At 36.7% G+C, this 49,004-nt stretch carries 54 protein-coding genes, 5 pseudogenes and 1 riboswitch (1 of these 60 only partly in view); of the genes and pseudogenes, 46 read left to right on the forward strand and 13 right to left on the reverse strand.

Features of this window, described 5'->3' with window-relative positions; translation table 11 throughout:
• The 3 genes from BK126_RS26430 to BK126_RS26440 all read left to right on the forward strand — a co-directional run.
• On the forward strand, positions 1–340 hold the 3' portion of the coding sequence (locus BK126_RS26430) for an SMI1/KNR4 family protein (protein ID WP_076315482.1). 191 nt of this gene lie to the left of the window's left edge; the window shows 340 of its 531 coding nt (coding positions 192–531); the start codon falls outside the window, past its left edge; it ends in the stop codon at positions 338–340.
• A gap of 380 nt (positions 341–720) precedes the next feature.
• Positions 721–1,725, forward strand: a complete 1,005-nt coding sequence (locus BK126_RS26435; RefSeq protein ID WP_076315483.1) for a nucleotidyltransferase family protein — start codon at positions 721–723, stop codon at positions 1,723–1,725.
• Between the two features lie 2 nt (positions 1,726–1,727).
• A complete protein-coding gene (locus BK126_RS26440; RefSeq protein ID WP_256703058.1) occupies positions 1,728–2,663 on the forward strand; it encodes an S-4TM family putative pore-forming effector in 936 nt (311 codons plus the stop codon).
• Positions 2,664–2,998: 335 nt separating this feature from the next.
• Here BK126_RS26440 and BK126_RS26445 read toward each other — a convergent pair whose 3' ends face one another.
• Positions 2,999–3,547, reverse strand: coding sequence for an SMI1/KNR4 family protein (locus BK126_RS26445; RefSeq protein WP_076315484.1), 549 nt, complete (start codon positions 3,545–3,547; stop codon positions 2,999–3,001).
• A gap of 124 nt (positions 3,548–3,671) precedes the next feature.
• Positions 3,672–4,598 (reverse strand): HNH endonuclease signature motif containing protein, encoded by a 927-nt coding sequence (locus tag BK126_RS26450; RefSeq protein ID WP_218639268.1) that lies wholly within the window; start codon positions 4,596–4,598, stop codon positions 3,672–3,674.
• Positions 4,599–4,990: 392 nt separating this feature from the next.
• Between BK126_RS26450 and BK126_RS26455 the strand changes: the two genes are divergently transcribed.
• Complete coding sequence (locus BK126_RS26455; protein WP_076315486.1) at positions 4,991–5,197, forward strand: hypothetical protein; 207 nt, start codon at positions 4,991–4,993, stop codon at positions 5,195–5,197.
• Between the two features lie 181 nt (positions 5,198–5,378).
• On the forward strand, positions 5,379–5,672 hold the full coding sequence (locus BK126_RS26460; RefSeq protein WP_076315487.1) for a hypothetical protein: 294 nt from the start codon (positions 5,379–5,381) through the stop codon (positions 5,670–5,672).
• A 734-nt stretch (positions 5,673–6,406) separates the two neighbouring features.
• On the opposite strand, the gene BK126_RS26465 is transcribed toward BK126_RS26460, so the two are convergent.
• Positions 6,407–6,706, reverse strand: a complete 300-nt coding sequence (locus BK126_RS26465) for a hypothetical protein (RefSeq protein ID WP_143757806.1) — start codon at positions 6,704–6,706, stop codon at positions 6,407–6,409.
• 797 nt (positions 6,707–7,503) lie between these two features.
• Between BK126_RS26465 and BK126_RS26475 the strand changes: the two genes are divergently transcribed.
• From BK126_RS26475 to BK126_RS26590, 24 genes are all read left to right on the forward strand, one after another.
• The gene (locus BK126_RS26475; protein WP_076315490.1) at positions 7,504–7,995 is read left to right on the forward strand and encodes a hypothetical protein; all 492 of its coding nucleotides are present in this window, start codon (positions 7,504–7,506) and stop codon (positions 7,993–7,995) included.
• A gap of 48 nt (positions 7,996–8,043) precedes the next feature.
• Entirely contained in the window at positions 8,044–8,946 is a 903-nt protein-coding gene (locus tag BK126_RS26480) for a tyrosine-type recombinase/integrase (protein WP_076315491.1), read from the forward strand.
• A 102-nt stretch (positions 8,947–9,048) separates the two neighbouring features.
• Positions 9,049–9,426, forward strand: coding sequence for a hypothetical protein (locus BK126_RS26485; protein WP_076315492.1), 378 nt, complete (start codon positions 9,049–9,051; stop codon positions 9,424–9,426).
• 47 nt (positions 9,427–9,473) lie between these two features.
• Positions 9,474–10,109, forward strand: coding sequence for a hypothetical protein (locus BK126_RS26490; protein ID WP_076315493.1), 636 nt, complete (start codon positions 9,474–9,476; stop codon positions 10,107–10,109).
• Positions 10,110–10,504: 395 nt separating this feature from the next.
• Positions 10,505–10,693: a hypothetical protein gene (locus BK126_RS26495; protein ID WP_076315494.1), complete on the forward strand. Its 189-nt coding sequence runs from the start codon at positions 10,505–10,507 to the stop codon at positions 10,691–10,693.
• Positions 10,694–10,752: 59 nt separating this feature from the next.
• Positions 10,753–10,920, forward strand: a complete 168-nt coding sequence (locus BK126_RS29585; RefSeq protein WP_179085607.1) for a hypothetical protein — start codon at positions 10,753–10,755, stop codon at positions 10,918–10,920.
• A gap of 263 nt (positions 10,921–11,183) precedes the next feature.
• Positions 11,184–11,669, forward strand: coding sequence for a helix-turn-helix domain-containing protein (locus BK126_RS26500; protein ID WP_076315495.1), 486 nt, complete (start codon positions 11,184–11,186; stop codon positions 11,667–11,669).
• 25 nt (positions 11,670–11,694) lie between these two features.
• Positions 11,695–12,291 (forward strand): restriction endonuclease, encoded by a 597-nt coding sequence (locus BK126_RS26505; protein WP_076315496.1) that lies wholly within the window; start codon positions 11,695–11,697, stop codon positions 12,289–12,291.
• Positions 12,292–13,236: 945 nt separating this feature from the next.
• Positions 13,237–13,653, forward strand: a complete 417-nt coding sequence (locus tag BK126_RS26520) for a hypothetical protein (RefSeq protein WP_076315499.1) — start codon at positions 13,237–13,239, stop codon at positions 13,651–13,653.
• A gap of 210 nt (positions 13,654–13,863) precedes the next feature.
• Positions 13,864–14,016, forward strand: coding sequence for a hypothetical protein (locus BK126_RS29590; RefSeq protein WP_179085608.1), 153 nt, complete (start codon positions 13,864–13,866; stop codon positions 14,014–14,016).
• Positions 14,017–14,486: 470 nt separating this feature from the next.
• Complete coding sequence (locus BK126_RS26525; protein ID WP_076315500.1) at positions 14,487–15,428, forward strand: hypothetical protein; 942 nt, start codon at positions 14,487–14,489, stop codon at positions 15,426–15,428.
• 489 nt (positions 15,429–15,917) lie between these two features.
• The gene (locus tag BK126_RS26530) at positions 15,918–17,375 is read left to right on the forward strand and encodes a bifunctional DNA primase/polymerase (RefSeq protein ID WP_076315501.1); all 1,458 of its coding nucleotides are present in this window, start codon (positions 15,918–15,920) and stop codon (positions 17,373–17,375) included.
• Positions 17,376–17,967: 592 nt separating this feature from the next.
• The gene (locus BK126_RS26540; RefSeq protein WP_076315503.1) at positions 17,968–18,369 is read left to right on the forward strand and encodes a hypothetical protein; all 402 of its coding nucleotides are present in this window, start codon (positions 17,968–17,970) and stop codon (positions 18,367–18,369) included.
• Between the two features lie 52 nt (positions 18,370–18,421).
• On the forward strand, positions 18,422–19,333 hold the full coding sequence (locus tag BK126_RS26545; protein WP_076315504.1) for a conjugal transfer protein TrbL family protein: 912 nt from the start codon (positions 18,422–18,424) through the stop codon (positions 19,331–19,333).
• A gap of 12 nt (positions 19,334–19,345) precedes the next feature.
• Positions 19,346–19,873, forward strand: coding sequence for a hypothetical protein (locus BK126_RS26550; RefSeq protein WP_076315505.1), 528 nt, complete (start codon positions 19,346–19,348; stop codon positions 19,871–19,873).
• Positions 19,874–19,908: 35 nt separating this feature from the next.
• Entirely contained in the window at positions 19,909–22,326 is a 2,418-nt protein-coding gene (locus BK126_RS26555; RefSeq protein WP_076315506.1) for a VirB4 family type IV secretion system protein, read from the forward strand.
• Between the two features lie 23 nt (positions 22,327–22,349).
• Positions 22,350–23,774: a peptidoglycan DD-metalloendopeptidase family protein gene (locus BK126_RS26560; protein WP_076315507.1), complete on the forward strand. Its 1,425-nt coding sequence runs from the start codon at positions 22,350–22,352 to the stop codon at positions 23,772–23,774.
• A 31-nt stretch (positions 23,775–23,805) separates the two neighbouring features.
• On the forward strand, positions 23,806–24,330 hold the full coding sequence (locus tag BK126_RS26565; RefSeq protein WP_076315508.1) for a hypothetical protein: 525 nt from the start codon (positions 23,806–23,808) through the stop codon (positions 24,328–24,330).
• Positions 24,331–24,460: 130 nt separating this feature from the next.
• Positions 24,461–24,850: a hypothetical protein gene (locus tag BK126_RS26570; RefSeq protein ID WP_076315509.1), complete on the forward strand. Its 390-nt coding sequence runs from the start codon at positions 24,461–24,463 to the stop codon at positions 24,848–24,850.
• On the forward strand, positions 24,837–25,010 hold the full coding sequence (locus tag BK126_RS29595) for a hypothetical protein (protein ID WP_179085609.1): 174 nt from the start codon (positions 24,837–24,839) through the stop codon (positions 25,008–25,010). The genes BK126_RS26570 and BK126_RS29595 overlap by 14 nt, the downstream gene beginning before the upstream one ends.
• A 1-nt stretch (position 25,011) precedes the next feature.
• Positions 25,012–25,416, forward strand: a complete 405-nt coding sequence (locus BK126_RS26575; protein ID WP_076315510.1) for a hypothetical protein — start codon at positions 25,012–25,014, stop codon at positions 25,414–25,416.
• A gap of 20 nt (positions 25,417–25,436) precedes the next feature.
• On the forward strand, positions 25,437–26,378 hold the full coding sequence (locus BK126_RS26580) for a type II toxin-antitoxin system PemK/MazF family toxin (RefSeq protein ID WP_076315511.1): 942 nt from the start codon (positions 25,437–25,439) through the stop codon (positions 26,376–26,378).
• Between the two features lie 110 nt (positions 26,379–26,488).
• Positions 26,489–27,646, forward strand: a complete 1,158-nt coding sequence (locus tag BK126_RS26585) for a ParM/StbA family protein (protein WP_076315512.1) — start codon at positions 26,489–26,491, stop codon at positions 27,644–27,646.
• A 5-nt stretch (positions 27,647–27,651) separates the two neighbouring features.
• Positions 27,652–28,098, forward strand: a complete 447-nt coding sequence (locus BK126_RS26590; protein ID WP_076315513.1) for a hypothetical protein — start codon at positions 27,652–27,654, stop codon at positions 28,096–28,098.
• A gap of 33 nt (positions 28,099–28,131) precedes the next feature.
• Here BK126_RS26590 and BK126_RS26595 read toward each other — a convergent pair whose 3' ends face one another.
• Complete coding sequence (locus BK126_RS26595; RefSeq protein ID WP_143757807.1) at positions 28,132–28,398, reverse strand: hypothetical protein; 267 nt, start codon at positions 28,396–28,398, stop codon at positions 28,132–28,134.
• Between the two features lie 72 nt (positions 28,399–28,470).
• Between BK126_RS26595 and BK126_RS26600 the strand changes: the two genes are divergently transcribed.
• From BK126_RS26600 to tnpC, 4 genes and pseudogenes are all read left to right on the forward strand, one after another.
• Positions 28,471–28,665: a hypothetical protein gene (locus BK126_RS26600; RefSeq protein ID WP_039238838.1), complete on the forward strand. Its 195-nt coding sequence runs from the start codon at positions 28,471–28,473 to the stop codon at positions 28,663–28,665.
• Positions 28,662–29,015 (forward strand): IS66 family insertion sequence element accessory protein TnpB, encoded by a 354-nt coding sequence (gene tnpB / locus BK126_RS26605; RefSeq protein WP_140384346.1) that lies wholly within the window; start codon positions 28,662–28,664, stop codon positions 29,013–29,015. Before BK126_RS26600 ends, tnpB begins: the two co-directional genes overlap by 4 nt.
• 100 nt (positions 29,016–29,115) lie before the next feature.
• Positions 29,116–29,787, forward strand: a pseudogene (locus BK126_RS26610) (IS66 family transposase zinc-finger binding domain-containing protein); the annotation flags it as partial.
• Positions 29,788–30,008: 221 nt separating this feature from the next.
• Positions 30,009–30,929 (forward strand): annotated as a pseudogene (gene tnpC / locus BK126_RS26615) (IS66 family transposase); the annotation flags it as partial.
• 128 nt (positions 30,930–31,057) lie between these two features.
• On the opposite strand, the pseudogene BK126_RS30065 reads toward tnpC, so the two are convergent.
• The 3 genes and pseudogenes from BK126_RS30065 to BK126_RS26630 all read right to left on the reverse strand — a co-directional run.
• Positions 31,058–31,174: pseudogene (locus tag BK126_RS30065) on the reverse strand (cell wall hydrolase); the annotation flags it as partial.
• 18 nt (positions 31,175–31,192) lie between these two features.
• Positions 31,193–32,083, reverse strand: a complete 891-nt coding sequence (locus tag BK126_RS26625) for a manganese catalase family protein (RefSeq protein ID WP_031538344.1) — start codon at positions 32,081–32,083, stop codon at positions 31,193–31,195.
• A gap of 24 nt (positions 32,084–32,107) precedes the next feature.
• Positions 32,108–32,317: a YuzF family protein gene (locus tag BK126_RS26630; RefSeq protein ID WP_031538343.1), complete on the reverse strand. Its 210-nt coding sequence runs from the start codon at positions 32,315–32,317 to the stop codon at positions 32,108–32,110.
• A 738-nt stretch (positions 32,318–33,055) separates the two neighbouring features.
• Between BK126_RS26630 and BK126_RS26640 the strand changes: the two genes are divergently transcribed.
• Positions 33,056–33,379 (forward strand): DnaB-like helicase N-terminal domain-containing protein, encoded by a 324-nt coding sequence (locus BK126_RS26640; protein ID WP_076315514.1) that lies wholly within the window; start codon positions 33,056–33,058, stop codon positions 33,377–33,379.
• Here BK126_RS26640 and BK126_RS26645 read toward each other — a convergent pair.
• Positions 33,295–33,480 (reverse strand): annotated as a pseudogene (locus BK126_RS26645) (transposase domain-containing protein); the annotation flags it as partial. The gene BK126_RS26640 and the pseudogene BK126_RS26645 overlap by 85 nt on opposite strands.
• A gap of 21 nt (positions 33,481–33,501) precedes the next feature.
• Here BK126_RS26645 and BK126_RS29220 point away from each other — a divergent pair.
• Positions 33,502–33,720: pseudogene (locus BK126_RS29220) on the forward strand (IS66 family transposase); the annotation flags it as partial.
• A gap of 212 nt (positions 33,721–33,932) precedes the next feature.
• On the opposite strand, the gene BK126_RS26655 reads toward BK126_RS29220, so the two are convergent.
• The 4 genes from BK126_RS26655 to BK126_RS26670 all read right to left on the reverse strand — a co-directional run bounded on the left by BK126_RS26655 (position 33,933) and on the right by BK126_RS26670 (position 37,532).
• Positions 33,933–35,174 carry an HAD-IIA family hydrolase gene (locus BK126_RS26655; RefSeq protein WP_076315515.1) on the reverse strand — a complete coding sequence of 414 codons (1,242 nt, stop codon included), beginning with the start codon at positions 35,172–35,174 and terminating at the stop codon, positions 33,933–33,935.
• A gap of 84 nt (positions 35,175–35,258) precedes the next feature.
• Entirely contained in the window at positions 35,259–36,029 is a 771-nt protein-coding gene (locus BK126_RS26660; protein WP_076315516.1) for a class I SAM-dependent methyltransferase, read from the reverse strand.
• A 30-nt stretch (positions 36,030–36,059) separates the two neighbouring features.
• Positions 36,060–37,064 carry a thymidylate synthase gene (locus tag BK126_RS26665; protein WP_076315517.1) on the reverse strand — a complete coding sequence of 335 codons (1,005 nt, stop codon included), beginning with the start codon at positions 37,062–37,064 and terminating at the stop codon, positions 36,060–36,062.
• A 12-nt stretch (positions 37,065–37,076) separates the two neighbouring features.
• Complete coding sequence (locus tag BK126_RS26670) at positions 37,077–37,532, reverse strand: nucleoside 2-deoxyribosyltransferase (RefSeq protein ID WP_076315518.1); 456 nt, start codon at positions 37,530–37,532, stop codon at positions 37,077–37,079.
• Between the two features lie 90 nt (positions 37,533–37,622).
• Positions 37,623–37,733, reverse strand: a riboswitch (TPP riboswitch).
• 214 nt (positions 37,734–37,947) lie between these two features.
• On the opposite strand from BK126_RS26670, the gene BK126_RS26675 reads away from it, so the two are divergent.
• On the forward strand, positions 37,948–40,911 hold the full coding sequence (locus BK126_RS26675) for a Tn3 family transposase (protein ID WP_076315519.1): 2,964 nt from the start codon (positions 37,948–37,950) through the stop codon (positions 40,909–40,911).
• Positions 40,908–41,615 carry a tyrosine-type recombinase/integrase gene (locus tag BK126_RS26680; RefSeq protein WP_076315520.1) on the forward strand — a complete coding sequence of 236 codons (708 nt, stop codon included), beginning with the start codon at positions 40,908–40,910 and terminating at the stop codon, positions 41,613–41,615. Before BK126_RS26675 ends, BK126_RS26680 begins: the two co-directional genes overlap by 4 nt.
• Here the strand turns inward: BK126_RS26680 and BK126_RS26685 are convergent.
• Positions 41,612–42,325: a TIR domain-containing protein gene (locus tag BK126_RS26685; protein ID WP_076315521.1), complete on the reverse strand. Its 714-nt coding sequence runs from the start codon at positions 42,323–42,325 to the stop codon at positions 41,612–41,614. The genes BK126_RS26680 and BK126_RS26685 overlap by 4 nt on opposite strands.
• Positions 42,326–42,789: 464 nt before the next feature.
• On the opposite strand from BK126_RS26685, the gene BK126_RS26690 reads away from it, so the two are divergent.
• The 9 genes from BK126_RS26690 (at position 42,790) to BK126_RS26730 (ending at position 48,864) form a co-directional block, all read left to right on the forward strand.
• A complete protein-coding gene (locus BK126_RS26690; RefSeq protein WP_076315522.1) occupies positions 42,790–44,259 on the forward strand; it encodes a hypothetical protein in 1,470 nt (489 codons plus the stop codon).
• Between the two features lie 109 nt (positions 44,260–44,368).
• Positions 44,369–44,977, forward strand: a complete 609-nt coding sequence (locus BK126_RS26695; RefSeq protein ID WP_076315523.1) for a hypothetical protein — start codon at positions 44,369–44,371, stop codon at positions 44,975–44,977.
• Positions 44,974–45,507, forward strand: a complete 534-nt coding sequence (locus BK126_RS26700) for a hypothetical protein (protein ID WP_076315524.1) — start codon at positions 44,974–44,976, stop codon at positions 45,505–45,507. Before BK126_RS26695 ends, BK126_RS26700 begins: the two co-directional genes overlap by 4 nt.
• 90 nt (positions 45,508–45,597) lie before the next feature.
• Complete coding sequence (locus BK126_RS26705) at positions 45,598–46,125, forward strand: hypothetical protein (RefSeq protein WP_076315525.1); 528 nt, start codon at positions 45,598–45,600, stop codon at positions 46,123–46,125.
• A gap of 611 nt (positions 46,126–46,736) precedes the next feature.
• Positions 46,737–47,192 carry a JAB domain-containing protein gene (locus tag BK126_RS26710; protein ID WP_076315526.1) on the forward strand — a complete coding sequence of 152 codons (456 nt, stop codon included), beginning with the start codon at positions 46,737–46,739 and terminating at the stop codon, positions 47,190–47,192.
• 139 nt (positions 47,193–47,331) lie between these two features.
• Positions 47,332–47,535, forward strand: coding sequence for an AbrB/MazE/SpoVT family DNA-binding domain-containing protein (locus BK126_RS26715; RefSeq protein WP_076315527.1), 204 nt, complete (start codon positions 47,332–47,334; stop codon positions 47,533–47,535).
• A 130-nt stretch (positions 47,536–47,665) separates the two neighbouring features.
• Complete coding sequence (locus BK126_RS26720) at positions 47,666–47,884, forward strand: hypothetical protein (protein WP_076315528.1); 219 nt, start codon at positions 47,666–47,668, stop codon at positions 47,882–47,884.
• Positions 47,885–47,940: 56 nt separating this feature from the next.
• Positions 47,941–48,441, forward strand: coding sequence for a type II toxin-antitoxin system PemK/MazF family toxin (locus tag BK126_RS26725; RefSeq protein ID WP_179085610.1), 501 nt, complete (start codon positions 47,941–47,943; stop codon positions 48,439–48,441).
• Between the two features lie 189 nt (positions 48,442–48,630).
• Entirely contained in the window at positions 48,631–48,864 is a 234-nt protein-coding gene (locus BK126_RS26730; protein WP_076315530.1) for a hypothetical protein, read from the forward strand.
• The last annotated feature ends 140 nt before the right edge of the window (positions 48,865–49,004 follow it).

Below are 49,004 nucleotides of genomic sequence, written 5' to 3' on the forward strand. Positions count from 1 at the left end.
TGACTATGAGGATTTTCTAAGTACTACTGATGGTTGTCGTCTTTTTGAGCATCCTCAAGATGGCTCTGAAAATGATATATATGGCTTAAATGAAGTGTTAACACAGAAAGAAATTATTGACTCAACCTATGAGAAACCTGAACTTCTAAATGTTGCTTATATTCTACAGGAGTATATCTTCATTAATCTTAAAGAAGTGTCTGAGGGCAAATCAACCTACATGTATGTTAATGATTGTTATTCGCCTATAGAATATATGAGAAGTTTGAATTGCGACTTTCAAACATGGTTAAATCGCTTTATCGTTTGCCAAGGAAATAAATATTGGGATTGGTTATAAGAAATGAACTAGAGCAACCATCATTGGCTGCTCTTTTGTTGTGAAGAAGGGATGTACAGCCCTTCATATTGCACCAGGACGATCTTCCGTCGTCATCGCTCGATCGGGCCGGTGTGTCTCAATGGCCCGGATCCTAGTGCATGCTGCTGTTGGACAAATAAGCAGATGGCCACTACGAGCTGCAACTCGACTGCATCCAGGGAAGCGGGGAAAGTATGCTTCCGAATGAGATAACTTAAATCAGGACCACTCGTTGGATGGGTGGGTCCTGATTTTTACAACTAGGAATAAGCTGTTTACAAACACAATATATTGATGTATTCTTTTATAGCTGACACAAAATATAGATAATTGTCTTGTGAGTAGAGGGGGTTTATATAATGGCAACGACTGTTAACACTGCATTTAATGAATTCATGAAAAATACCGTCAACTTGGATTCAGAGATAACTTCGACTGCAAGAAAAAGCAGAGATTGGTTGCTTGATCAAATTGATAACTTTGGATCAAAGGAGGGGTTCCCCAGTTTATATAGTGATGTGGATATCCATTTCGGGTCTTTTGCGAGAAAAACTAAAATTCGGGAACTTGATGATATCGACTTAATGATTGGACTAAGCGCTCAGGGAAGTACATATTTAGAAGATTATTTTGGGAAAATTGAAATAACAGTAGCAGATGCTGCTACTAATTTATTATCTCTCACTCATGAGAATAGCACTAAATTAAATTCTCGGAAAGTGATTAATAAGTTCGTTAGTGAGCTTAAAACAATATCTCAATATAAAAGTGCTGAGATAAAAAGGAACCAAGAAGCTGCGACCTTGGAACTTAAAACGTATGATTGGACGTTTGACATTGTACCTTGCTTCATGACTAGTGCAGAAAATGACGGCAGAAGTTTTTATTTAATCCCTGATGGTAATGGTCATTGGAAGAAAACAGATCCAAGGATAGACCGCGATAATATCACCAATGTCAATCAGAAACATAATGGTAAGGTGCTTAATGCTATCCGCTTAATGAAATACTGGAACCGGAGAGCTACAATGCCTACGATTGGTTCGTATCTACTTGAGAGTATTATTCTGGCCTATTATGATTCAAAATTAATCGTCACAGAGTACATTGATTTAGAGCTGCGTGACTTATTACACCATATATCTTCGGCAATTTATAATGACATCAATGATCCCAAAAATATACAAGGGAATTTGAATCTTCTAACATTTGAAGATAAGCAAAAAATCGCTTCAAAAGCACTTGTTGACTATGACAAAGCAGTAGAAGCGATTAACTTTGAGACAACATCCGGAGATCACAAATCGTCAATTAATAAATGGAGAGAGATACTCGGGAGTCAGTTCCCGACGTATACAGGATGATCATGAATATACAGCAAGAATCTAATCCTATTTCTGTACGACAAAATGAGGAGGGAAGTATTGACCTTCTTGCGGCCATGCGCCAGATGTATTATGAGGCTAAAAACGCATCAAGCTATCAGTTTCTTATCTGTGTAGCCTTACCGATCACTTTTCCTTTATTGAAAACTTTTTCCCCATCCAATCCTATGTATTTAGGAACCATTACTCTCTTATCGATTCTAGTTATCATCATAAATGATATCTTTGAAAAGGTCGTAAGAGAAAAAAAAGAGAAAGCTGCCAGGTATCAAGAACTTTTTGATACAAAAGTGCTTGAACTGGATTGGAATGAAGATTTATGTGGACCTAAGGAGAAGGCTATGAAGCACTTGAGATCCACAGCTCTTAAGTATAAGAAAAAAAATGCATCTCTCGAGAATTTGAAAAATTGGTATCCCACAGTATACTCCAACGTTGATATAGCAGCTGGGCGAGTCATGTGTCAAAAAGTAAATACTTCGTGGGATTCTGAGGTTAGAAACGCATATCAGAAGTATTTGTTTATACTGTTCTTTGGTTCCGTTGTTTTACTGATCACTGTAGCACTTGTTTTTAATAAAACGGTTTTTGAAACATTGACGTCTATTCTCGTTCCACTATTCCCAATCGGGTACTTTATTTATAAAAGATACGCGGGTAACCAAAACACCATTTATCAGTTAGAAAAAGTATCGGATAAAGCGGAATCTCTATGGGAACGATTAATAGAAAATTCTAGTCGTAATCTTGGTATTCATTCAAGAAAACTGCAGAATGAGATCTATAAACATCGAAGTAGTGCACTAATGGTGTCGGATTGGTTTTACTTTCGAAATAGGAATCAGCAAGAAGAAGATATGAATGAGATTGCAAAAGTGGTTGTCGATACATATAAAAAATCGAAACCATCGCATTGACATTATAATCTTTAGTAAATGATGCGCATGTTCGTTTTTGTTCTAGCAAAGTAAGTATATGGTTATAAGAACGACTTTAGGAGCAGCCATCACCAGGCTGCTCTTTGATGTGGAGGAAGGAGCCCACAACCCCTCCAGCGGGATCGATCTACCGTCGTCATCGCTCGAGCTTCGGTGTGTCCGCATGGCCTGGATCCTCTCTCTGGTGATACTGCCTTTGAACAAATCATGGACAGATGGCCGAATATGGGCTGCAGCTCGATTGCATCCCAGGCTGTTTTTATTCCTTATTTCACACAAAAAAAAGAACATGGTGCGCCTGGAAGCTCCATGTTTTAATCTACATTAAATTTCATTATCGCGGTACTTTCATCTTTATACATCTTCCAAAAAGGAAAGCCATACGTACTAATAAACTTATCAAAAAAGGTTAATAGATTATCATCACTTAGTAACCACATATAGCCCTCTCCTATAGCGGATGTTACGAATAACTTGTACCCATCTTCATTAACCTGAAGCAAAATATGTTTAGAAGCTCCTTCAGCAGTAGCAATGACTAGCATGTTAGGCGGGTAGAAATCCTCAAATACAAAATAAAAATCCATTACACGTTTAATAGAACAAATCTCACATTCCCAATTGCCAAATTGTAGTCCATCAACAAGCATTAAGAAGCGTTTATAATCATCTGGTAAAATTAATCCACTTTCTCTTTCAATCCAAGCTATTTCAGAGCTTGGAGCAGGCGGATTCAGTTTAAAGAAATAATCGACTACAACACCCAAATGATAGATTTTTTTCGATTCATCTTTGCTGAACTTTCTGAGCATATCAATCAAAGACTCAATGGTTAAGGCTGGGAAAAAATCTTCTTCATTCATAGTTTTATCACTACCTCCCCTTGGTATGTATTTTAGTCGATTCTTTGTTAAATCGCACATCTATTTTAAGTAAAACCTGGCGGATTAGCTTCGTAGCTATACCGCCAGGTTTTTTCAAAGAGGATTAGTAGCCGTTGAACCAGCCTGAGACACTTCCGTGCAAAGCTTTTGGTAAGTGTATCAAATTAGACATCGCATTACTTCCACCATACTCCAGAGGCTTAATGTGATGGATATCATAAAGTGATAAATTTAAATCTGCGTTAGGGTAGGTGCTATCATACCAATTTTTATATACCGTATTTAAATTGCTAATCCGATCATGTAAATATCCTTTAACATAATTTGCAGGTGGTCTTTCTAAGCTCTTACCAGATGTACTGTCACTAAATATAAAGATCCATAGGTTACCTGTTTTATTAATTAGTTTCGACGAACCTTCGACAGGTGAAGCAATAAAATCAGTAGTTCTACGCGGATAAAGTTCGATAACAGCTTTATAGTGCCCTGTTCTACGAGGGATACTAACCACATGATCTGTAATATAACTTGCATTACTTACTGCTAATCTTTTCACTTCTGTATAAGTACCATACTGTGTGTCCGAACGCATGATTTTAAAAACTGCGTCTACTGGTGGATTTATTAGAGTACCTGGTGCATCAATATTAAAAGTGTGTCTATGTTCAAGTTTGGAAGCATCATAGGAGTAATCATGATTAATATTGATTAAGACAAGGTTTGATAACGGCTCAATTTCGCTCTCAGTTTTATTCTCGGTTGGGGCAATAGAAATTGGAGTTGAAAGAGTTTCACTGAAAGAGGTAGGTAAATCTACAGTTGTAGAATTATCAATTGAGGACGTGCTTTCAGTTGATTCAGACGGGTCAATGGAAACATGAGTTGAAAGAGTTTCACTGAAAGAAGTAGGCAAGTCTACAGTTGTGGAAACGTTTTGTGAAGCAATCTCTTGAGGTGTTGTTGCAAATGCTGAGGAGTTCATGGTGAAAAACATGGTTAATGCTAAAGCTGTTCCCAATAATTTCTTCATTCTACACTTTCCTTTGTGGTGTATTTTACCATGATAAATTGGTAATTTATACATTATTCCACAAATTTCACCCTGTTCCTTTTTTTCTAAAAAGATTTCTTGCCCTATCATCACTTTAATTCCAGCAAGATAAGCTGTTCACTTTCCTTCTTCTTTGTTTGCAATCTCGGGCCCGGTAACATAGATCAATATATTTTTTTAAAAAATTTATCTTCCCGGTATATAACCTAATTATTATATGTAAGAAAAAAATTTTAACGATATGTAATTGATTACTCTGGACAGAATTACGGAGCTACTTTGGACTTCTTCTTCAAATAAAGTATACGAAATTCATTTTTGGCGAAAATGTAAAAGGGGCAAGCCATCATGAAATGAGGAGTGAAGTCGATATGAAAGTTGTAAGGACAGGAATCATCAAAGGTAGCGAATTTATAGGGGCAATTGGGGAACTGGATAATGGAAAGTGGATGGCATCTCTCGCGGCAGTAGCTACAGCTGCAGGTGGTTTCAACCATCACTACACCAAAGTGTGTGACGATGAGGACAAAGCGGTTAAAGCCATAAACGATACCTGGTCCGAACTGGAGAAAATTTAATTATTGAAGTGACACAAGCATATGTAAATCTAAATAGATTCAAAGAGTATAAGAGATAAATCATATGCAAAGAGTCTGCCCGGGCTGCGGTAATGAGCTTGTAGATTTATACTGCTGATATGGTAATTTAATACCATATGGAATAGTTCGAGAACAGAGAAGAAGAATCTGGAGGTGTATAATGTCAGGTTATCCTATTGAATACCGATTTGAAAAAGGATATTTTCTTATTCATTACTCAGCGACTAAATATAGAGAAGGGGATATCGCTGTAGTTAAACTGTTGGATCGGCCTTTTAAAGATAAAGTAGAAATGATGTTAAACACAAAGAATTATGCTTGCCCAACAAAAGCAGAGTTTCAAAATTTTGATCCATTAACGAATGAAAAACCAGAGTTACTCTCGGTTGGTCGTTCTATGGAGCAAAATGAGTTTAATAAAATGTGGGATACTATGAATGGATATTTTGAATAAGGAAAGAAGTATTATCTATCTTAAAAGGCAGACTTGACTCTGGTTTGTGAGGAGGGATCAACAAAAGAGTTTAAGTAGCTTGTTGCCTCAAATAAATCGCCTTCTAATTGTTTTTATTAGAATGAATCATTTCTTGGAATTCCGTCCATTGGTTTCAATGACTTTCAACTTTATTCTAGTGAATAGCTGGCTTTTGCGTCAACGAAATAACACCTTAAAGGTTATCCCGTATCTTACGAGATAGTTTTCCTTAAAGTGTTTTAATTTGTCCCATTTTATTGTGGTTCAGTCCTCCAGCGGCATCTCTTATTTAATAAACAACGAACTTAAGAGAGCAGTTAGGAACGACAAATGCAATATCTCCGTTGGTATCAATATCAGAATGTGACTATTTGGATGAAGACGACAATGAACTTATTCTTAAACCTGAAGAAACCTGGCATGATTAATGCCAGGTTTTTTAATTCCGATTGGCCACAATGGGATTTATATATACGAAACTGTTCCGTTCCTGATAACAAATACTGTATATCCTTGTGAAATTTGTTTTAAGAGGTGAGAGAGTTTTGTCAGAAGGCTTGGCTTATCCTCTTCTTCATCTCTCATGTTGAAATTTCCAGTTCATGTCACGCATAAAGTTTTGGCGCCATACAGACTAATATTGCTGTGTCAGCTGAAACATCAATCCATTGTCTACACTCTTCTAAGGTTATTTTTTGAAGAGGGCTTCTAGTTTAGTAGTCGGAGCTTTCATACTCATTCCGAGCTTCACCAACTGAAATCACATCAAATTCTCCGTTGATCGCCTGAACCAGCAGCTCGATCTGTTCCGGTGAATAGCCAAGCCGTTTGGCTCCAAGAATCGCATAACCCAAGCAGGCTCCATTATCCCACTGTCCATCGCTTATCATTTCCTGAAAATCACGATCCACTAAAGAGCGAAGGTATTCAGAACGGTTATTGTAGGATTTTGCTTCCAAGTGTTCCCACAACTTTTTGGTCATCGTAAGTGAAACTTTTTTGGTGATTCCCAAGGAGGGCCGTCCCATCGTTTTGAGTGGGAGCTTCAGTTTCCCGGTAGCCAGATCAAATCTACAATTAACACATAAAATCACTTTCTCGCCATTGGACAAAAAATCAGTAGTGTCATTTGTGCTTCCGCAGTTCATACAAATCATATGTAAAATCATTCCTTCACTTTAGGTTACCTAAAGTATATACTTTAAGTAACCTAAAGTAAAGGAGGAGATGATTCCGGACAGAGAGAAGGAGTTTCATCACTCGTCATCTTCTCTATACAGAAGATGACGAAAAATGATATAATAGTAGAAACGGAACCGCATTGGACCGTTCGCTAAGAGTAAAAAAACTCGTCATCTTCTATAGTAGTAAAATGAAGGAGTCTCAATACATAATTGGAAGTTATGTAAGGCTTGGATATTGGATTGCAATTTTATGAGTGGTTTATGTCTATGAATACTTTTCAACAGATCGTATTTGTTGTTGGATTTTATGTAACACTGAAGATAGGCTGCTTAATTAGAAAAGGTATTGATTGGATTTTTTATCCTCATAAAAAAAGTATTGTAGGCAAAAAACACTTTTGGTTATAGAAGGGTCTTTTTATAAATACATAAGCAACACGAACAGCTGGAAACCCGTCAGTTTCCAGCTAAGTATCTACTTTCCTTGGTTTGGCCAAAGAGATACCGTGGCGCGCGCCATCATTCATGTGCATATGTAGTTGAGGGTCGGCCGACTCTCCTATGCTTAATTTTTAGTATTGCCTATCATATATTTTTTAAACATTTACTTCAAAGAGAAAGGAAAGATGAATACTATGGGTCATGGAATGGGTGGCGGTGGTTCCGATCGTTCATTAAACTCTAGTAAAGAGTTATTGATAGACTTGTTTATGAAAGTTTATGGAACAAATTATACTGAAACAGGTAAAGCAAACCGGCTGGGGGATTGGGTTTTAAAAGTAACCGCTCCTAGGAACATTATTGAAAAAGCTTATTTAGGAGAGTTAGTGCCTATCGAATTTTTGTATGAAAAAGAAAATTCCCTTGAAAACATTCAATTAGTAGAAAAAGATCTACCTTTATGTGATAAGTTAAGAAAGATGTTCGATGAGAAAGGAATCAAGCTTTCCTTGTATCAAGTAATTGATATTTGGAGCCAACATTCTGAGGATCTCTTGGCTACTTGGTTGGGATGGGACGGAACATCTTATGAAGATTTGAATGTTATACGTAAAGAGTTGATTGCCGGAACTAGATCCTCTACTTATCTGTACAATCCATGGGAAGAAAATGAATAACAATTTAAAGGAACGTATCTTGGCTGGGAAAGGAGGAGACTAAAAGAGATGTCTATGATGTTCGGATTGTTTTTACATCATCTGCGTCAGTCAGGAATCTCCGAACGGACGATTATAAATTACATATCTACCTGGAACAAATTCGAGAAATGGATGAGAAAATCCGATCCTAATTTAAAAGAACCAGGTGAGGCAACTCAGAAAGATATTTCTGATTATAAAAAATACATGCTTATTTCTGGAGGAAAGCAAGGGCAGCCCGCTAAACCAAGTTCAATGCAGCTCACCTTTGTACACTTAAATAGGATTTTTCGTTTCTTTGCTCAGCAAGGATTAATCCCCGACAATCCGGTAGGACCTATTCAAAAACCACCTGCAGCAAGACGAACTCCAAAATGGCTGAGTCGTAATGAGCAAAATGCGTTTCTTCGGGAAGTTAGGGGCCAGAACAGTAAACGGGATTATGCGATCGTGCTTCTGATGCTTCGGGCGGGTCTTCGGGTACATGAGCTTTGTAATCTGCTCAAAAGTGAAATTACGATGAGCGCACGTGCCGGCAGCGTTTATGTCAGAGGTAAGGGAGACAAAGATCGGATTATACCGCTAGCTAGTGAAGTTAGATCTGCACTTCAAAGTTATTTTGAAGAAAGAATGGATGAGAGTCCGTATGTCTTTGTTTCTCAGCGATCGAAGAAAATGTCAGTGCGAGGCGTGCAGCACATGATTGAGAATTATAGAAAACGAACAGGCTTTGATCATTTGACTTGCCATGCATTAAGGCATACATTTGGCCATGATTTAATTAGTGCTGGTAATGATCTGCAGCAAGTAGCTATGTTGATGGGACATTATAAAGAGGATGGAACTCCAAATATCCAAATGACCATGATCTACACGACTCCAGGAATGGAAGATCTAACGGCAGCAGTAGAATCTATATCTTGGACTTAAATAAACGGAGGGACATAAGGCGACAGAAGAGATGCTTAATGAGAGACTCAGCCTCTTTTTTATTAGGTGTATACAGCTGAAGAATATTATTTAGAGGTGTAAATGACGAATTTAGATATTATTTTAATCATTGTACTAGTAGGGCTTCTGATATTCATGCGTATTGCAAATAGAAAACTAAAAGACAAATCTATCCTTCTTGAAAATTCAGTTAATTCCGGAAAGCAGAGAATTACAGATCATATGTATAAAGAATTCAAAGAGATCAGAAAGTATGGAGTTAATTATTTTGAGAATATGTCAGATGAAGAGATAAAACTCTTTATCGAAAAAAATGCGAATCACTTGGAATTGAAATTTGAAACTAGAGAACAGGCAATTGTTGACTTGGTACTATACGCTGAAACATATAATCAGGAAGAGTTTGATAAATGGTTTGCAGAGGAAATAAGAAAGCGAGAGAATAAAGAAGAATCGTAGTAGTTGTATTGCCTATGGAATAACAATCAATTTAGGAGGGATCACTTATGTTGAATCAAGATTTATATGATAAGGTAGTTTACTATAAAGGAAGAGTCTGGACTATATATGCTTTGTCAGACGATCAAGGTGTCTTTGCTTATCAAGGATTGAAACCTTATTCAACGTTTGTATATAACGAAAATCGAATTAATCGAAATGTATCATACATAAGTCTTCAAGAAGCATTAGAATGCATTGTAGATGGCGATAAAATTGAAGATTGTATAAAAAACGAAAAAAAAGCGGAATCAAAGAAGCTCAATAAGAAGATGGCTGTAGATTTTTTGGCTTATCTTACAGGACATACTAAATCAAAAATAAATAGTGAAATTCAAGAAAATTATAATGGTGGTTTTCAAATTGTATTGGGGGAGGTAAGTTATGATCTTTGGAAAAAGGAAGGTCGGTTACATTTACACCACAATCTACACCAGCACGCAATGGGAGCAACTTTTGACTTTGTTACATGGCGACACGATAGTATATATGAAGAAAGAGAGCGTGAGGCGCTAAAAAAAGAAATCATTCAGGGCCATTATGATTGGTTACACTCGCTGGCTAATGGTGATGAAGGTCATAAGAAATTGTTTGATGAAAAGATAACCAGCATCAAAGAAGGCACGTTTTATGATGAACAGTAACATTCAATTAACAGAAAGGAAAGGCGCCTAACAAGGTTTAGCGGCCCCTTTCAAATGCTTATTAGCACGGTCGGCGGATTCAAGCATGTAAACTTGGATGGGTGGCGGAATCGGTAGACGCAGTATGCAAAGACGTTAACGCAGAGGGTGAAGCAAAAGTCGGCTTCATATCGGGTGACCTCTTCCATGTAAGGTTCAAATCCTTGCCCCATCAATCAATAGATCACTAATCAAAAGAGTCTACAGTAAAATAATTAAGGTCAGTCCATTTTTGATTTTTTACCAGAGAAACTAAGTGATTGGGAAGATTCAGATAAAATTTTAATGGCAGTATCTACATTTCTATACAGGAGTATATTGGGTTTTAAAAATTGGGTTGAGATGAGGAATAATATATGGGTAGACCTAGAAAGCCAAGGGAAGAAATTGTGAAAACAATTAGTATAAACTTGAAGCAGAAGGTGCTTGATGAAATCACTGCTGACATACTTGAGCAAGAAAATAAGAATGTGATAGCTAAGAGAAGAATAGAGCAATTTGTATTGAATAATTATAGAAACCTCAACAACTCTGACTTTCAATAGCATGTCTGCTTAGGCTATAAAAAATCTATGAACTTGAATTCTTAGGAGGGTGCAATTAGATGAAGGTATCGAAACTTATTGAAATGTTGAGTCAACTCAATTCTGATTTGGAAATTGAAATTGTGGATTTCTCGGATAACGAATCATCAACGGGATCGGTAGAGATAAATGAGATTATCCAGGTGGGTAATCAACTAACCAGCTACAGCTATTATGTAATTCAATAAATATAGGGTGATAAGTTGCATAGCCGAGATTTCTTATATGTAAATTACTAAATGTCACTAACTGCAACAGTATATTTACTTTTAGCATGCAAAAGAAGATGACTAAAATTGGTTCAGTAACAGTATGGAATGAAGGTGGCGGATAAGTTGGAATTAATGGATTGGCTTTTGATTTTTTTTGTTTTTTGGGTGATCTGTAGTCTTATAGCTATTAGTACAGGAATTACTGTCATAGCAAAATATACCCGGACGGATGAGAATAAATGAAGAGCAATGAAGCAATAGCAATGAAGAAACTCAGACAATATCGTAGAAAGAATTCCGAGTGTGCCCAATGTGCAAAACCTTCTGACACATATTTATGTAAGGAATGTAATGAGAGAAGAGGTGAACTAGAACTTAAACGAGAATCAACCAGATTAAATAAGCGCCTATGTATTCGTTGTGGAAAACATCCTTCTATGCAGGATAATGAACGACACTTATGTTATGCATGTAATAATATCTATCCAAATTTACCAATTCGTAAATTAAGGAAATGGGAAGTTAAAAATCACGAGCTATATCACGCTATGATGGAAAACGGTTGTTCAACCAATAAACTAGCGAAGTACATAGGAATTAGTGAGCGAACTGTAGAGCGATGGGTTTTTGAAAATGTAATGCCCAAGGAAGATAATGCTAGGGAGGCAGCCCGATTTTTTAATATGGATGTTAGTGAATTGTTTACTGGTAGAGGGAAACTCTAAAAAATCAATTAAAGGAGACTTACTAATGGCAAGAAGGAAAAGTAAGAAAAAACAGAAAGAAGAAGCATTAAAAGCTCTAACCGGATTAGTTGTTCTTGGATCGTTCTTTGGTGGGATGCAGCTCACAGGATCTTTTGAAACATCCTTATTTATTTCAGCTTTAGCTTTAGGGGGCTTAATCGCCATTCTTATCTTTCGTGGAATGGCCAAAAGAGAAAAATTGAGGAAATCCGGTATATCTGATATCGACAAAATGGATGGGTTTAAGTTTGAGAGCTATCTTGGAGAACTTTTTCGAAACCTTGGATATGAAGCGAAGGTAACTCAAGGATCGGGTGATTTCGGCGCGGATCTCATTTTAAAGAAAGCCGATCAAAAAATTGTTGTGCAAGCTAAACGATATAGTAAAAACGTAGGTATTAAAGCAGTCCAGGAAGCACAAGCGTCTATTGCACACTATAAAGCAAATGCAGCATGGGTCGTAACTAATAGTGATTTTACAGAAGCTGCTTATACACTGGCTAAATCTAATCAAGTTCTCTTAATTAATCGGGAAAAGCTGATTGAACTCATACTTGAAATGAAAGAATCAAAAAAAGTAAAAGTAAAAAATGCGAGTTAAATACATATAAAGAGGCTTATTATTATCAACGTGGAGGTAACAAATGGATCTAACATTTTTCTACAATAAAGATCTTTTGAAAAAGTATAAAACCAAATATTTCTTATTGTTAACTATAGTTTTAGTAATAGCTTTTATACCGTTGTCTATTTTCAATTTTGGAATACTCTTATTGGATTATTTCATCCTTCCACTCGGTGCCACATCGTTTTCATTTCTTATTATGGCTATTGTAAATAATCATCTAATACTATTACAACGTTTGAGCGATTCTTAATGTTAACGGCTGGTAAGGGGGACTGGAGATGACTGTAAAATATATCTTGCGAGTAATAATGTTCATATGTCTAACTACATTGTACTTTTTTACACCTGATTTTTTTGCGAGTCTGCATGTTAATGGTTATATCCAAGAGGGATCTGTAAGTGTAGGTATCCGACTACCTGTTGTAGGTGTAACAATAATTCTAATTGTCATGATATTAAGTGAGCTATTTAAGATCTCAGTCAAAGTAAGTTCAGCACTATCTATAATTACATCATTAACAATATTATGGTTTGTGATTTTCGGACAATTTTCAATTGGTTCCGATATAAACTTATTTCAGTATCTTTGGTACGGAATATCGACTATCATATTGATTTTTATTGGTGTAATTTGTTTTCTACTGTTAACTGGCCTAGTAAATGAAAAGAATTTTTCATCTAATGAATGAAAAAATGAGCTATTATGAGTTAAAAATTAGCATAAACGAGCGGGATTATGGGTAGGTAAATAAGATCATTTTTATACTCTAAAATATTAATAAAATGAACATACACGAAATTGTATCGCATTGCATTTTTTCCTTGTGAGGTATGCTCAATAACAGATCTTATAGATTTTCATTTTATTACCGAGCTTATAAATATGACTTTTATTTGTTCATTAAAGGAGCTGAAATAATGGTAAAGATTATGAAAAAGATCGATGAAATATGGCATATTAAAGATCGATCGCGATATGGAGCTGTAGATAAGTTTTTAAAAATCCAAGCTAGCCTGGAGTGCTCCCGTCATGATGAAGAGGGGATTTTGATTAATTCAGTAAGCCAAAGTTCAAAGTTTATTTTTGGAAATGTTTTTGATTTTAGCAACCAGGTAACTCTAATAAAAAAGGAAATTATGGTTCCTAATAGTGGCATCATTGAAGAGACAGATCAGTATCTAGATGTACAGTCATGGTTTTATGAGAAACATAAAAAAAATCTTTATTCCTTTCTTTCTGTAAACGAGAGAAAAGGTATTACATATGCAGTCTATACAAATTCAACATTTAATGAAATGATCCAGAAGAAACGACCTCAAAAGGAGAATGTGTAATTATGGCATCGATTAATGGTCTTACCATGGATCCAGCTGCAGCTCATTTTAGAAAAGATGAAAAGTGTTAAAGACCATCCACGTCTTTGCAACTGAAGATGAAGTAAGGTAATCAGAGGATCGTAAATGGATTATATCCTTTGGAGGTTCACCCAGGCTTACATATGCATTGCAGACGAACAAAAATTATAAGGAGGTAAGAGTTATAGGATGGACGATTCGCATGAATTCTCTGATTTTTATGAGGGAGTACATTCCACTATTGAAATTGCTATGACAGGTCTAATTGCTGTAAGTTTGATAATTGTTGTTTGTGCTATAGTATATTTCCTTGGTGATAAGAAAAGAGATGAAAGACCATGACAGCATCCAAAGAAGACCATGAAGGAGATATTAGAATTACACTCTATCATGAAAATCCAGAAACTTGGGTCTTAATTTCAAAATAAAGTAGCTAAAATAATAAATAGAATTTAAGTGAAAAATAAGAAAAGCAGAATATCCATACCAAAGTTTTATAACAATAATAATGGATATTTTATACATTGAAATCAAACAGATAAATGTGTAAGACTAAATGTAAGACATTTATCTTACAATTTTCTCTCCAGTACCGCGAATTTGATCTACTGCTGTGGTAAGTAGAAAAAAAGGCTTGTTAACCGTAGTCTTACATTTGTAAGACAATCATGTAAGACGTCGAATTTTGGCAATAAAAAAAGCCTTTCGATTAAAAATAATCGAAAGACTTTTTTACCCCGTAAGAAACCACCACAGTATTCTAAAGGGGAATTAGTACCTTTAATATAGCATAAATTGAAGGATGAGGGAATATGGAAACTAAAAAAAATTTTAAAAAGAATCCACAAAATAATAGATTTAAAAAAACCAAAAAAAAGAAGAAAAAACCTCAAAAGAAGCTGCATTGGATTGTAGAACAATCAAAAATAGCGATGCGAAGGAAGCCACGAAATTTTGATTTTACTGTCGATTGGCCAAGAGTTGAAGTAACTGATAAAACATTATCTAGAATTGCTAATGTGATGAATTTAGATGAGGATGACGCATTTGATAGAGCTTTTGATATTTTAGAAGAACACGAACAGTTTAGAATCGACGCTAGATGGATTTATAGAGAGTATTTGAAACGAAGATTTAGGGGAGAATGGATTCACATACAGTGGCACACCTACGAGAATATTCAAATCGGGATTGAAAACAACCGTTGGACACGTCTTAATTTTAATACGGATTCATTGTATCTTTCTGAAGAAGTCAAACAAGAAGTTTATAATGCTGAGGATGGACGTTGTGAAGCGTGCGGGCAAGCTATGCACTTCAGGGTTGCTCAATTTGTGAAGAGGGATTGGACTATTTTTAATGATACGGAGAATATAAAGCTTTTATGTTATCCATGTAAAGCTGGTAGAAGAAACGTCCTTTTCAGTCCTCATTTAGTTATCTTGGATCGTAATATAGATTATCTTCGAGTTAAAATGAAAATGGAGGATAACGATGAGGTTAAACAATTTATAAAAGAGAATCTAAAGTATGCCGTGCACACGAATACTTTTAATCCGAACAAGCAGCAAAATCGGAAACAAGTAAAAGATTTAAAGCTCAGAGGTCAATATTGGTTGCCGGGGATTGGACGCTTTAGGTTACAGGTTCATTACATTGATAAGAGGAAGGGATATGCAATACAATTCGTAGAATGTGCTAAAAATCCCTCTCTTAATATTCAGCCTCAAAAACATACCAGAGGACTAAAATAGATCAAATAAGAGAGATGTTCGCTAGCCCGACATCTCTCTTTTTGATTAAATAATTTAGCAAATTATGTATAACCGTTATCAAAAATTGAAAAATAAATTTCAATTTACAATAGGACCATAGAACCATATTAAGAAAATTCAGGTTGAAATATAGTATTTTATGCGCTATTATTTAGATATTATACATATTCGTGATCGAGAAAGTTCGAAAAAACGCAAAAAAAAAGACACCCGCAAATTTAATATCTTAAACCACGCTGGAGTCGTTTCTTCAAAAAACGACTTCAAAGCGATAACCCGACCTATCCGGGAAACCAGCAGGCAATTTTGCAAGTGCTTTTGTTTATAGTCAATATTAAAATATTATTGACTATATTATAGCACATCTTACCTATGTAAGACAAGATTAGAACCTCTGTTTCCCATACGCAAAATTAGGGAAATAGAGGTTTTTTTTATTGTTTTTGCGCGGCAGAAAGGTGAGAGCAGATGTCGTTTCCTGTACCCGATAAGTTAGTTCTCCTCAATCAAGTAGAGCAATTCTTTGATCTATTATACGGGACCAATATGAAGCTTTACCCGAGTCGTGTTAAATCCAGACGTACAAATCAGTACAATCAGGATCGACAATGGGTATTTGTAGGCCCGAGAGAAAAGATGCAAAGTATTGCGACTTACTCCTCACTCTTTGGCATGATTGCAGATCCGGATAAGGATACAACCTACTATACTCCAAATGGCTATTACCGTAATGATCAAAGGCTTACGGAAACTCTGCGCTATCTGAATGCATTTGTTTTGGATATAGATACGCCTGGTGAAAGCCTTCAGGATATCTTTGATCGCGTTCAAGAATCCGGATTGCCTTTGCCTACCGCTATTATCAAAACCCCTAGCGGTGGATATCATGTTACATACATATTCAAAGAATCTCTTCGTGCAACAGCTAAACGTGTTCGTCTATATACAGGGATCATGACGCATATGTCAGAAGATCTGAGAGCAGATGCAGCCGCTGTAGGTGCGAATCGTATTTTCCGTACACCAACTGAAGAAACGTTGGTATATTTCAAGCCGAATCAAACCGTATCATTTGATGAACTGAAAGATTGGAGAGATTTAAACCATCCGTATGATCTCGTCAACGCCTCTAATTATCGGATCCGTCAAGGGGATCTCATGAATACACCGGCTTTGAAATACTTATTACATAAAAACTGTGAGGAAGGATCAAGAGAAAGGACATGCCTTACCCTCAGTCTGGCCATGAAAGCTTCTAAATGGTCTATTGAAAAAGCTACTGCAGCTATGACTCAGTGGCACCAATACTACTGCAGTAAGACAACTAAAAGAACAGGGAAACGTCCATTTTCACTACGAGAAGCTCTCTATAAGGTTAAGTATGCCTATAGAAGCGCTAATTTAAACGCACCTTCAGCCCAAATTATTCGTGAATTAACAGGCATGGATTTTCATTATTCTGCCTTTCGTTTCTTTGAAACGGCTAAGCCCAGGCATGAACGGGATCGGTCCCATTTTTCAGAATGGAAGACGGATACCCTTACTTTGTTGTACAAAGAAAAAGAAATATCCGGAACTCAACAGGAAATTGCTAACCAAATTGGTTGCCCATTGTCCTCTTTTAAATGCGTCTTGGAGCTGCTTGTTTCTGAAGGGATCATCGAAATGGAAACGAGAAGAGGTAGGGGAGGGAAGACAATTATTCGATACATTGGTGGCCATTCTATCGAAACAGAAGCAGTCATACATGATGAAGTAGATACGTCTGTAGAAAACAAAGATTCTGAGGATCTGAAACCAGCAACGAAAATCGATAAGCATACACTATACATTTATGATTTTGTCAAAAAAGAATTGATCAAGAAATTCGAGTATTTGAAGAATCCATCAGAGTTCGGAAATGATAGAGACGGGCCTGGTTCTTAATCTATTAAATAGCCAATCTCCTAATACAGATGATAGGGGGGTGGGTGGGCTTTCCTCTTTGCCTCCCGTATTTCCCTACGGATTGCCTGTTGTGAATTATTCATGCTCTGAGGGTTTCGGATACCTCTCCTTTTTTCCTAGCTATTATCTAGGTGGCGCTGTGGTAGTGGTTTTATTGCTGGAGGTAGCCTGGTATACACTTGCTGTTGTTGCTTTGTATGGAGAGAAATCAAGCCTAGGTCTCTAGACTCTTACTTCTAATGTTTTGCTATTAACCTGGTCTACTGGACTATTCAATGCTAGGTCTTAGTGTTCAAAATGTACCTTGTATGCTTAAACGTCATACGTTATACTTTCACTGATAGGAAAATTATACTAGTATGAAGGTAGTAGAGGTGGTGAAGTATTGGTGTGTCGAAACCGGATGAATGTAGTATGAAACCGAAGATGAAGCGTAAGACATTGTGGATTAGTCACAAGCAAGAAGGATTTTTGCTGGAGTTGGAAGGTAAGACTGGTATCAAAAGGTCAGAGCACATGAGAAGAGCGTTAGATTATTATGAAGAGCTTTTAGATAGGAAGGTGGGTAACAGTGTTTAGTGGATTGAAGAGTTTTATAAGAAAATATGGTATGAAAATGTATTACATAGGTTTATTAGGTTCAGCTGCATTAATGACGGCTGGTCCTGTAAGTGCAGGTTCTGTAAGTGTTAGTGGTAATGGGTGTGCAGCTACACCTTCTTGGATTACAGTGTTAGGTACATTGATTTCTGATCCTGTGAAATGGGCTATGTATGTTACTGCAGTAACAAGTATTATCTTTGTTATTGTTGCTGGTTTGAAGTTCCGTGGCGCGCGTGGTCGACAAGATAAAGTAGAAGATGCTCAAAAGTTTTCAATGTATTTTGTTGGCGGCTCGGTTTTAATTTTTGGTGCTACAGGTCTTACTACTTGGTTTTTAGGCAAATTCGGATGCACAGTCAATTTTACGTAAGTATTTTAGAAAGCCCCTATTTAGGGGCTTTCTTTTACAAAAGGAGTACATTATGAAGAGGAAATACGTATATACGATAAGTGCTTCTTTAATTTTTTTTCTACTGATTCCAGGCCTTGCTTTTGCAGGTTGGAAGGAAGAAGCAGCGGAAAGTATTGCGACTTACATGTTACAAGTAATATTTGAGCCTATTTTTGCAAGCATGGTGGATTTATTGACAAATTTATTGAGTACGCCTGATATCAAAAATATTAGTTTCGTATTTACGAGTATGATATATGCTCAGGTTTTAGCTAGTATTCTTTTGTTTTCTCAATTTGTTTTTCGTGTTTGGAATTCAATGTCATCGAGAGCTTTTAGCGGTCAATCTGAACCGCTATCATTCATTATGTGGAGAACGCTATTGTCTGGATTTTTAATTTATGCTATGCCTCATTTTTTAGATTGGCTGATACAGCTTAATGCTGCACTAATCGAGCTGATTGGCCGATTAGGGGTTGATTTTCAACGCAACATTAAAAGCATAGAATACCCCCAAGCAGCGGATCTTTCTATAGTTTTATTTTTTATAGTATGGATCGTTGCATTAGTTGGGCTTGTTATATCTAATGCAATGAGGTTAGCTGAACTTTGTTTTTTGTACGTTATTGGACCAATCCTTGCTGTTAGTTATGCAGGTAAAGGTGAAACATTCAACATATGGATAATTCAATCCGTGGCTGTTACTTTTACGCAAGCTGTACAATTCTGGCTTGTTGGTGCATCTCTTAACTTTACTGTGGATATGGCTTCTAACCTAACAATAAACAATTTACTTTTACCCATAGGTACTGCCATTCTTGCTGTAATGGGTCCTACAGTATTGAAAAATCTCTTATATACGAGTGGAGCTGGCCAAGCTTTAACTGGTGGAGTTAAATCAGGTTTTAGTACCGTTGTATACGCCAAGATGATGAAGAAATAAGGTGATTAATTCATGAGTAACAATAATGAGAAACTGTACCATATTCCAAGACGTGTAGATGAAGGAATTAAGATATTTGGGATGAACGGTCGGGCGTGGATCTTGATGTTTTTATTCATTGGTATAGCAATATTAGTAGCTTATATTTTTCCTTTTTCTACTGGAGTAAAGGTTGGGATTGCTGCCTTTTTAGTTGTATTCCCTTACTTTTTATTTACCCAAGAGTTAGGAAACGGACTTTTTGCGATCGATTATGTGAAATTGCTAATTGGTAATATGTACGCACAAAAAATATATAACATCACATCTACTCGACAGAGAGCAAAACACGATGAGGAATATATCACTCCACTTATTTATGTGAAACCCTTACATGAACCTGCTGCTGAAGTTGAAATTCCAGTTAAGGAGCAATGGCATTTTAATAAAGAGGAGTATTTGAAACGAAATGAGATCTTACGAGCAGAAAGAGAGAAGGAACTTGAGGAATTAAAAGATTGGATACCGGAACCTAAAGATTTAACGAATAGAGGTAAATAATCATTTTCAATTGAATGAAGGAGTGTAAACAGTACATGGCTTTTACAATAAAGTTACCAATACCAAAAAAGCAGCCGAAAAAGACACCAGCTCAAGCTATTCCATTTAAAGAGTTCGATGAATTTCTGAAAATGGAGGACGGAACCTATCGCTGCATTTTAAAAGTAACACCCATAAACAATGACCTATTAACAGATGACGAAAATGAAAATATTGTTGAGCTCATGAGAGAAGCAATAAATGTAGCTGGAGTAAATATAGCTCAAATAACTGTAAGTTCTGAACGAATGAATTTAGAGGATTATATGAGTTACATAGAGCAGAAAAAGCAAGAAATAACGGAGAGTTATTACTTAGATCGGATTTCGGCTATTGAAAAGCATGTGAAAAGAAGTTCTGTAAAAAAGAAAACAACGAAGACTTTTTATCTAACACTGAGTACTCGTCATTCTGATGCGAAACGTGCCAAAGAAGATTTTGAAGAATCGGTTAGACATATCCGGAATTCTCTTGAGAGTGGCGAAATTTTAGTGAAAATATTAAAGAAACAAGAAGGACTGAGAATGCTTTATGAAAAGCTCAATCCTAAAACATCGATTTATCAACCTTTTCATGATGAGATGAAGACGCTTAGCTCCATAGCTCCTATTCCCATCATTCATGTAGGTGAGGATCATAGCATTATTGACGGCATGTACTACCGTTTTTATACCATTATGAATTACCCTTCAACTCCTGTAAAAAAGGGATGGATGTCAAAACTATTTGATATCAATGCTGAAGTAGATACGAGCATTATTCTCCAACCTACAGGCAAGCATAAAGTTATTGATAGTATTGATAAATCACTTGGTTTTATTCGCTTCGGAAAGAACAAACCAGATACAAAGCAAAGCGAACTCAATGAGCTCCAGAAAAAAGAAGATTCAGCTATCGAACTGATTGATCAGCTGAGTTCAGATGCAGAAAATATGTATAATGTCTCCCTTATCATTTCTGTTCGTGACAAAACGTTAAAAGACCTCGATGTTGCATGTCAGCGTGTATTGACTTCGATCTCTACAAGCAGAATGAATGCAAGGCAGCTTATCTTATTGCATAATGATCCTTTTTGGATGTCTCTCCCCATTGCTTTCAAGTCTGATTTTCTAGCTAACAAAAATTTGTATTGGCCAATGCATACTTCTGCGATAGCTAGCATTCTTCCTTTCAATAGTTCTGACTTCATGATGAAAACAGGAGTTATAAAAGGGAAAAATGAAAAAGATAGCTTAATCGTTGTAGATCGTCGTGATCGTCGGGCAGTAGATAATCCAAACGAAGTTGTAATCGCCCCTTCGGGTCGGGGGAAATCATGGTATGCTCAGGCTGATATTTCTAGGGAAAATCAATTAGGAACCAAGATTTTTGTAATTGATCCGGAAAGAGAGTATAAGTTCAAGTTTGGGGAAAGAGTTGTCTTTTCTATAGGAGCTCCATTTTGTACGAATCCATTTCATATTCGTTCAGCTATTTTAGATACCGATGAAGACGAACTAGCTTTTAATGATAGTCGCAATTACGTAGAAGATGTGGGGATGTATCTTCAGCGAAAAATAGCCGATATGATTCCATACTTCAGGCATATTTACCCTAAGATGGATTCAACTGAAGAAGCGGAACTTACAGAAGCAATCCGTATTACCTATGAAGAATTTGCTGGTCTAACCTTTGAATCGAAAGAATTACCCGCAGTATTCCCTATATTAAGTAATTTAGATGAGGTCTGTTCTAGAAGAGAGTTTGCTAGTACGTTAGAAATTTTTAGAAAAAACTTAAAACCCTATGTGTCAGGAATTTACAAAAACATGTTTAACGGCCAGACAAATTGGTCTATGGACACACAGTTAACAGTACTTGATATCCATTCACTATCTGAAGTCGTACAGCCTCAAATGATGGATTTATTACTTCATGATATTTGGGAATACATGAAAATCGATAGAAATGAGAAAAAAGGACTTTATGTTGATGAAGCATGGAAGTTGGCAAGTCCAGATAACCCTCAGACATTGAAGTTCTTGTTTGAAATGGCAAAACGAATCCGAAAATACGGTGGATTTTTAACAACGATTACTCAAAACGTTGAAGATTTCTTTGGAGCTGGAAGCGGAAGCAAAAATTATGGTAAAGCCATCTTTGACAATGCATTCTTTAAAATGTTCTTAGGTCTCTCTGATAACGATTATAATACCCTGAAGAAGATTGGTTTTAATTTTAGTAGAAAAGAAGAACGTATATTAAAACGCCGTCAGGGTAAAGGCCATGGTATCTATATGGTGGGAAGTACAAGAGTAGAAATTAAAACTACACCTCTAGTAGATGAACTAAAATTTATTAGTCCTGAAGAATACGAGCAAATTAAAAAGTATGATCTTGAGTTGGAATATGGCGAAACCACCAGCACGCTATGATAAAAAAAGGTGGGAAGTAGCTTATGTCTAAAGTGAAAATAGCATTAACACTTATCCAGATGATGAAAAAAAAGCCCTGGATACCAATTCTTCTTATCGCTGTCATCCTCGCTCCGTTTGTTCTCTTGGTTTCAGTTATAGTCATCCTCTTTTCATGGGTCAGTTGGGGAGATGAAGAACCGATGAAAATAGCGCCATATCAATCAATTGCAGCTCAGCATGGATTGATATGGCAAGAGCTACTTGCAATCGATCTAGCAAAGCACGAGATGGATCAAGATAAATTAAAACCAGGAGATCTAGAGGATGATTTTGTTTATTATGTGCAAGTAGAAAGAACGACTTGTACAGGCGAAGGTGAAAAGCAAAAATGTACTACAACAACAGAAAAAGAAAAGCGGACCTACAGTTTCAGTCAGGTTATGGATAATCTCGGCTTTACTCAAGAGCAGCGTGAAATGGCAGAACAGGCAAGGGCTTTATTGTTTGAACAATACGGTACTGGTTCGGTTGGGGGTGGAGGATCAGTAGACTTTGCACAGAATGCTATTCCGTCTATCTATCTATCAATCTATCAAAGGGCTGGAGAAAAGTATGGTGTACCTTGGGAGCTGCTAGCAGCCATACACCGAATTGAGACACGATTTTCTACAATGGATCCCATGATCTCTTACGCTGGGGCAGAAGGACACATGCAGTTTATGCCGTGTACATTTATCGGTTGGGCCCACCCTTCGTGTAGCGGGGCAGGGAAAGGAAATTTCACATCTTCAGAAAAAACGAGCCTTGCGATGATCAGACAGTATGGAGGGCTTGGAGTCGATGCTGATGGAGATAACAAAGCAGATATGTGGAACATAACTGACGCAGTGTTTTCAGCTTCTCACATGTTGGCACGAAATGGAGCGTCTTCAGGGGATCTAGAACGAGCGATTCTGAGTTATAACCGCAGCTCTGAGTATGTAGCTGATGTTTTATCTTTCTATAATAGCTATATTAACGGTGGTTATGTACTTGTAGAAATCCCTTCACCAAGCTCCAGCGGCTTTTTAAGGCCAATTAATGGTCAGATGACCTCACCATTTGGTCCACGTACACATCCGATCACAGGCGTGCCTCAAACGCCCCATAAAGGGATAGATTTAGCTTGTGCGAAAGGAGATCCTATACCTGCTTCAAAAAGCGGTACTGTCATTATTGCTCGTTGGCAAGATGCAAGTGATCCGACAAAGGGATACGGGCAGTACGTGCGTATAGATCATGGGGATGGGTACCAAACAACATACGCTCATTTATCCGCAATTCTTACTTCAGTCGGGCAGTCAGTAAGTCAAGGTGATATCATCGGTGCGTGCGGATCTACAGGTGGTAGTACGGGTAATCATTTACACTTCGAAATTATTGAAAATGGGATACCGATAAACCCAGCACCATTTATAGGTCTTTAACCGCAATACATTCTATTTGTAGGAGAAAGACATGCGAGAGATAAAAATTAGTGTTCCGTTCCTTGTACTTTTTATTATTACCGTGATCCTGGCTTTCTATACGGTGAATTTGAAAAATGAGCAAAGGGACATGATTGGTGATAGAAGGAAAATGCAAGAGATAGAAGCAGCTCGTGAGGCTAATGAGCAGTTTATTACTACATTGTTAGAATACAAAGATGTATCTAGTCGTTTTGAAAAGCTTGAGCCGCTCATGACGAAAAGTGGTTTTGAACAGATTAAGCCAAGTCAAGAACCTGCAGCTGGTGATAGTTATGTTGTTTCAACCATTTTATCACAGCAAAATTTCATTTCTGAAAGAGTAGATGACGAGTTCCATTTATTTAATGAAATAAGTATTTCAATAAATTATGAGGGAAGTAAAACAGAACAGACCGTAATTGCAAAGACAGATCTTATATATGAAGAAGGTGAGTGGAAAGTAAATCATTATGAACAAATTCCAATGTTAGATCCTTCCATGGTAGAATTAGAAGAACATGATCATGGACACTAATAGAAAAGACCCAATGATAATACAATTTATCATTGGGTCTATTTTTTTTATATTCCATACAGACTATGTATATTATACTCAGTCTGTGATATAATACAAAATCAAAGATTATATGAAGGAGCATAAAAAAATGATTATATCTGTAGAGCTGTTTACTAAGTCATATCAGGCCGAGCTAAGCCGTGAAAATAATGAGTTTACTATGAACCTAACTCCCGAATCGATGGCAAGACTTGAGGAATATCTGCGCGTTGTATTACCTCATTATATCGATATGCCAGAAGATACGGAGAACCTAACCCTAGACCACTTAATGAAGTTGGCTAACGATTGGCAGCTAGCCAATCCCGATCAATCCATGACAGAACCTCATATCAAGTTACCCTATTTATTTGATGTATCTGTTAAGGAAATGCTATCTCAACTTGCAGAAGCCAACAATGTCCCAATGACAAAAGTGATTATCCAATTGATTGATGAAGCCTATGAGAGAGTGGTGATAAACGATGAAGCCCTCTAAGAAAATTAAAGCCCCTATAGGTAATATACCTGTAACGAAAAGCCATCGATTTAAACAGATTGTAGCAATTGAAGCCGAACGGGAAAGTGGAAAAACTGCAACCGCTATTTTAGAAGAACTGATAAAAAAAGAACATATCCGTCAATTTGGGAGGGAGTAAGATGGCTCGTGCCAAAAGAGAAAAAGGATCAAAGACAGGTATATCTATGCGATTGCCTGTTACTAGTAAATCTAGATTAGAACTGATATACGATAAATTAAAAAGTCGTGTAGGTGAAGATGAGACACATCCGTCAAGAACAGATATTTTAACGACTTTAATTATACAAAAGAAAGACCTTACTTTTGCAGATCCGAAAGAAAAAGAAAATGAGATAAGAATGGCTGATTTTATGGATCAATATATCCTGGAGCATTTTGGAGAAGATCCGAATGATGATATTCTTGATTTTGCTCAATCTGAAGCGTTAAAAGCCTATTATAGAACTCAAGGATTCGAATTCAATAATTCCGAATCGGACGATGATGATGAAGGATTTATCTATCCAAGTTCAATTAAAGATTAACAAAGGAGCTTATACAAGAGATGGTTCAACCAGGAGATATATTCTTTAGTAATTTCCCGAAGTTTGTACAAAGAGAAAATGCTGCTGACTATAATATCGATTCGAAGAAACCGAATGCGAGACCTCGGCCCGTAGTGGTGTTAGAAGAGATTACGCCCAATCGTTTATTTGTAGCCCCTATAACTGGAGACGCAAGTGGTATGAATCTGTCATTCCCTACGTTTGTACCCTTAAAGGAAAAAGATTATCCCGGCGTACTTTCAAAAGATTCTTTTATAAAATTAAATCAAAATCAATCAATTGATATCAAATGGATAGTAGACAATCAGAAGGTGGGTCAGCTTACACCAAAAGATTTAGATCGGACTCGTCACTTTTCTTTGTACGCTTCTCAAACAGAAAAAGCTTACTCGGAGTGGATCAGTGAGATTGTGGCCAAGAATGTGAAAGTAAATCGGCCTGATATCGAAAGACAGGTATTGGACGAACTTAATTTACCTACTCGAAAGTTTTATAGACAACCCCCAATCGATTTAAAACGATCTGATATTGTTCCATGCCATTTTCAGCCCGAAATATTAAATCAATCAAAAGAGCGCATCCATGGTAATCACTTAGGGATTGTCATTGTTGAAGGGAATATAAGACAAAGCCCACCAGGACAGAGCATCGTTGTTCCGGTTGTTGAAAACAAATCCGATTATGTTCATTTATACAGTCCTAAAGATGTTGGTGTTACTATCAATGGACAAGCTCGTAGGGTGTTACTTTCACAAATGCAGCCGATGAATTGGAGTTGGATGGAACTAGATAAAAAAGTCGGCCAAGTAATGAAACAGCAAATGCTTGATGTTGATAGAGCAGTGATTGATACACTAGGATTGAAACCAGAGGTAATTAAGAAAAGTAGATCTCTAATATCAGAACAATTAATGAAAAATAGAGGGCCTAAAACAAGGTGATTTATTTGTCTTACATCTATGTCTTACACTTGTCTTACATATAATTGTATGCTATAATAATAGAGTAGTTAAGAGAAACCACCACAACGAAAAAAGGAGAGTAATAAAACATGATGGGGACAAGCGTAATTGACACTTTACTAGAGGAAGCTAGAAATATTAAAGCTGAAAATATTGGAGCCGACTTAGGTAACGATGCAGTGAAAATTGTTTTTGATGGCAAGACATACACAGTTACGAAAAATACCGTATCTCGCCGTATGCTCAGTGAAAAAGCGAAACATAGTCTTGATTTTAATGAATCTTCTGATAATGGATCTATAAATATTCATAACTTAGATGTGATTATACAACCTCTCAATGGTCCGAAAGAACGGTTCTTCATTGGGGAAAAGGCAATCGCAGAGGGAGAAGATGAAACGGTTGTAGGTACTGAGAAAGCTGACAATCCATATATACATATACCATTGTTAGCTATTCTAGCTTTACGAACTCCAAAAAGTAAAAAAGTTGCTAAATTCAATTCTGTTAGTGGTTTACCAGTTAAACAATATAGCAAAGAAGCACGTAAAAAGCTTAAAGAGAGACTAATTGGAGAATTTGATGTTACTCTCATGGATCCCCAAGGCAACCCTGGAAGAACGGTACGCATTATTATAGAGGATGTAAAAATAGCTGCAGAAGGTGTACCTGTAGTTACCAATCAGATGTTTAATGCAGATGCTACAGATATAGCACGTCCTGAGCTAGGACAAGGTTCACGTGGAGTAGTTGATATTGGAGCCTTTACGACTGACATACCAGTTATTAAGAATGGTAAACCTGACAAAACAATGAGTGATGGGCTAGATGAAGGGATTTCTACTTACATTGATAAAATTGCATCTACTCTTACTGCGTCAACTGGTGCAATTGTTACACGAAACCAAATCCTTGATAAAATAATGAATGATGATATAGATTTCCTTAGTGTAAGAGGTAAAAAAATTCCTTTGCGTGCAGAGGTAGAAGCTCAATTAAGCTTCTTTGCGAAAAGAATTGTAGATGTAGTTGATCGACTTTGGTCTAAAAACTACGAGATTGAGGAATTTTTTGTTGTAGGTGGCGGTGCCAAATTACTTCGTCCGTATCTAATGAAACACTTAGAGGGTCGAGACATGGAACTTACATTTATCGAACCTAAGAATAAAAGTGATTACCAAAACGATCCACAGCTTCAAAATGCATTCGGCTATTGGAAACTTGCTATGCAAGCATTTGGGGCGTGATTACATTGAATAATGATAACCGCGATGAAACAAAAGAAATTAAGCTATATAAGTTAAATGACCTTGTCAATTTTCGCCTTGTAAGAAAGAATACCGATATATTGAATTTATTAAATGAAAAGAAACTACAAGGTGGTTTTAATGCCAGTGAATACTTGGCAAATTTGATTAGAGCAGCAGAAGGTTTACCCTTACCTGAGGGAGAGGAAGGCAAAAATGCCTTCCTTAACTTCGAAAGAGTTCAACCAACTCCAAATGTTGATGAGTTAGTTGAGAAAGTAATTGCTAAAATGAAAGAGAGCGGTCTTATGACCGTTTCAATGCCTAGTACGGCTTCAGAGGAATCCTCACCAATATCAAGCCATACTTCAGAAATTGATGAGAAAAAGAAACAATTACTCAAAGAAGCAACTGCTAGTTTCTTGAACTTTGATGATGATGATGATGATTAAAAAAACCGACTGTTATTCAGTCGGTTTTTACTTTTATAAGAAGAGATTAAAGTCAATGACATAACCAGCAGTTTTAAGCTCTTTTGCTAAATCAGTTCGCCAACCTCCACGTGCATCATATGGAACATATACTACACCTGAAATATCGTTTGGCTTTTCAACTTCATCATCTTTGATCAATGCACAAACATTTTTTCTTGGGGTAGTAACAGCATAGCTGTCACCACCCGCAATAAAGAGTAAATAAATGTAAAAAAGATGTATATTGTTAGAATTACTATCTTTATTGTAAGCCCCCATTCAAACAACGCATATAAACACGCAGCACCTCCTGGTACGATACATGTATCAATAAAAGGAGGTGCTTTTCCTATGCCACAACAAAAACTAACCATTGTTCCCGTTACATTACATACCGAAAACGAAAATAATTCTGCAACAAAGCCAACAGTGCTTTCCTCCAATCCTACTTGCACGATTAAAACAGCAAACGCTGAAATTTCCTTCTTTAACGGTGTAGATGAGCATATCATCCAAGCGGTCATGAGGGAGTTGAAAAATGGGTGAAACACGACTATACAAGTGTTAAAAACATTTATATCATTTGCGGTAAGACAGATATGAGAAAAGGAATTGATGGGCTTGCCACACTGATTCAAGATTCTTTCGAACTTGATCCATATGGCGATTCCATTTTCTTATTTTCAGGGTGGAGTAAAGACCGCTATAAATGTCTGTATTTTGATGGTGATGGCTTCGCCATGCTGTATAAGCGTTTGGATAGTGGAAAACTTCAATGGCCAAAAGATGAAAATGAAGTACGCCATCTTTCACAACAGGAGCTTCGCTGGCTCCTTGAAGGGTTATCCATTCAGCAGCCAAAAGCCATTCAACCATCGCCAAAAGGTGCGTTCTAAATTCGTTCAAGTCGTTATTTTTATCTTTATTTTCACTGTTCGAACTGATTATAATAGGAGGAACGAAACTGAACGAAACTGAACGAAAGTGGTGAATGATGTGACGAACGTTTCTTCTACGAATGAAAATCAATCTGAGAAATTAATTCGATTGCTTGAAGATCAATTAGCTCATTCGAATCAACAAAATAAAGAGTTATCGAAAAAGTTGGATCAATCGTTGAAACAGATTGAATCGTTAACGCAACAACTTCAACACTTAACCAAGCTCTTATATGGCTCTAAAACAGAAAAATCCAAATACAATACGCCCGACGGGCAAGTGTCCTTATTTGAGGATGACCCGTCTTTTACTGATCCTGAGCACACAGAAGAACAAAGCCAACAGACCATTTCTTATACTGTTGTACGAAAAATTCAACCAAAAAAACGAAATGATTCCTTGCGTGAAGATATTGAAATAGAAGCTATTCACCATCATCCAGCAAATACAATCTGTGACGATTGCCATGATCAAATGATAGAAATGGGCAGTACAATCGTGCGTGAAGAGGCGAAATTTATTCCTGCGAAAATGATGAAAGTTCAACATATTGAACACGCTTATGAATGTAAAAAATGCAAAAGCGATTCATTACAAAAAGGGCAGATTAAACGTGGTAAAGCGCCACAACCTCCCATTCAACGTAGCATCGCAAGTCCTAGCGTACTTGCCAAAGTGATGTATGATAAATTTTCACAATACTTACCTCTTTACCGTCAGGTAAAGGAATGGGTGTTTATTGCAAAATAAAAATACATAGAATTGCAAAGAAGTTGGTCTGTAGCAACTTTACATGGAGAGGCGGGTATGATAGCCTTAGTCGGCGAGCCAGCCCTTCATAGTGCTGGGTTTGTGGCGATTTTATCATGCCCGTAGAGGCTCCATGTCAAGTTGCAATCCTCTGTACTCAGCTTTGCACAAGTCTGCATTTTTCGCTTGCAAAAAACAAATGGGAGCGTTATGGCCTGAACACGAATGATAAGAACCTTTCCAATTGGGTCATTCGTGCCTCACACGATTGGCTATTGCCTATTTACGAACGAATGAAGTCTTTGATGATGGCTAAAACCATTCTACATGTCGATGAAACGTATTCACAAATTATCAACCGTTCCGATGGCAAATCTGGTCAGTCTAACGCCTACAATTGGGTCTATCGAAGTGTGCCCAGTCAAGGTCCAACGATTGTCCTGTTTCAAAGTTCATTATCACGTGCTCGGTCTGTTCTCGAAAGCTTCATTGAAGATTATTCCGGAACGATTGTCTGTGATGGTTATTCGGCCTATGACAAAATAGAAGGCGTCACCTTCGCAAATTGTTGGGCGCATGTTCGCCGTTATTGGATGAAAGCGAACAGCAAGAACGGACAAATCGGTGTCAGCTATTGTGATGCTTTGTATCGACTTGAAAGGAAATTCAAGCATCTGTCTCCCAGTAAGCGAAGAAAGAAACGTCAAAAGTTTGCGTTGCCAATCGTTAAGAAATTCCTTGACTGGGTTGAAAAATCACCATTCTACGGCAAAAATGCGCTTGCAAAAGCAGCTGAATATACTCTGAACAGAGCGAATGGACTAAAAGCATTCTTGAAGGATGGCCGTATCGAAATTGATAATAATCCAGCCGAAAATGCCATTCGTCCAAATGTGATGGGTCGAAAAAACTGGCTCTTTTCCGTCAGTGAAGCTGGTGCAAAAGCCAACGCCATCTGTTTAAGTATCGCAGAAACGGCAAAAGCAAACGGAGTGGATTTCTATCGTTATCTCTTGAAGTTACTGACGGATTTTCCGAATCTTGATATCTATCAACATTCGGAAATTTTAAATCAATATATGCCTTGGTCAAAAATGATCCAAGCAGAATGTGGCAGATAAAATGAAATCACCGTATATCTGATTAAAAAAATCATGATATACGGTGATTTATGATGCGTACGGTTAAGGTATGCTTATTTTTTATAGTTCGGGCTTACAAAAGAAAAGCATTACCTCAAAGGAAGTAATGGATGAAATCGTTCTCCTTTAATTAGTCTCCTTGCTAACCTAATTTCTGTTTCTCTAGCTGCTTGGTAAAAATATCCTCTTATAGTTGCTTCAAATCCTCCAGGTCGTTGAAAAACTTTCCTACAAAAAATCTATTATAAATTTTCCATTAGACGTTTTTTGATTAATTCATAATCGTCCCTAGTAATACCAGGAGCAAATTCTTCAGGTAACTCCTCTAAGTTTGGAATTGGTCCGCCTTCAGGAGTACCAATTTTCACTTCAAGCGGTTGCCCATTTTCCGGATTTGTTCCTTTCCAAATCATTCCGATATCCCTGTATTCTGTTTCGCTCCATGTGAATAGCACATTGCTTAAGCCTTTTTCTATGAACGGTCTGGCATAATCAAATTTTGAGTTATCAAGATTTGGAACTGGAAGCATTTTCGTCAAGTCTACCCCTGTAGCAATTTCGATTGCTTTCGCATAGGCGAGGATATGTGTTCCTCCACGAACAAGTAAATACCCAATCATGGTTCTAGCAACTGGGTTATCAGTCATCTCATAAACTCTCATTTTATGTGTACGTGCACCAATCTCTAGAAAAAAGTTATGTGTTAAATCTAAAACCAGATTTCCACTATTAAAAACATTATCACCAGTCCAAGGTCTTCCCATTGAATCACCTGGTATAGCCGTTTGAGCTGTAGAAATAAAATGGTGGGTGTTTCTCGCATCCTTCCCATTTTGAAGTGGAGTGATATCCGGATTCCCTGGAAAAGTATTACCTACCGATAACAAATTAATCGTATTAGAAACAAGTTCTACATGACCAAATTCTTCTGCTGTAATGCTTGCCACTAACTCATAGAATGGTTTTAGCTTTTTTTTATTTCTGAAGTTAAAAGACTGAAACATATAGTTATTTAAGGTAGACATCTCCCCAAACTTGCCACCCAAGAGTTCTTGTACTGCTGCTGCAGCATTCATATCGCCGTGTGCGGGTATAGGAAGTTCAATTGCCAATTTATTTATTCTTTTAAACATTATTTCCCCTCCACTTCCTTTTTGTTAACCAGGAAAAACCCAAATAATTTGCTGGGTACGAATAAAAAAGGGAGTTCCGTTAGATTCGACAACAATGTGATCTGGCAATACATTTTTCAAGGAGCCACGAACGCTACCTCTTATGGTTTGAACAGTAACAATTTTACCAACAATGGTTGTTAATGTCTGATAAACATATGGATCATAAAAGCTTAACAGGTTGTTGTTTGTCATTTAGATCCTCCTATTCTAAAGTCATTCTTACTGAGTATATGTTTCTCGATATGAAAAAAGACTGAAAAACAACTGTTCAATTTGACTCTTGTTGTTAAATACTATCCTGAAAATAATAAACGGCAATAGCACATTTTTTGCAATACGAAACTAGGCCTAGCAATACCCAATTTTTTAAACTGGACCTAGGAATGACTAATCTAATCCTTTTATGTACGAATTTATACTATGGCTCGCATACGCCGATGTAATTGACAATAAAATTGAAAAGATAAAGCAAGGGCTTGTAGAGTTCAAGAATAAACTTTATGGCACAGGTAATGCCATTCAAAGTATAACGAAAACTCTTGACAAACTATTTCAACGTCAGGACGAACTGTTTCAACGTCAAGACAATATTATCAAGCTACTGGAAGTTGTGTATAACAATTTATAATTGTATGGAACACCAGTAAATCTCGGGCCTATTTCAAAAATTAGAAGTCATTAAGCCGCACTCGAAAGATGGACAAAGATATATTGAAGTTGTATTTATTTATCGCTTTGAAAAATCTGTTGAAACATGTGCCGATATGATTAATTGCGACAGGAGCACCTAATTGGTATGTAAATAAATTAGCAGCAGAGTTAAGCAACAAAGGTGATGACAAACTATTCAAAACCTTATCATTACTTATTCCAGAGGAAGAATTAAAACCAGAATTAAAGAGTATAAAGGGTGGCTATAAAGATATTGATGTGGTCACTGTTTCCGAACAACTAAATCAAAAAGGGATACTGGAGGATGTGGGCGGCGTAACCTATCTTACTCAATTAGCTGGCTCAGTACCAACTACAGCGAATACCATTTATTATTGTGATTTGGTAAAATCGAAAGCCTTGCGTAGGCGAGGAATTGAAGCAGCAAAAAATATAAGATATTTATCGGAGGTACAGGAATTTGAATATGACGAGACATTTTTGACAGAAGTAGAAAATCAGGCTTTAAAAATCCGATCAATGGCGTTCTCATTACTCGCATCTACATTGGGAAGCTTCTCGAAAATGTACATCAAGTATTGATAAGGATTAAGCCCATTTTCTTTGGCTGTTTCTACAATACTATAAGTCACAGCACTAGCCTTCGCTCCTTTCGGAGTGTTTGCAAAAATCCAGTTTTTCCTTTTAGGACTTAAACACATAAAAGAAAAAACTGGCTCTTTTCCGTCAGTGAAGCTGGTGCAAAAGCCAACGCCATCTGTTTAAGTATCGCAGAAACGGCAAAAGCAAACGGAGTGGATTTCTATCGTTATCTCTTGAAGTTACTGACGGATTTTCCGAATCTTGATATCTATCCACATTCGGAAATTTTAAATCAATATATGCCTTGGTCAAAAATGATCCAAGCAGAATGTGGCAGATAAAATGAAATCACCGTATATCTGATTAAAAAAATCATGATATACGGTGATTTATGATGCGTACGGTTAAGGTATGCTTATTTTTTATAGTTCGGGCTTACTCTTTATTTAACATCATGTTACGTAAAATGAAAAATGACTCGAAGTTTTAACCTCAAGTCATTTTCCATTTCTTTTTTTAGTAGGACCCCTTTTTCAGAAGGTTTCATGTTTTTTTAACGGATATAAGAAATTTGTTCTTTTTCTAATGCATCTTTAAGCCATCTTGGGTGCATACGTAAGAGATTTTCCGGTAAATGATTAAGATCAAAGTAATTTACATCTAATGTTTCTTCATTTTCCCTAATTAGAGTTCCTCCCACAACTTCACATTCGAAACAAGTTGTAATAAAGTGACTAACTTTCCCGTTTGGATATGAAAATACTTGGGAAACAGGGTCAGAATAAACTCCGATTAACCGATTAACTTTAACTTTCAAACCCGTTTCTTCACTAATTTCTCTGATGATTGCCTCTTCCACAGTTTCTCCCGGTTCAACATGACCCGAAGGAATACCCCATAAACCGTTATCTGCACGTTTCATTAGGAGAACGCGCTGATTCTTATCAAATATAATGCCTGCTACCCCTGCTTTAATATGATCAGGCCAAGAAAAGGAAGGGGAAATCCATTTTTTAATTTTAATATTACTATCAAATAAACCCTTTAAATTCGGTATCGTAGCATCCGGATTACGAAAATCTCTAGCAGATGGAAATTTTTTTGTCTTTTGATCCGATACTAAAATGGCTGGTATTCCTACCTGATGTGCTCCTAAAACATCAGTATACGGATTGTCACCCACCATTACTATTCTAGAGGACTGGGAGAAATCTTCAAGCGCTTTTTTAAACATATAAGGGTATGGTTTTCCTACAATGATAGGTCTCTTCTCTGTTGATACTTGAATCGCTTCTACCATAGCTCCAACAGCAGGTAAAGGACCTTCTGGAGTCGGAAACGTTCTATCAGCATTTGTCGCAACAAATTTTGCTCCTTTATGAATTAATTTCGCTGCTTTCTGGATGTCATGAAAAGACACATCAGTGTCCCACCCGACAACAACGGCTTCAACGTCGTTTTGATCGTCGGTATTAATACCTACCTGTTGACATTCCCATTTTAAATTTTTATCACCTAAAACAAGTGCAGTTCTGATCTTTTCATTCTGTAAATATTGGGCAGTCGCCCAACCTGATGTAATCACTTCTTCGCTGCTTGCTTCTATTCCAAGATTATTTAACCGACTTTCCGTTTTTTTACGTGTTGTACATGGATCATTTGTTAAAAACCGAATAATTTTATTATCTTGCCGAAGACGTTTAAGCGATTCTACTGCTTCTGGAAGTGGTTCAGGTCCTATATAAATCACTCCATCTAAATCAAACAAAAATACATCAAATTCATCAACTAGCATAATATTCTCTCCTTTGAATACTAATGAAACCTCATAACGATCAGTTCCAGCTAATGATAAGGCTATATATACTACCAAAGGAATTTACTCCTGCGTTGGTTTTATCGATCGATAAATTACGAAGGGAGGATAGTCCCATTCATTTTTCCATTGGTTAAATTCGTGTTTTTGTTCAATTATTTTTAATTCCTCATCAGGAATATCTCGCAAAGTTGGTTCTATTTGTTCGATTTCCCGAAAACCTACTTCCTTAAGAAGTTCTTGATACATTGACTTTGGCCAGTGAAAATCATGCAATATAAGATCCTCTTGATTCTGTATGTGTAACCATTCTTGTCGGGCTTCCCCATAAGTATACTTTTTTCCTGGTATGCCATTTCGAAAAGTCGAAAACTCGATACCTGTTGAGTCAGGGTTCGTGTCTAAAATAACAAAAGGTGAATCAGGTTTTAGTACCCGATAAATCTCTTTCATAATTCGCTGAATCCTATCTTTACTGCCTGTGTTAATGAAAACATAACATGCCATAGCTCCATCCACTGAATTATCTTTAAGAAAAGATAAGCGATCATTTTGAATCAAATGATAATCCACCTCTGGATGAGTTCGTTTTCCAGAAGCAATATCGAGCATTTCTTTTGATTCATCTACGGCAAAGATGTTTAGGTTTGTACTTTGAGCCAGTCTATAAGCTACTTTTCCTGGTCCACACCCATAGTCAAGTATATTTTTTATATTGGGATTTGAGATAAAAGTTTGGAAGACAAAACGAAATCCTAAAATTTGTTCAAGGATATCATTGTAAGCATCAAATTTATTAGCAATAGTTCCTTCTTTAAAAGAAGTTTTCTCCATAATCTATTGTTCCTCCTTACACTAAAAGATTTATTTTACTTTTGTTTTGAAATGTGAGGGCCACTTATTAATCATAAAATGCTGATAAACCGGTAGTAAATTATTATACAAAGAAAAATCAATTGGTCTTTTATAAGCAATGTACTGATACAAACTAAAAAGTAAAAGAACTTGTTTCCAGTATTCAGGTAAATCCAGTTTTTCAATGTCTAAGCTTGACATTTTAATTTGATCTTTTCTTAATAAAGATTCGTATTTCAATACAGTTTCAATCGATGGCCAATTATTTATAGAAGGCATTTTAGGAAATTCAAACTCAGGCTTCATTTTTTGTGGGTCAGATTTGGCTTCCTGGAGTACTTTTTCAGTCCATTCATTATCAGGTTGATAGACATGGATGGATCCGACATTATGGAAATATTCTCCTAATTCTAGGTTGAGCTCTTTTGCCATTAATTCTTGAATAAAAGTAAAAGAAAAAAGATCACTTATGATTCCACGAAAAGCATCATTTGCACGCATAAAAGATGCCATATACAGTCTATTTTCTCTTACAAAAAATTGTAGTCCTAATGTGCACGAAACATCTATATTGTCTGATACCACAAGTTCAGTCGCATCAAAGATCTGCATAAATGCTCTCTTGGAATCAGTATCTTCATATGTCAATAAATCTTTTATTTGTTTCCATTGATTCACCTTGGCATTCCCAAATTCAAATATTTTCGGTCCATACGCTGTACCTGTTAATGTCTTTCCGTTCATAGAGTATTCAGGCATTTTCTTGTTATAGTAACCAATAAAATCAAGACTATTATCCGCGGATAAGTACCATAACACTTCAGCAAAATTGAAAACAATATTCGTTTTTCGGCTTGCTAAATAACACACACGTTCTACAGGATTTTTAATACTCAAGTGATGGTTGAGCTTCTCACGGCTATGATTGCCGCGCGGTGCATTAAAAAATTGTGGGTTGTGATAGGTTTCATATAATGTATCTATATAAGCTTCATGAAAATTTTTGTAATGCATATGTATCTCCTCCTATACAAATTGTAGATACAATTTTTCGAGTTGGTTTAAATAATCTTCCTCTTTTTGAAAACGGATAAAAGTTACATTAGCGACAGTACCAAGACCCTTTATTAAAAAAGCATAGTCTTTTCCTTCTTCTAATAATAGAATAATAGGTTTGTTCAAAGCTGAAGCCCACCCAATTTCAATATGCGTACCAGGAGAAGCTGGTGATCCCGGGAAGGCGACAAAAAGATCGCACGTACTGATTTCTTTGAAATCTATTTCTGTACATTCTTCAGGTGTCATGAAATCTTTCCCCCAACTTTCACGCTTATGTGCATTATGGACTGAAAAACCTTTTGTTTCAAAAAAAGATATAAGATTTAACAACTTTTGTTTTTCATGGTTTTCCATTATTCCTGTTTTTGAATCAACCAAACTTTTAAAGGGACCTGCTAGAAACATTTTTTTACTTTGACTCATTCCTTATCACTCCTAATAAAAAATTAAAAACCACTTCAATTCGGAAGTGGTTTTTATTAACGACAGCATTTAATAAAATAAATTTATTTATTAACGCTTTTCACACTTCCCTACGCTGGTATAAACCAGATCAGGTTCAAAGAGTTAAAGACTTTTAGCCTTTTCTCAGCTTTTAACACAAAAGCACCCCTAGTAATTTTTATTTTGTTGTAAAAGTATTTGGTAATGTTTAACACTATTTAAAGCGTAACATAAATATCTTGAATAGTCTATAAGTTCCGATATCCTTTTTGGGAACGGAACTTCAAGGGAATTTAATAGATTATTGTTTGATATAGTCAATTTAGATATACTGTTATTTTAATAATAGTTCCGATACTCACCATTATCGGAACTTTTTATAGGAGGAGATGTTTTGAAAAGAAATTGGGAATTGGACGAGTTAATTGATTACTTCACCTTAATGCCCGATGAATTAAAAATGATCCAAACGAAAAGAGGAGATACAAAACTAGGGTTTGCTATATTGTTTAAATTCTTTCAATATGAAGCAAGATTTCCATATCACAAAAATGAAATACCTAAATCATTAATTCACTATTTAGCAAAACAATTATTTTTGAATCCAGATGTTTTTGAACAGTATGATTGGTCTGGAAGAACCATAAGCTATCATCGAACAGAGATACGTAATTATTTTGGCTTTCGAGAAGTTGAAAAACAGGATATAGACGAAATGGTTGATTGGCTCTGCAAATCTGTTCTATATCATAATCATGAACCGAACTTTGTAGAAGTTCAAGTTTACAAAAGGTTCCGCGAACTTGGAATTGAGCCCCCTACCACTGATCGGATGGAACGTCTCATTCATTCTGCTGTAAATTCTTATGAGCAACGTTTTTTTAATGCTACGTATAATAAACTATCAAAACCAACATTAACAAAGCTAGATTCACTGATTGAAAGTATAGCAGATATGGAAGACACCACTGAAGACAGTTCACCTACAGACAGTCTTTCTTTTAATGAATTAAAATCTGATCCTGGACGGGTCGGTTTAGATACAGTCTTTAAAGAACTGCAAAAGCTACGTACGATTCGCCAACTTAATCTACCTCATGATCTATTTAAAGAAATTCCACCTAAGATTATTAGGAAGTATCGCCAACGAACAGCAACTGAGGATATTAGTGCATTAAGAAGACACCCTGAGCCAATTCGTTATACGCTGCTTTCTTCCTTCTTTTGGCTTAGAAATATGGAGATCACAGACAACCTGATTGAACTTTTAATCCAAATCATCCATCGAATCAATGTAAGAGCCGAAAGGAAAGTAGAAAAAGAGATATTAAATGACCTACGTCGCGTAAGTGGCAAAACTTCGATCCTATTAAATATGGCTGAACAAGCTTTGAGCAATCCTGATGGAATTATAAAAGAGGTATTATATCCTGTTGTAAGCGAACAAACGTTAAAAGATTTAGTAAAAGAAATTAAACATACAGGACCAGCATACAGAGAAAAGGTACATACGGTAATACGTTCATCTTATAGCACGCATTACCGTCGTATGGTCCCTCCTATTTTAAACACGTTAACGTTTTGTTCTAATAATGAAGTTCACCGTCCTGTCATTAATGCTTTAGATCTAATTAAATCCTATTCGGATTCTGGTATGCATTATTTTCCTGCAACAGAGGACATCCCAATAGATGGTGTTATTCGCTCAGTATGGAGGAGCCTAATTATTGAAAAAGATGACAATGGTGATGAGAGAATTAATCGCATTAATTATGAAATCAGTGCATTACAATCCTTACGAGATAGGCTCCGTTGTAAGGAAATATGGGTAGAAGGTTCTGACCGTTATCGAAATCCGGATGAAGATTTACCACAAGACTTTGAAGAAAGGCGGGAAGAGAATTATAAAGCGTTAAACAAACCTCTAGATGCTGAAATATTTGAGGAGAATATTAAAAGTGAAATGATACGGGCTTTAGAAAAACTAAACAATAGAATACCAAAAAATCCAAGTGTACGAATCACTACGAAAGGAAACGGATGGATCTCCGTTTCACCGTATGAACCGTTACCAGAACCAATGAACTTATCACGTCTTAAAGGTGAAGTTATGAAACGGTGGCCAATGACGAGTTTACTAGATATATTGAAAGAAACGGACTTAAGAGTAAATTTTACAGATCAACTGAAAACCGTTGGCAACAGAGAAGTTCTTGATCGAAAAACGCTTCAAAAAAGACTGATCCTCGCTTTATATGGGTTAGGGACAAATGCAGGTCTTAAAAGGGTTTCAGCTGGAGAACACGGCGTACGTTACAACGATTTATTATATGTGCGTAAAAAATTTATACACAAAGATAATTTACGAAATGCAATTGCAGAAGTCGTTAATGCAATTTTGCAAAGTAAAACAGATGAAATATGGGGAGAAGGAACAACAGCATGTGCATCTGATTCTAAAAAATTTGGAGCATGGGATCAAAACTTGATGACCGAATGGCATATAAGGTACCGTGGCCGCGGTGTTATGATCTATTGGCATGTGTCAAAAAAATCAACTTGTATATATTCTCAGTTGAAATCTTGTTCATCCTCTGAAGTTGCATCAATGATTGAAGGATTACTTCGCCACTGTACGGATATGGATGTACAAAAAAACTATGTAGATACACATGGCCAAAGTGAAGTTGCTTTTGCATTTTGTCATTTATTGGGCTTTCAGTTAATGCCCCGGTTAAAATCGATACACAGTCAAAAATTATATCGACCAGATGTAGGAATGACTGATTCCTTCCCAAATCTACAACCGGTATTGACTAGACCGATTAACTGGGAGTTGATCAGGCAGCAATACGATCAAATGGTTAAATACGCAACAGCACTTCGATTGGGAACGGCAGAAACGGAAGCGATTCTGAAACGTTTTACCAGAAATAATATGAAACACCCTACTTATCAAGCTCTTAGTGAGCTGGGAAAAGCAATTAAGACCATATTCCTTTGTGAGTACCTTGATTCAGAGGAAATGAGAAGAGAAATACATGAGGGGCTAAATGTTGTAGAAAACTGGAACTCTGCGAACAGCTTTATCTTTTATGGAAAAGGTGGAGAAATAGCGACAAACCGACTGGAGGATCAAGAAATAGCCGTTTTGTCTCTTCATTTACTTCAAAATTGTCTAGTATACATTAACACATTAATGCTTCAAAATGTATTATCGGACAAGACCTGGTTTGATAAGATGACACCTGAAGACTTCCGGGCATTAACGCCATTGATTTACACCCATATTAATCCCTATGGAACTTTTAAATTAGACATGACCGAAAGAATAAGATTAGAGGGTGATTCTGCATGAGTTTAAACAGAACTCCAGCCAAGAAAAAAGCGAAAGAACTTACTAAATATCTTAGAAGCGAACGACCGGACTATGATTATCTAAAGAAAGTCTTTCAACATTTACGAGAAGAATTAGAAGTAGAAATACCAAAAAAATCAGAAAAACTTCCTTATGTCCCAACAGAAGAGGAGTTAAGACGTTATTATGAGGTTATCTGGAAAGCGAAAAGCTTTCAAGACATGATGATTGTTAGAACTCTTCTCTACACTGGAGTAAGGGTAAGCGAATTAATAAATATTAAACTGTCTGAAGTGGACTTTGACAGATGTCAAATCCGGATTAACCAAGGAAAGGGGAAGAAGGACAGAATCGTCCCTTTCCCAAATTCCTTTAAAGAGTTGTTGGCGATGCATTGCGCAAATATGGAAAATAAACATGCTGTTTATCTTTTTGAATCTTCTTGGAATAAAAAATACACGGATCGGGGTATCCGTAAAATATTAGCTAAGTATTCTGAAAAGGCTGGTTTATCCCAATCATTGTCTCCCCATAAGCTACGCCACTTTTTGCTAACTTGGCTAAAAAAGCAAGGTGTGGACGATGCGCTAATTCAACCCTATTCAGGCCACAAGAGCAGAAAGTCACTCGAGGTTTACTCTAGATTGGCAATTGAGGAAGCACAAAATGAATATAATGAAGTCATTAATAAATTCCCAATTTAATACATCTTATTGCGGGTAATGACAGCTACGCTGTTGTTACCCCTTCTTCCTAATTTAGCAATTAAATATCCGTGTTCAAATACAACATTTTGTCTTGCCCTTTTTTTGAGTTCTGTTTCTTTTACGGAGCTACCGTGATCGCAAGGAGTGTAGAGAACAACTCCAAATCCTACGTCGGAATACTTTTCAATTTTTTCTATTATAGTCTTGCCTTCACTTGGCTGTTCGTGAAGTATGATTGGAGTAATATTTAATTTAGTCAGAAATCTTTCTACTTCCAATTTCACAAGATTATCATGACCATGAACGATGAAAACTTTAGTTTTATCCAGAGTATCGTTTTGTTTCGTTAAATCTGTCTTGTTGTCTAAGTTGATACGCTGCTTTGCAATTTGCAAAAACTTATAAGTCTCATCTTTCACATGACTGGGATCATTAAGTACATGTTCTCTAGTTGTTGGAATGTAGAATCCATCATAACTTCTTTTTTGATTTTCTGAATCGATGTGGCTAACTATAGAATAACTAGAGAGTTTAACAGCGAAGCGTGTGATTCTACTTTGTTGCAATGAATAACCATCTACATAAAATGTTTCATTATTGAGATAAGGAATAACTATATTTTCAACAAGCGATTCCTGGTCTTGAATATCAACTTCGTATATAGGCTGATTATGGTCACTAGTATGAATAATTAAATGATAGAACAATTCGATTTAACCTCCAATATGATTTTTTATTTATTTTCAGTATATACTGAAATGATTGTATAAAAGAAGTCAGTCAATTTATAAATAAATACGATTAAAGGTTGTTCAAATAGGAAATGGACTGATCGGAGAAAGAGGAAAATCGTCATTTGCATGACGATTTTCCTCTAGCTGTTTTTATACCGGTTTATATTGGCTGTGCTACTTCTAGTATATTCGCAAATAATACTATATATTCATTCCACAAGAATCATTTTAACACTTTGTATATATCTGTTTCAGCTAAATGATCTCCTCGTCACATAAAGACTAACCTTCCGGTAAGAAGTCTCCCAATCTAACCACAAAGAAACAATATATTAAACCTCTAATTATATTGCATACACACTATGTATATGTTATAATATTCCTATATAAAACAAGGAAACCACCACATTCCAAGTAGCTATAGGAGGAATTACAGTATGAAAAATCAATATGATGTAACAGTTGAAGAATTAGGTTTACAGGTTTATTCGGATCGTAAAGGGACATGGAGACCAGGTACCCTTCGTCGAACAATTACAAAGGGTGGGGGCCTCTCATATAGCTTAACTCTTTACTTTACGGCCAATGTCGAAGTACTGGCTAAAGCGAAAGATTATGAAGTAGTGGGGTTCGTTTATGTCTTTGCTAATCCTAATATCAATCAACTTAAATCCAATATTAAATCCGCTGTTGGGTATATACCTGAGCCATCCACTGTGGAACGGATTTTCAGCTATATTACGGCGCTTCAGAGGGCTTATCAGAAGGAAGATGAATATTATGCTGCTCAAGATAAGGAAGAGGCTCAGAAGGTTCTAGAAAGGCTTGAAGAGACTTGCATTAAAAGAATACAAGATGGGCAGATGCAAGATAATCCAAGATTCGCTAGAAATTATCCTATTTATCAGCTCTACCTTACCAAGGATGAACAAGTTCAAGCTGCAGAAGCACAAAAGATCTTAAATGAAAGTGCTTATGAGACACTATATTGCTCCACCAGTCATGAAGGGCATCTATACCAATTTAATCGGAAGATCCAAACACGGTCTATTGAATGGGAGCGTAAGGAAGAACAGAGAAAGAAGCAAGAATTAGAGAAGAAGCTGCTGGAACAGTTAGAGGTGAATGTTGAACTTCGAAGAGTTGTCTCATTGATGCTAGATACACAAAAGGAGATCCGGACTTCCGACTTTGAAATAGAACTTACACATCGATTGTTTGGTTATACATCAAACTTTGATGATTACCGGAAACATGTACCGAAGCGGATTCAGCTGCTCGAAGGTTTTGGTATTAATTCAAATTCTGCCAGAACTCTCCTCTATTTAGGTCAAAAGTACATTGACCAAGGAGGGATCTTACCTCCAGCGAAGAGTGAATACGAAAGAGATTGTGATCGAATGTACTACGGTGACACTGTTCATGATGGTTTCAACAATATAAAAATCGGAAAGATCGGACACAAGTACATCTATTCTGATTACAGTTGGAAGGGACTTAGAGCAAACTATAGGCAATACAATTACATAAAACCTGTTAAGGATCCAAACATGCTTTACGAATACATTTATAATGAGTGCTGCCGTTTAAATAATTGCAAATTCATACCGGATGCGCCTTTTCTATCTTTGGAAGCTGTTATTGAACGTATTCATCAAAAATGTAAGAGCTCTTCCCGAATGCTAAATAGATATGAGGAGCGGATATCTAAAGAATCCGATCCTTTAGCAAAGGAAATGCTAATCAAGTTTAAAGATGGTTTTGAATGCCTGGTTCTTAAAGAGCAAATGGAGAACCTGAAGGCTATTCCTTCGAAACATGCAGCTGAAGCATTGAAAGAAGCGGAGAAGAGGTATAACCAGATACAAGCGTCCCATGGTTTTGAATTTAGAAGTCTAGCTTCATAAGACAAGTAGTTGCGGATCTTCTACCGAAGATCCGCAACTTAACTACAATCATGCATCTAGTTACCGATATATAGTATTATCCGGGAAACAGGTAAGGAGATAAAAAATCGTGGCTAACTTCAAATCTAGTATATTTATTGGTGGATGTATCGTTTCTGTATTGCTTTTAATCTTGAGTATTTTACTCTTCTTTGATTTTATACCTGGATCGGACTTAACTTTCTTTGCTGTTTATTCGACTTTTATTTTAACTGGATGTTTTTTTTACCTTTACTTTAGAAGAAACAATAGAACCATTTTTATGCTCGATATCCTGTTTGAATTATATGTAATTCCCTTTTTTACTGCCTTTGTGGTGATAATTATCTTAGTCGAAGGTTTGGAATCGGTAAGATGGATCGTTCTCACTGTATGGTTTGTAGCCATTACGGGAATCAGTCTCCTTCCAGTAATAAGAAAAAGAAAAAATTCAAGTTATTTAAAATCAGCACGCATTGTATTTGATTATGTAGATGCTTTTGCATGGATTCTCTTTTCTGCTGTAGCTTTCATATGGACCTTTGAAGGTGGTTTTAAGAATGATGAAGACAAGATGCTTATTGGCTACATGACCATTCCGTTACTTATTCATGCGAAGATCCTCAAGTCAGTCTCTGCTCATCTTCTTCATAGATTGGAAGTCTCTAATAAAGCAAATTTAGAAAGGGCTTTGAAATGACAAAAGAACAGCTAATTCAAAATTATTTGGATAATGTAAAAGAACCCGAAATACCTTATATTCTTTTGCTGCTGCTGGCGATCGCAATTACTGCAATTATTATTATTGTGTTTCATATTCAAATAACAAAGCCACAGCAACATAATATGTTTTATAGTTTAGCGCATATTCCAGTAGTTTTTGGGGTGTCAGCATTATTATTAGTAATGGGCTATTATGTCTTGTTTTATATTGATGATGAAAGACAAAATCTAAGTTACACTAAAGAGTGGATGACTCAACAGTTTTATAATGAATACTTGCCAACCGTTGAAGATGTAAAATATGACGTTGTAGAATATCAGTTGACTGATGGGGAATATTCGTTAACGCTTGATACGACAAATTACAATAAAATTGTGCAACCTTCTAGTGTTGAGTTTATTGAAAATGGTGACTCTTACGTTACTGCTAAGTGGATCGATGGATTATCCGAATACGGTATCCAGGACAGATATTTTGACGTAACATTCTATTTAAGAAAGAACTGAAAGACTATGATTCAAAGAGGAGTATTCCTATATAATGCGGATCTGCTATAGAAATGGGAACGTTAGTACGAAGGGATGGTATCTTAGTTAATGACAAGAGATGAGCTGATTCAAAATTATACTGGAATAATAAAGAAAGAAATAAGGCTTCCTAATAAAATGTTTTATATACTAGTTGTTTTAACAACCCTCATTAGTTTTTGTGTGCAGTATTTTGTACAAGGTGAACAGATGTTTGATGATATCATGCTTTTTATTCTTTCCCTTTTTGGTTATCTGGCCGCATTTTGCTTAATTATAGGGATCCCTTTGGGTTTGTATAGCATACACGTGAATGCTAAAACGATGGAGAATATAGAAAATTGGAAAAAGGTAGAGTTTAGAGAATACGTATCATCAATGAACCATCAACATTACAAGGTTATTGATTATCAATTAAGTGATGGAAAATACTCGATTACACTGGATACCAACAATTCTAAAAAGATTGTTACCACAAGTAATGTGAAGTTTGTGAAAAATGAACATTCCTATGTTCTTGCAAAATGGATTGATGCGCTGTCAGTATACGGGATTGAAGATGGTTATTATGACGTTACATTCTATTTAGAGGTGTAGCACATGCACGTGGGGATTTTTGGATATGACGGTAGCGCACCTCTTATATACAAACATCTAAGGGCTCATGCTAGCAGCTCTAAAGCGGCATAAGAACGCCGCTCAAGAGCTGCTACGCACCGCTGTCGGGTTACTCCAGTCGATAACGAGAGCGCCTAAGCCGGGCAAAGCGTCCCGGCCAAGGCGCTCTACGTTCCTGTCTGTCGCTTAACACCGCGCCACGGAGCGAAGATCTAAACCGAAGACCCGAAGCATGGAGAGAACCGGCAGCTGCCGGTTCTTTTTATTGTAGTCTGCGTTTTTACGCCTTTTGCCTTCCGCATGGTAACAGGATCAGAGCGACTAACCTTCCAGGAGGCCGAGCCTCTGGCTGCGCCCCTCCACCTCCTGGAAGCCAAGTCGCTGAGCGACATGTTCAAGGGGCCTAAAACTTTTTTCTATTATCAGAAAAAGCATCTGATGAAAAAACTTTTCGGCTGAGACCCTTGATCATATCGCTATGATCCTGTTCCCAAGCTCCGCGTCAAAAGGCGAAAAAACGCCCTTTCGGGGCCCTATCCCATGCGGCAGACAAAAGGTGATTATCGGAAAAATGAACGGGGGAAGCATAAATGAAAAAAGCATCCATTTACAGAATCCAGTTAACAAAGGTTGGTGAAGTTGCTCTTAAGAAAAACGAGATCCTTAGTGCCGAAGATGCACATGAGGTTTGCAGATCTTTTTTATTGAATGAGTACGGGGGATTTTTACCAGATCGGGAAGTATTCGGAACCGTTTGGCTTAATACTAAAAACTTTGTTACTGGTCTAGAAATCGTCTCTATAGGTTCGTTAAATGCATCTATCGTACATCCTAGGGAAACGTTGAAAGCCGGAATATTACATAATGCCGCATCGTTTATTGTTTTTCATAATCATCCATCAGGAAGTATAGAGCCATCCCCTGAGGATATTAGTGTGTCGAGAAGACTTAAGGAAGCTGGAGATATTCTCGGCATTGAACTGCTTGATCATCTTATTCTTGGTGAGAATGATTTCTACACCATGAAGGGACAAGGGTTGTTATAGGCAGAACGAACAGAAAAAATTTTCAGCTACGGCTAAAGCCGTAGCTGAAAGCACATAAATAGGTTGGTTTATAGAGTGTTTTAGTGTATAATTAATAGATATAATAGCTCTATTAATTCTATTAAATGGGGGAATAAATATGTTGCACGTGCGGCCAATTTCAGGGAATGGTGTAGTTACTATCCCTAAAGAAATTCGAGAGGAAATGAATATTAAACCTGGCGATCAAATCGCTTTTGTTAAATTGGATACGGGTCAGTATATTCTGACAACACCAGATTCTCTGAAGAATACGCTTATGGTTGATCATAAGGCTGGCTATTCCGTTGACAAAAAGCAGTGAAGTTAGTTCTTTGATAATTAAATACTTCATCTAACAGTGGTGATAATGAAGTTGTATTGTGTAGTGTAAAGTAGTGTTAAGTAGCGTATATTGTGATATAATGGTTTTAAGAGAATTGGAGGGATTGAATATGAGCAGAGTTATTTCATTTCCTAACCGTAACAACGTAAAACCAGTTGACCCTTTGGCAGATGTGAAGTCACTGATTCAAGAAAGATTTGGCGTTTCCTTGGCCGAATACGCTGGCACTAATGGAAAGCGGTCTGAAGAAGTTCAAAACAAAATCGACCGTGCCATGCAGAAAGAAACATTACAATTAGCTTCTAAATTTTTAAATAGCGTGAAGTAACAAACCCACTGATACTTGGTGGGCTTTATTTTTATAGAAAATAGGGGGAAGTTATCTTGGAGTTTTTTAAACGAGGGTATGTAGCAAAGGCACACATTCCAGAATCCATACATACAAGTACAACACCTAAACCCGGATTCTTTTTGTTTGGAGTGCATTATGTCATTGTATTGCACGATCATGATGCAGCTGATATCAAAAAAGATATGGCTTTGGTGTTACCCATAACATCTGCAAAAGCAGAAGTAGAAAAGGCTCAGAAGGAAGGAAGGTCCATCCTACCCTCTTATATACCGATCAATAAATCTGATCATGAATTTTTAGACCGCGATTCTTATGTGAGCACTGCTCAGATGATGCCGATTAACCGTAAGTGGTTGGATCAGTATGTTGGACAAATTAATCCAGCCCACATGTCGCTCATTGATATTCAGGTGATAAACAATCTTGGACTGATGGAAATGGCTATCCAGATGGGACAAGCCTTGTACCAAGATCAGTTGGAACAAATGAGCCGACAGGTAGCAGCTGCAGTTGAAAGCTCTAATGATGAGTAATCTATTGAAAAGGACGGGATAACCGTCCTTTTTTTATAGGGATCAAGAATAGAGAGGTTAGAGTTACCGTTACAGTATACATATTGAGAGATTAGGAAAAGAAAGCGTCTAGGAAGAATCACTAATGAAGATCTTTGAACCCATGTGCTGTCAGAAACCAAAAAATGTTGTGTGAATAGGAGCCGTTCTATGGAATTGATAAAATCAGATCAAGTCAACGCTGAAGAATGGAATAATGTTTTTTCTTTGGAAGATTGCCCTCCTTTAAATATGAAGGTACTGGCATTTCATGATAGTCAGATTTTTATTGGATTTTTTGAGAAAGATGGAGATGGTTATTGTTGGAGGTTGGAAAACGGAGATTCGATTCAATGGGTGGATACATTCGAGGTTGAATCATGGTTAGATATCGTAAATGAATAGGAACATTTTTACTTGGGGTAGTACCAGCGAAGCTGACACCACCCGCAAAGTAGATGTTATTAAATGGGAAATTTGTTGATGACCTCGTTGTACTCCTGCTGTGCATCAGTGATTGCCAGTTTTGAATAGACTTCCAACGA

Source organism: Paenibacillus sp. FSL H7-0326 (assembly GCF_001955535.1).
Lineage (GTDB): Bacteria > Bacillota > Bacilli > Paenibacillales > Paenibacillaceae > Paenibacillus > Paenibacillus shunpengii.

Coding starts and splice junctions, on each gene's coding strand:
- BK126_RS29595 (WP_179085609.1), top strand. CDS start 24,837: ATGAAGCCCTCTAAGAAAATTAAAGCCCCTATAGGTAATATACCTGTA.
- BK126_RS29585 (WP_179085607.1), top strand. CDS start 10,753: ATGAAGGTATCGAAACTTATTGAAATGTTGAGTCAACTCAATTCTGAT.
- BK126_RS26435 (WP_076315483.1), top strand. CDS start 721: ATGGCAACGACTGTTAACACTGCATTTAATGAATTCATGAAAAATACC.
- BK126_RS26720 (WP_076315528.1), top strand. CDS start 47,666: ATGAGCAGAGTTATTTCATTTCCTAACCGTAACAACGTAAAACCAGTT.
- BK126_RS26550 (WP_076315505.1), top strand. CDS start 19,346: ATGAGTAACAATAATGAGAAACTGTACCATATTCCAAGACGTGTAGAT.
- BK126_RS26555 (WP_076315506.1), top strand. CDS start 19,909: ATGGCTTTTACAATAAAGTTACCAATACCAAAAAAGCAGCCGAAAAAG.
- BK126_RS29590 (WP_179085608.1), top strand. CDS start 13,864: ATGGACGATTCGCATGAATTCTCTGATTTTTATGAGGGAGTACATTCC.
- BK126_RS26455 (WP_076315486.1), top strand. CDS start 4,991: ATGAAAGTTGTAAGGACAGGAATCATCAAAGGTAGCGAATTTATAGGG.
- BK126_RS26520 (WP_076315499.1), top strand. CDS start 13,237: ATGGTAAAGATTATGAAAAAGATCGATGAAATATGGCATATTAAAGAT.
- BK126_RS26545 (WP_076315504.1), top strand. CDS start 18,422: ATGAAGAGGAAATACGTATATACGATAAGTGCTTCTTTAATTTTTTTT.
- BK126_RS26595 (WP_143757807.1), bottom strand. CDS start 28,398: ATGGGGGCTTACAATAAAGATAGTAATTCTAACAATATACATCTTTTT.
- BK126_RS26505 (WP_076315496.1), top strand. CDS start 11,695: ATGGCAAGAAGGAAAAGTAAGAAAAAACAGAAAGAAGAAGCATTAAAA.
- BK126_RS26585 (WP_076315512.1), top strand. CDS start 26,489: ATGATGGGGACAAGCGTAATTGACACTTTACTAGAGGAAGCTAGAAAT.
- BK126_RS26485 (WP_076315492.1), top strand. CDS start 9,049: ATGACGAATTTAGATATTATTTTAATCATTGTACTAGTAGGGCTTCTG.
- BK126_RS26630 (WP_031538343.1), bottom strand. CDS start 32,317: ATGACAAACAACAACCTGTTAAGCTTTTATGATCCATATGTTTATCAG.
- BK126_RS26445 (WP_076315484.1), bottom strand. CDS start 3,547: ATGAATGAAGAAGATTTTTTCCCAGCCTTAACCATTGAGTCTTTGATT.
- BK126_RS26670 (WP_076315518.1), bottom strand. CDS start 37,532: ATGAGTCAAAGTAAAAAAATGTTTCTAGCAGGTCCCTTTAAAAGTTTG.
- BK126_RS26690 (WP_076315522.1), top strand. CDS start 42,790: ATGAAAAATCAATATGATGTAACAGTTGAAGAATTAGGTTTACAGGTT.
- BK126_RS26580 (WP_076315511.1), top strand. CDS start 25,437: ATGGTTCAACCAGGAGATATATTCTTTAGTAATTTCCCGAAGTTTGTA.
- BK126_RS26525 (WP_076315500.1), top strand. CDS start 14,487: ATGGAAACTAAAAAAAATTTTAAAAAGAATCCACAAAATAATAGATTT.
- BK126_RS26490 (WP_076315493.1), top strand. CDS start 9,474: ATGTTGAATCAAGATTTATATGATAAGGTAGTTTACTATAAAGGAAGA.
- BK126_RS26450 (WP_218639268.1), bottom strand. CDS start 4,598: ATGAAGAAATTATTGGGAACAGCTTTAGCATTAACCATGTTTTTCACC.
- BK126_RS26655 (WP_076315515.1), bottom strand. CDS start 35,174: ATGCTAGTTGATGAATTTGATGTATTTTTGTTTGATTTAGATGGAGTG.
- BK126_RS26565 (WP_076315508.1), top strand. CDS start 23,806: ATGCGAGAGATAAAAATTAGTGTTCCGTTCCTTGTACTTTTTATTATT.
- BK126_RS26570 (WP_076315509.1), top strand. CDS start 24,461: ATGATTATATCTGTAGAGCTGTTTACTAAGTCATATCAGGCCGAGCTA.
- BK126_RS26660 (WP_076315516.1), bottom strand. CDS start 36,029: ATGGAGAAAACTTCTTTTAAAGAAGGAACTATTGCTAATAAATTTGAT.
- BK126_RS26530 (WP_076315501.1), top strand. CDS start 15,918: ATGTCGTTTCCTGTACCCGATAAGTTAGTTCTCCTCAATCAAGTAGAG.
- BK126_RS26730 (WP_076315530.1), top strand. CDS start 48,631: ATGGAATTGATAAAATCAGATCAAGTCAACGCTGAAGAATGGAATAAT.
- BK126_RS26680 (WP_076315520.1), top strand. CDS start 40,908: ATGAGTTTAAACAGAACTCCAGCCAAGAAAAAAGCGAAAGAACTTACT.
- BK126_RS26560 (WP_076315507.1), top strand. CDS start 22,350: ATGTCTAAAGTGAAAATAGCATTAACACTTATCCAGATGATGAAAAAA.
- BK126_RS26625 (WP_031538344.1), bottom strand. CDS start 32,083: ATGTTTAAAAGAATAAATAAATTGGCAATTGAACTTCCTATACCCGCA.
- BK126_RS26715 (WP_076315527.1), top strand. CDS start 47,332: ATGTTGCACGTGCGGCCAATTTCAGGGAATGGTGTAGTTACTATCCCT.
- BK126_RS26475 (WP_076315490.1), top strand. CDS start 7,504: ATGAATACTATGGGTCATGGAATGGGTGGCGGTGGTTCCGATCGTTCA.
- BK126_RS26440 (WP_256703058.1), top strand. CDS start 1,728: ATGAATATACAGCAAGAATCTAATCCTATTTCTGTACGACAAAATGAG.
- BK126_RS26710 (WP_076315526.1), top strand. CDS start 46,737: ATGAAAAAAGCATCCATTTACAGAATCCAGTTAACAAAGGTTGGTGAA.
- BK126_RS26600 (WP_039238838.1), top strand. CDS start 28,471: ATGCCACAACAAAAACTAACCATTGTTCCCGTTACATTACATACCGAA.
- BK126_RS26460 (WP_076315487.1), top strand. CDS start 5,379: ATGTCAGGTTATCCTATTGAATACCGATTTGAAAAAGGATATTTTCTT.
- BK126_RS26575 (WP_076315510.1), top strand. CDS start 25,012: ATGGCTCGTGCCAAAAGAGAAAAAGGATCAAAGACAGGTATATCTATG.
- BK126_RS26705 (WP_076315525.1), top strand. CDS start 45,598: ATGACAAGAGATGAGCTGATTCAAAATTATACTGGAATAATAAAGAAA.
- BK126_RS26500 (WP_076315495.1), top strand. CDS start 11,184: ATGAAGAGCAATGAAGCAATAGCAATGAAGAAACTCAGACAATATCGT.
- BK126_RS26665 (WP_076315517.1), bottom strand. CDS start 37,064: ATGCATTACAAAAATTTTCATGAAGCTTATATAGATACATTATATGAA.
- BK126_RS26495 (WP_076315494.1), top strand. CDS start 10,505: ATGGGTAGACCTAGAAAGCCAAGGGAAGAAATTGTGAAAACAATTAGT.
- BK126_RS26480 (WP_076315491.1), top strand. CDS start 8,044: ATGTCTATGATGTTCGGATTGTTTTTACATCATCTGCGTCAGTCAGGA.
- BK126_RS26700 (WP_076315524.1), top strand. CDS start 44,974: ATGACAAAAGAACAGCTAATTCAAAATTATTTGGATAATGTAAAAGAA.